Below are 54,086 nucleotides of genomic sequence, written 5' to 3'. Positions count from 1 at the left end.
GGAAACAGGCCGTGGCCCGGGCCTTCGACGGGGCCGAGGGCTATGACGGCGCCGCGGCGATCCAGGCCGAGGTGGCGGGGCGGCTGGCGCGGTGCATCGCCGGCGAGGCCCTGGCGCCGGCGCCGCGCATCCTCGAGATCGGCTGCGGCACCGGCCTGCTGACGGCGGCCCTGCGCCGGCACCTGCCGGAGGGGCGCCTCGTCGCCTCGGACATCGCCCCCGCCATGGTGCGGCGCTGCCGCGCGCGCCTGCCCGGGGCGTCCGGCCCGGCCTTCCTCGTCATGGATGCTGAGCGGCCCGCCCTCGCGCCCGGCTTCGACCTCGTCGCGTCGAGCCTCGCCGCGCAATGGTTCGAGGACCTGCCCGGGAGCCTGGCGCGCCTCGCGGGGCTGCTGGCGCCCGGCGGCCTGCTGGCGGTGGCGACCCTCGGGGCGGGCACCTTCGCCGAGTGGCGGGCGGCGCACGCGGCCCTCGGCCTGACGGCGGCGACGCCCGTCTATCCGACCCTGCAGGCCCTCGGCGCGCTGCGGTTTCCGGGCTGCACCCGCGCGGTCTCCGTTGAGCCCCTGGTGGAGGCCCATGCCGACGGGCGCGCCTTCCTGGCTTCGCTGCGGGCCATCGGCGCCGGCACGCCGGGCACGGCGGGGTCCCTCTCGCCCGGGGCGATGCGGCGGGTGCTGCGGGGCTTCGAGGCGGGGGGCGCGCGGGTCACCTACGAGGTCGCGACCCTGCTCGTCCGGCGCGACCGACAGGGTTAAGGGTTTTCACGTGCAACAGCGGCTCAGGGCGCGGCCTCGCGATCGCCGCCCGCGCGCCGGTGCAGCAGGAACACGCCCTGCGCGCCCATCAGGTTCCAGACCCACCAGGGCATCGCGAAGCGCATCGGCCGGCCCCTGGCATCCAGGGCGGTGGCCTTCTCGATCTCGGCGTTCACCGTCCGGCACAGGCCGACGAAGTCGCGGATCGTGCAATGGTGGATGTTCTGGGTCTCGTACCATTCCTCCGGCATCAGGGCGGTGACCGGCATGCGCCCGCGCAGGGCGAGCTCCGAGCGGACCCGCCAATGGCCGAAATTCGGAAACGAGATGATGACCTGCCGGCCGATGCGCAGGAGGTGCTCCAGCACGATGCGCGGGTTGCGCGTGGCCTGGATGGTCTGGGACAGGACGACCACGTCGAAGGCGTCGTCGGGATAATTCGCCAGATCGGTGTCGGCATCGCCCTGGATCACCGGCAGGCCGCGGGCGAGGCAGGCGTTGACGCCCTCCCGCGACAGCTCGATGCCGCGCCCGTCGACGCCGCGCCGGTCGCGCAGCAGGGCGAGCAGGGCGCCGTCGCCGCAGCCGATGTCGAGCACCCGGGCGTTCGCCGGCACCAAGTCGAGCACCACGAGGTGGTCGACGCGGGTGCTGCCGGCCTCCTCCCGCGGCAGGGTCTCCGCCGTCTCCCAGGGCCGATGCGCGGAGGCGTTCGATCCCGTCACAGGCCGCGGGCCCGGGCGGCGGCGTCGATGTAGCCCCGCGCGGCGGCGAACATCGCCGGCTCGTCGAGGAGGAAGGCGTCGTGGCCCTTGTCGCTCTCCACCTCTACGAAGGCGACCGGGGCCGAGGCCGCGTTCAGGGCGTGCACGATGGCGCGGGATTCGGAGGTCGGGAACAGCCAGTCGGAGGTGAAGGACATCACGCAGAACCGGGTCTTCGTGCCCTTGAAGGCGTTGGCCAGCACCCCGCCCCGGTCGGCGGCGAGGTCGAAGTAGTCCATCGCCCGGGTGAGGTAGAGATAGGCGTTGGCGTCGAAGCGCTCGACGAAGCTGAGGCCCTGGTGGCGCAGGTAGCTCTCGATCTGGAAGTCGGCGTTGAACGAGAAGGTCGGCGCGGACCCGCCCTGGAAGCGGCGGCCGAACTTGCGGTGCAGGGCCGGCTCCGACAGGTAGGTGATGTGCGCACCCATGCGGGCGACGCCGAGGCCCTTGGCCGGCCGGGTGCCCGCCTCGAGGTAGCGCCCCTCGCTCCAGGCGGGATCGGCCATGATCGCCTGCCGGCCGACCTCGTGGAAGGCGATGTTCTGGGCCGAGTGGCGCGGGCCGGTGGCGATCGGCATCGCGGCGAAGACCCGCTCGGGGTAGCTCGCCGCCCATTGCAGCACCTGCATGCCGCCCATGGAGCCGCCGATGCAGAGGAACAGGTCGCGGATGCCGAGGCGGTCGAGCAGCATCGCCTGGGCCCGGACCATGTCGCGGATGGTCACCAACGGGAAGTCGAGGCCGTAGGCGCGGCCCGTGGCCGGGTCGATCGAGGCCGGGCCGGTGGAGCCCATGCACGAGCCGATGACGTTCGAGCAGAGGACGAAGTAGCGGTCGGTGTCCACGGGCTTGCCCGGCCCCACCAGGGTCTCCCACCAGCCGCGCTTGCCCGTCACCGGATGGGTGTGGGCGAAGTGCTGGTCGCCCGTCAGTGCATGGCAGATCAGGACGGCGTTGGAACGGTCCGCGTTGAGGGTGCCCGCCGTCCGGTAGGCGATCTGGAAGGGGGCGAGCTGCACGCCGGCATCCATCGCCAGGGGCTCGTCCAGGCCGAACTGCGCCACGAGGCCCTTCGGCTCGCGGGCCTGGGACAGCTCGGCGCCCGGCGCGTCGGCGCGCGCCGACTCGTCTTCGGGCGTGCCTGGCTTGAGGGCGGTATCCAGCGACATGGCCATGAAACGGGTTGGAGGAGGCGGCGCGTCGGTCGGGGCGGAACGGACGGGACGGCGCGGCGTGCCATCCGGAGATCGGGACCATGCGTCGTGAGGCGTTGAGGTAGTGTGCGCTTCCTCACGCGTCAACGAAAGGGCGCCGGGGCCATGCGGCACGCGCGGTTTCAGAACCGGCGGGCCGATCCGGTTCGGGGCAAACGGCTCTGGTCCTTCGGCGCGCGCGATCGTAGACCGGGCGACGGCGCCGGGGAGGCGAGACCCCGGCGCCGGCTCTCCCGACCGTCCCCACCGCAGCCTCGCGAGCCCCCGATGCGCTTCACGACGAGACCCGCGCCGCCCCTCGACAACCTCGGCGACCTGCGCGCCGAGATCGACCGGATCGACGCCGAGATGCACGCCCTGCTGATCCAGCGCGGGTCGATCATCGACCGGCTGATCGCGGTCAAGCGCACCTCGGCCAGCGGCTCGGCCTTCCGCCCCGGGCGCGAGGCCTCGATGATGCGGCGGGTCGCCGAGCGCCACCGGGGCCTGCTGCCCCTCGACACCGTGGAGGGGATCTGGCGGGTCATCATCGCCACCTTCACCTACGTCCAGGCGCCGTTCTCGGTGCATGCCGACATCTCGGGCGGGGATGCGCCGATGCGCGATTCCGCCCGCTTCCATTTCGGCTTCACGGTGCCCTACCGGCCGCACCCCACCTGCCTCGCGGTGATCGAGGCGGTGGCCGCCTCCCGGGGCGATCTCGGCATCTTCCGCCTCGATCCGGACGGCTCGGGTCCCTCCACCGACGCGGCGCCCTGGTGGGAGGGGCTCGTGGGCGAGGGCCGCCCCAAGGTCATCGCGCGCCTGCCCTTCATCGAGCGGCCCACCCATCCGGCCGGCACCCCGGTCTTCGTGGTCTCGAACCCGCTGGACGATCCGGCCGCGGCCCAGCGCGACTGGGTCCTGCACGCCACCCGCGTCGCCGCCTGGGAGCCGGAGGCCATGCGCGCCCTGCAGGACCTCTACGGCGAAGTCGTCGCCCGCGCGCCCGGGCCGGACGGGCACGGCCTCCTCCTCGCCGTCCCGGGCGGGGTCAGCGCCCGGCAGCTGCACGAGGCCCTGACCCGGGCCGGCGCCGCGCCGGAGCGTCTCGACGAGATCGGCAGCCACGCCGCCCGCTTCCGGGTCTGAGCCGGGCTGCCTGCTCAATCCGGTTGAGGCGCGCGAATACCCGACAAGGGGCGGCGCGATAGGCTCGCGCGTTCAGCGCCGCGAGGGTCCGGCAAGGCCTAGACGAAAGGGTCGGCCCGGAGCCCGGGCGGTTTTTCCCAGCGAACCAGGACCCCGTTCGGTCGAGAGCGCCCGCGCCTCGGCCAGGAACCGCCGGGCCGCGGAGCGGAAGCGCGTGGGGCAGCCGGACCGGGGAGGCGTCGCGGGGGAGCGCACCCTTTCCCCGGGGTTGGCCCAATCCCGCGGCCCGGCGTCGGAGGTCAGTACCCGGTAGCCGTGAGGGCAGCCGACTCGTCCCAAGCGCTGTGCGCCGTCAGCGAAGCCGCGAACACGGTACGGAGACGCGCGCGCTCGGCCTCGACGACGGGTCCGTCGACGGCCACCGGCCGGCAACGGCTCGACAGGCCGGGCACGACGAAATCCGGGTTGTGCAAGGCATGGTCGGAGCCCTCTTCGAAAAACGGACGATCGCCCCCGTCGAGATAGCTCTCGGCGGGCAGCCCCTCCGCCAGCAGGATGTCGTGGCGGTCGAGTTCCACGTGCCAGTAGGTCACGGCGGGGGTCGGCTGACGGGCGATGCTGGTGCCGTTGATCAGGCACATGATCGGCACGAGATGGCCGCCCTCGCCGTCCGCGCCGGCTCCCACCAGAACGGGGTGGCCGGGCGAGAGGGAGAGGGTGCGGGCCGGCAGGCCAGGGCCGAAGGCGCCCGCGCGAACGCGGACCGGCTGCTGCTGGTGCGGAAGGGCACCGTCCCGCCCGGTGAGGTCGCGATGACCGATCCAGGCGATCGGCCGGATCGCGCCCGAGACCGTGACGGCGTGATCGCCGACGCGCAGGTTCTCGACGGCGACGTCGCCGCGCGTGGTGCGAATGCGGGTGCCCGTCGTGAAGCAGACCGGCGCGTAGTCCCCGACGGTGTTGTTGCTGTCGAAGGTGACGCGCTGGCGGGCGGTCAGCGCCGTATTGGACAGGACATAGCGCGTCGAGGTGCCGTTCGGGGTCGCGCTGTCCGAGAACTGGATCATGGACGGGGAATCGTACTGCGTCGCGTAGAGGGTCCTCGTCTCCGCCGTCGTTTCGCCCGGAAAGATGCCGGATGCCTGCACCGGATCGCCGGTCCGGCTCACGGTTCCATTGACGGTGATCGGCGACGTCGAGACATCGTCGAGACCAAATCCCGCGCTCGGCGCACCATCGTCCGACGCGACAAACCCGGCTCCGTACACAGTATTTACAAAATTAATAGCCACCGCGTATCCTCCCGTTTTCCCTTCGACGAAGAAATTCTGACCGAGTACATTGCGCTTTGATACGCATTGTTGTGCTCTGGCATTTGTCCTCAATGTTGTTTTTATGTTGGGAAGTGCATGAGGCGTCCATGGCAAATCTTCCCAAGACGATTGCCACAATTGCCCAAACCGGCCATCCGCCGCGATCATGCGAAGGAGCGCAAGGCGTTTCCGCGTCGATGTGCCATTTTTGCCGCGCCCGGGCGGGGGTAGCCCCGACGTCGGCACGAACTCGCGATCGGACGCTCGCCCAGTCCGAGCCGTCCGGGGGGCCGACCGCCATGCCAGTCCCGAGGCCTCGCGACCGCGACCTCGTGCGGGGAAGCCGGTCCGCGGCGGGAGCTTCCCCCCGCCGAGGGCACCGCGACCGACGCACGGCCGGGCAGCGGGACGCGCCCCTGCTCGCCATGCCGGGCGAGCTTTGTTAGACGGGCGCTTCGCCGAACCACCGGCGGCCTCCAGGTCTCCCCCATGTCCGCTGCCCCGATAGCTTCCGCCCCCCCGGCTCCCACGCGCCCGGTGCCCCGCCCCGGCGTCCTCGCCATCGAGGCCTACGTGCCGGGCAAGAGCGGGGCGCCCGGCCTTGCCAAGGTGCACAAGCTCTCCTCCAACGAGACGCCGCTCGGCCCGAGCCCGAAGGCGGTGGCGGCGATGCGGGCGGAGGCGGCCAAGCTCGAGCTCTACCCGGAGGGCACCTCGCGGGTGCTGCGCGAGGCGATCGCCGCCCGCTACGGCCTCGATCCGGCGCGGATCGTCTGCGGCGCCGGCTCGGACGAGCTCCTGTCCTTCCTGGCCTACGCCTATCTCGGCGCCGGCGACGAGGGGATCTTCACCGAGCACGGCTTCCTGGTCTACCGGATCGCGATCCTGGCCGCGGGCGGCACCCCCGTGGTGGTGCCCGAGCGCGCGCTGCGCGCCGACGTCGACGCGCTGCTGGCCGCCGTCACGCCCCGGACCAAGATCGTCTACCTCGCCAACCCCAACAACCCGACCGGCACCTACCTGCCCTTCGACGAGATCCGGCGCCTGCATGCGGGCCTGCCGCCCCACGTCCTCCTCGTCCTCGACGGGGCCTATGCGGAGTACGTGCGGGCGAACGACTACAGCGCCGGCCTCGACCTCGTGCTGGAGGCCAACAACGTCGTGATGACCCGGACCTTCTCGAAGATCCACGGGCTCGCGGCGCTGCGCATCGGCTGGATGGTCGGCCCGTCGGAGGTGGTCGACGCGATCAACCGCATCCGCGGTCCCTTCAACCTGTCGGGGGCCGGCATCGCCGCGGGGGCGGCCGCCATCGCCGACGACGTACACGTGGCCGCGGCCGTCGCCCACAACGACCACTGGCTCGCCGCGATGACCCGGGCGGTGCAGGAGCTCGGCCTCACCGTGACGCCGAGCGTGGCGAACTTCATCCTCGTCCACTTCCCCGACGCGCCGGGCCGGTCGGCCGCAGAGGCCGACGCGTTCCTCTCGGCCCGGGGGGTCGTCACCCGGCGGGTCTCGTCCTACGGCCTGCCCCACGCCCTGCGGGTTACCGTCGGCAGCGAGGAGGCGAACACCGCCTTCCTGGAGGCCCTGACCGCCTTCGTCCAGGGCGAGACCCGTGCCTGAGCTCGACGCGCGTCCCCTGGAGACCCTGGCCATCGTCGGCCTCGGGCTGATCGGCTCCTCGATCGCCCGGGGCGCCCGGCAGTTCGGCCTCGCCCGGCGCATCGTCGCCATCGACCGCGACCCCGCGGTGCTGCAGCGGGTGCGGGCGCTCGCCCTCGCGGACGCGGCCACGGACGACCTCGCCGCCGGCGTGGCCGAGGCCGACCTCGTCATCCTGTGCGTGCCGGTGGGGGCCGTGGGCACGGTGGCGCAGGTCATGGGTCCGGCCCTGAGGCCCGGGGCCATCGTGTCGGATGTCGGCTCGGTCAAGGCCTCGGTGGTCGCGGCCGTCGCGCCGCACCTGCCGGCGGGCGTGCATTTCGTGCCGGCGCATCCCGTGGCCGGGACCGAGTATTCCGGGCCGGATGCCGGGTTCTCGACCCTGTTCTCCGGGCGCTGGTGCATCCTCACCCCCGCCGAGGACACCGACCCGGCCGCGACCGCGCGGGTCCAGACCTTCTGGGAGGGCCTGCGCGCCATCGTGGAGACGATGACGCCGGAGCATCACGACCTCGTCCTGGCGATCACCAGCCACGTGCCGCACCTCATCGCCTACAACATCGTCGGCACCGCCGCCGACCTGGAGGCCGTGACCCAGTCCGAGGTGATCAAGTTCTCCGCCGGCGGCTTTCGCGATTTCACCCGCATCGCCGCCTCCGACCCGACCATGTGGCGGGACGTGTTCCTGACGAACAAGGACGCGGTGCTGGAGATGCTGGGGCGCTTCAACGAGGACCTCGCGGCCCTGGCCCGGGCGATCCGCTGGGGCGACGGCGAGGCCCTGCACGACCTGTTCACGCGCACCCGCGCCATCCGCCGCGGCATCGTCGCCATGGGTCAGGAGACGGCCGAGGCCGATTTCGGGCGCGGCCGCCCGAGCGACCCGGCGGCCTGAGGGCGAGCCGCCGCTCAGTAGAGCGGCGGGAGCTGCACGTTGGGGATCGGGAACGGGCCGAGCATCAGGCGGCCCTCGGCGAGGCGCAGGGGCGGCAGGGGCTTCAGCGCATCGTCGGCCGGGGCCGCGACGCCGGCCTCGGCGCTCGCCTGGTTCCGGCGGCCGCCGAGGAGCTGGCCGACGAGGCTGCCGATCAACGCGCCCTTCTCCGCCCCGAAGCGCTGGCCCATGACCTGACCGACCAGGGCCTCGACCCCGGCCGCCCGCAGGTCGAGCTGGCCCTGGAGCCGGTGCGCCGCGTCGAGGTCGAGGCGACCCTTGGCCTGGAGCCGGCGCTCGCCCTTGGCCAGGGAGAGGAGCGCGAGGTCGAGGGCGCCGCCGGCCTGGCGCCAGTCCTCCAGTTCCCGGGCCACGGTGCCGGTGCCGAGGGCGGTGGCGCGGCTCACGGTGGCGTCGAGAGCGAGGTCGGCCGGGTCGGCATTGCCCAGCGCCGCGTCGGCGAGCGGCAGGCGGATCCGGTTCACCCGCAGGCTGGTGTCGATGGCCCCCTCCGATTCGAAGCGTCCCGGGGTCGGGCGGGCATGGAGCTCGAGATGCTCGGTGTCGAAGGCGATCGGGTCCGGCCCGGCCCCGCGCACAACGCCCTTGGCGCCGTTGGCCACCACGGAGGCGCGCACGAAGCCGTCGGAGGCACCGTGGAAGCTGCCCTCCAGGGAGGTCCAGGTCGCGTCCGCCGTGAGGTCGCCCTGCTCGACGTGGAACGGGCCGCCGACTTCGAGGATGCCCTGGCGCGGCTGGTAGACCTGGGTCACCGCCGTCACGGGGCCGAGGGTGAAGCGGCTGTCGGAGCGGCTGAAGGCCAGGGAGGCGCAGCGCAGTTCGAGCCGGAACGGGTAGCCCGTGATGCTGCGGTCGGCGCAGGTCCAGGTCCGGCCCGCGGCCGCCTCCCCGGCGAGCCAGCCATCCATCTCGGTGGCGGCCCGGTGGCGGATGTAGAGCCAGCCGAGCGACCAGACGATCACGAGGGAAGCGAGGAGGATGTAGGGAAGGAACAGCCCCTTGCGCGAGAGGGGACGGGTCGGTGTCGGGCTCTGCGCCATCGCGTGTCGGTATCCTGCGCTCGCGTCACGGGCCTGCGACCATCGTCAGGGCAGCCCGGATGCAAGGCTTGGCAGGGTCTCGGCGGCGAAAGCATGGCAGGGGCGCCCCGGCGCCGCAAAACGCGAACCCGTGAAGCCGTGAAGCCGTGAAGCCGTAACGCCAGCGGAGGCGCGACCGCTTCGCCGCGGATCAGTTCGCGGCGTCGGCCTTCTGCTCGCTGCCGAGATCGGCCACGATGGCCTTGCGCTCGGCCTCGTCCTCGGCCAGCCGGTGGACGTGCATCTCCGTCGCGCCCTTGTGCCGGGCCCGGGCGATCCAGTTCCGGTTCAGGCGCTCGCGCGGGCTCTGCCCGGCGGAGGCCACCGAGACGAGCTCGCCGACGCCGGCCGCGTCGCGGCGCACGGCCATCACCACGGCCTCGCCCATGTCGTCGAGCTCGGGCTCCGCCAGCTCGTGGATGCCGACCACGTAGCGGCGGCCGGACCGGCCGCGCCAGGCGCTGAGCACCAGGGCGGGGGTCCCGCGCAGGCCGGCCGTCGTCCTCAGACGTTCCTCGCGCACTTCCTGTCTCCGTGCTCGATCGTCCTTCAGGTCGCGGAGTGCGGCCGACCAGGACAGGGCTCTCTTGTTCGCCATTTGTTCCACATTAATCTTAACGTTTCGTTGGCGTCAAGGACGACGCCTCGGTCTCCAATCAGATGGGGATGACGCGAGTTATCCACAAGCCATGCACAGGGTCGATCGACCCCCGGCGGGTCGCTCAGGCGACGGGCGATCCGTTGCGCGAGGCCTGGGTGCGGGAGGCCTGGGCGGGGTCCGGAACCGCGTGTCCGGCGGCCGCGAGTTCCGAGCGGCCGACGGCCAGCAGCGCGTCGGAGGCCGCCTCGATCCGGCCCTGGGCCACCTCGAGGAAGCGGGCCCGGTCCAGGCCCGGCGGGATCGGGGCCAGGAACTCGATCACGGAGGTGCCAGGCCGGCGGACCAGGCTGCGCCGGGGCCAGTGCAGGCCCGTGTTGAGGGCGACCGGCAGGCAGGGCACGCCGAGGGCGGCGTACAGGTGGGTGATGCCGAGCTTGTAGGCGGGGGGCGCGCCGGGCGGCCGGCGGGTGCCCTCGGGGAAGATGATGAGCTGGCGCCCGTCCCGGATGGCCTGGGCCGCGGCCTCGTTCATGGCGGCCATCGCCCGGGCGCCCTTGCTGCGGTCGATGGCGACCATGCCGGAACGCGAGAGGAACCAGCCGATCAGCGGGATCCAGAGCAGCTCGCGCTTGAGGATGTAGGCGAAATCGGGAAAGGCCGTGACCAGGGCCAGGGTCTCCAGGGCCGACTGGTGCTTGGCCGCCACCAGGAGGGGACCGGGCGGGATGTTCTCCACGCCCCGGAATTCCACCCGGATGCCGCCCACCACGCGCAGGAGCCACAGCGTCACGCGCCCCCAGAGCTGCGCCAGCCGGATCACGCCGCGCCGGGAGACCAGGGTCGGCAGGCCCGCGATCGCGATGATCGTGGTGGCGACGTAGAAGGCGAGGTTGAACGCGAGCGAACGGACGAGAAGCATCGGGAACCTGGAGGAGACAGCCCGGGACGGGGCACGGCCCAGCTCCCGTGTAGCGTGCGATCTCGCCCCAGGCCATCCGAAGGCGGGATTATCCGAGCCCTCAGTCGCCCTCCGCCAGGGTGCCGCGCTGGCGCGGATCGGCGGCGCCCGCCAGCAGCCCGTCGCCGACCTGCACGGAATTGGCCGAGCCGGAGGTCGCCCCGACCCGGACCTTGTGGCCGCGGGCCCGGAGCAGGGCCAGGGTGTCGGGGGAGAGGCCCTCCTCGGCCATCAGCACGTCCGGCTGCCACTGGTGGTGGATGCGGGGCGCGGCGACCGCCTCGGCGAGGTTCATGCGGAAATCGAGCACGTTGACGATGACCTGCAGCACCGTCGAGATGATGCGGCTGCCGCCGGGGCTGCCCGTCACCAGGACGAGGCGGCCGTCGCGGAAGACGAAGGCGGGGGTCATCGAGGAGAGCGGCCGGGCCCCGGGCGAGACCGCGTTGGCGACGCTGCCGACGAGGCCGTAGGCGTTGAGGGCGCCGGGCTTGGCCGAGAAATCGTCCATCTCGTTGTTCAGGAGCACGCCCGTGCCCTCCGCCACGAGGCCGAGCCCGTAGGAGAAGTTCAGGGTCGTGGTGTTCGAGACCGCGTTGCCGGCGCCGTCCACCACCGAGAAATGCGTGGTCTGGTCGGATTCGAAGGGGAGGGGATCGCCCGCCTTGACCTCGGCGGCGGGCCGGGCCCGGGCGGGGTCGATGCCGGCCCGCACCGTGGCCGCGTAGGACTTGGCGGTCAGGCCCTCCACCGGCACCTGCGTGCGGGCGGGGTCGCCGAGCCAGGTCGCCCGGTCGGCATAGGCCGGCTTCATCGCCTCGGCCAGGATGTGGAGGGCGTCGGCGCTGCCCGCGCCCATGCGGGCGAGGTCGAAGCCCTCCAGCACGTTGAGGATCTCGATGAGGTGGATGCCGCCGGAGCTCGGCGGCGGCATCGACGCGACGGCGTAGCCCCGATAGGTGCCGCGCACGGGCTCGCGCAGCACCGGGCGATAGGCGGCCAGGTCCTCGGCGGTCATTACCCCGCCCGCGGCCCGCACGGCCGCGGCGATGCGCTCGGCGATGGGGCCGGTGTGGAAGGCGTCGGGACCGGACCTGGCGATGGCCGCCAGGGTGTCGGCGAGGTCCGCCTGGACCAGGCGCTCCCCGCGCTGCAGGGGCCGGTCGCCGGCAAAGAAGATCTTTCGCGAGGAGGGCCAGCGCCCGAGCAGGCCGGCGGCCCGGGGCAGCGAATCGGCGAGGCCCGATTCCACCGGGATGCCCTCGCGGGCGAGCGCCTCGGCCGGGGCGATCAGGTCGGCCAGGGTGAAGCGGCCCGAGCCGTAGAGGCGGTGCGCCTCGGCGAGACCCCGCACGGTGCCGGGCACGCCCACCGCCTTGCCGGTGCGGGTGGAGGCGGCGCGGTCGGGCTCCCCCTTGGCGTCGAGGAACATGTCGGAGCGGGCGGCGGCCGGGGCGGTTTCGCGGTAATCGAGGGCGATCGTCTCGTCGCCCTGCGCCCGGTGGATCATCATGAAGCCGCCGCCGCCGAGGTTGCCGGCCCGCGGCAGGGTCACGGCGAGGGCGAAGCCCACCGCCACGGCGGCGTCGACGGCGTTGCCGCCGGCCCGCAGGATCGCGACGCCGACGCGGGTGGCCCGTGCCTCCTGCGAGGAGACCATGCCGTGGGCGCCGAGCACCGGCAGCAGGCGGGCATCGTCGGACTGGATCGGCGCCGGCTCGGGCGGGCCCGGGGCAGGGCCGGAATCCCCTTGCGCGAGACCCGGCGCCGTGGCGGCCAGGACCAGGACGAGGGCGATGCGCGAGGAGGTCAGCCGCATGTCAGACGCGTCCGTTGCCGCGGGGCGGGAGGGCGGCGCCGTGATGGCGCCCGGCGATCAGCCAGTAGACGAGACCCGAGGCCGCGCCGGTGAGGAACAGCACCGCGGTGATGCGCGCCTCGAGGGCCAGGGCCTCGGCGCCGGCCCCCGTGCGCGTGAAGCCGCGGGCGAGCCAGGGCACGGAGGCGGTGAGGAGGCCGGTTCCGGCGCCGTACCAGGTGGCGGCGCGCCAGGTCAGGACGGCGCCGAGGACGGCCACCAGGACGGGCGGCACCACGAGCAGCACGAACAGGGCGCGGGCGATGGCGGCGAGTGCGAACAGCAGGATCTCGGGACCGATCCCGGAGGCGAGATCGGTCAGGCCCGAGAACAGCCCGACGAGGCCGAGGCGCGACAGCGTCTCGCCGGTGACCGGATCGAGCATCGCGCCGAGGGCCAGGACGGCCGCGCCGCAGGGGATCGCCAGGACCAGGGCGAGGCTCGCGATGAACAGGCCGCCGAGGAACCGCACCCGTCAGTCTTCGTCGCCGTCGTCGGCGCCCGCATAGACGCCCTCGGCGCCGATGCCGTCCTCCAGCATCATCCGGGCCCGGGCGCGCAGCTTCTCGGTCTCGCTCTTGAGCTGGCCGCAGGCGGCCAGGATGTCCCGGCCGCGCGGCGTCCGGACCGGGGACGCGTAGCCGGCTTCGTAGACGATTTCCGAGAAGCGCTCGATGCGCTCCCAGTCCGAGCATTCGTAGGCGCTGCCCGGCCAGGGATTGAACGGGATCAGGTTGATCTTGGCCGGGATGCCCTTGAGCAGGCGCACCAGCTCGCGCGCATCGGCGTCGGTGTCGTTGATGCCCTTCAGCATCACGTACTCGAAGGTGATGCGCCGGGCGTTGTTGAGGCCCGGATAGGCCCGGCAGGCGGCCAGCAGCTCGGCGAGCGGATACTTGCGGTTCAGGGGCACCAGGGTGTCGCGCAGGTCGTCGCGCACCGCGTGGAGCGAGATCGCCAGCATGGCATGGGCCTCGTCGCCGAGGCGCTGCATCTGGGGCACGACGCCGGAGGTCGAGACGGTGATGCGCCGGCGGGAGAGGCCGAGGCCCTCCTGGTCGGCCATGACGCCGACCGCGTCGACCACGTTGTCGAGATTGTACAGGGGCTCGCCCATGCCCATGAAGACGATGTTGGTGACCTTGCGCCGGGTCTCGTCCTCGCCCGGCGCCGTCGGGTTCTGGCCGGCCCAGTCGTTGAGATGGTCGCGGGCGACGACGAGCTGCGCCGTGATCTCGGCCGCCGTCAGGTTGCGCACGAGGCGCTGGGTGCCGGTGTGGCAGAACGAGCAGGTCAGGGTGCAGCCGACCTGGCTCGAGACGCAGAGGGTGCCGCGCCCGCGCCCCGGGATGTAGACGCACTCGATCTCGGCGCCGCGGTTGTGGTCGTGCTTGCCCGTGGGGGCCATGCGCATCAGCCACTTGCGGGTGCCGTCGCGGGACACCTGCTCGGTGATCACCTCGGGCCGCTCGAGGGTGTAGGCGTCGGCGAGCTGGGCCTTCAGCCCCTTGCCGACATTGGTCATCTCGTCGAAGGCCTTGGCGCCGCGCACGTTGAGCCAGTGCCAGATCTGGCCCGAGCGCATGCGCTGCTCGCGCTCGGAGACGCCGATGGCGCCGAGCCGGGCCTTCAGCTGCTCGCGGGTGAGCCCCACCAGGGACGAGCGCCCAGGCGGCAGCGCCGGGCTCCCGGCCTGGGGCTCGAACTCGGGCAGCTTCTCGATTGCGGGAACGGCGCTCGCGTCGCGCCGGGCGGTGTCGAACGACGCCGTCGCCATGATCTGGATGAACCTTCGGACTTGGAATGGGTCCGATATAGGGGATTCGGGTCCAAAACGCGAATGCGGGCCGGGGCTGCGCCGGATTCATGCGCCCCGCCGGGGCTCGCCCCGGTCGCACCGGGGACCGGACGGCCGGAACGGCCCGGCCGCGGGGTGCCTACTGCGCGGGCTTGGCCTCGGCCGGCGGGGTGCCGGCGGCGGGCGCTTCGGCGGGCAGGAGGACGTTCTTGCTGATGCTGCCCTCGGGGCCGTATTCCCCGGCCACCGCCGGGCAGGCCTGCGCGCGGTTGAGCTGCATCTGGTTCGACATCAGGGCGAACATGGTCTGCACCCGGCCGCCGAAGGGTCCGCGCGGGCTGACGTCGGCGGCGCGCACGTTCTGCTTCTCGAGGAGGGCGTCGAACTCCTGCGTGCCGATGCGGTAGCCGCAGACATTGGCGGCGGCGAAGATGTAGGCGGCGAATTCCAGCGCCCGCGGCGCGGGGGCGTTGCGGATCTGGGCCTGCGCGGCGTGCGGGAGCGCCAGGGACGTGGCCAGGGACATGGCCAGGCAGGCGGCGAGGCCGGCGGCCGGCGAGAGGCGAGCGAACATGGGCGGGGTTTCCTCGGGCGCGGAGGCTTCAGGCTCCGCTTGCGCGCAGAGATAGGCCCCCGGCGTCCGGCGTCAAACGCCGGCCTCAGCCGAGCCGGGCGAGCAGCCGGTCCATCAGCGGGTTGTCCGGCGTGAAGGCGTAGTCGATCTTGCGCACGTTCACGGCCCCCGCCCCGGCCTTGACCAGGGCGTCGGCCAGATCGAACACCGCGTCGACGGGACAATGCAGCACCATCTCGCCGCGGCCCTCAGGCGCGCCGTAGGGCAGGCCGGCATCGTGCAGGGCGGCGATGCCGGCCAGGTCGATGTCGCCGTCGTCCGGCATGGCGGCGCGGACCTCGCGGGTGGTGCGGGCACGCTCCTCCGCCTGGATGCGGCCGAGGACGGCGCGCAGGGCCCGGCGCTGGGGCTCGCCCCAGGGCGCGTTCAGGGAGGCGACGAGGTTCGCCTCCGAGCGCAGGATGATCCCGTCCTCCAGGATCTTCAGGGCGTTGGCGGCCAGCGTCGCCCCCGTGGTGGTGATGTCGACGATGATCTCGGCCGAGCCCGCCGCCGGCGCGCCCTCGGTGGCGCCCAGGCTCTCGACGATGCGGTAATCCGCCACGCCGTGCTCGGCGAAGAACCGGCGGGTGAGGTTGATGTACTTCGTGGCGATGCGCAGGCGCTTGCCCTGGCGGATCCGCATCTCGGCGGCGACCTCGTCGAGGTCGCTCATGGCGCGGACGTCGATCCAGGCCTGGGGCACGGCGACCACCACGGTGGCCTGGCCGAAGCCGAGCGGCGTCAGGAGTTCGACCTGGCCCCGCGCGTCGGGCAGCGACTCGCGGATCAGGTCCTCACCGGTGATGCCGAGATGGGCGGCGCCGCTGGCGAGCTGCGCCGCGATCTCGGAGGCCGAGAGGTAGCGCACCTCGACGCCGGGCACGCCCACCAGCTTTCCGCGATAGTCGCGCGCGCCGGTGTTCTGGGCGAGCTTGAGGCCGGCCCGGGCGAAGAAGGCGGCGGCGTTCTCCTGCAGCCGGCCCTTGGAGGGCACCGCGAGGACGAGGGAATCCGGTTCAGCCAACGGTCGCGTCCTTCTCGGTGGGAGCGTCCGCGGCGACCCGCGAGAGCCAGACGGCGCAGCCGACGGCGGGCACGGGCACGGGGCTCCCGAGGTGCTGGAGCAGGCCGTCGTAGCGGCCGCCGCCCACCAGGGGCAGCTTCGGCGCATCCGGCGCCGTGCCCTCGAAGATGAAGCCGGTGTAGTAGTCGAGGTTGCGGGCGAAGCCGCCGGAGAAATGGAAGCGCTCCACGGCCAGGCCGCGGGCGGCCATGAAGCCGGTGCGCTCCTCGAACAGGTCGAGGGCCGCATCGAGGGGCGGGTGGTCGAGGCCGGCCTCCTGCACCAGGGCCCGCACCGCCGCGGCGGCGCTGTCGGGATCGCCCTCGATGGCGCGGTAGCGCTCGACGATGGCGCGGTTCTCGGGGTTGAGCCCGGAGCCGCCGCTCGCCTGCGCGGCCGCCTTGGCGAGGAAGCGCTCGGCGATCTCCCCGGCGCTGCGGCCGCCCACCCGCGAGATGCCGGCGATCGACAGCACGTCCTCCACGAAGGCGCGCACGCCCTTCGGGTCCTGGCCCTGGATCGCGGCCAGCAGACCCGCATGCGGATCCTCGCTGCGCAGGCCGTTGGTGACCGCATCGAGGGAGCGGCCGGCGGCCAGCGCCCGCAGGGTGCGGCGCTTGGCGGTGGGGGGCACGCCGAGGGCGTCGAGCAGGGCGTCGACGAGGCCCATGTCGCCGAGGCGGACGGCGACGTCGCTGCGCCCGAGCAGGGCGAGGCCCTCCAGGGCGAGGCCGATCACCTCCGCGTCCGCGGCCGGCGTGTCGATGCGTCCGACCGACTCGATGCCGGCCTGGAGGAACTCGTCCGGCTCGTCGCCGGCCAGCCGGAAGACCGGCCCGAGATAGCTGTAGTCGGCCCCCTGCGGCGCGCCCCGGGGCGCGGAGAATTTCGGGGCGTGTGCGAGGTGGTGGCGGCAGACCGGGATCGTGAATTCCGGACGCAGGCAGAGTTCGCTGCCCGCGGCGTCCTGGGTCACGAAGATGCGCCGGCGGATATCCTCGCCGGACAGTTCGAGGAACGGCTCCACCGGCTGGAGCACCGGCGGCGTCACGGCGCCGTATCCGGCCTCCTGGAAATGGGCGAGCAGGCGCAGGTGGTCCTGCGATCGTTCCCCCGCGGTGCCCCCGCCTGCCTCCGGTCTCGTCATCGTCTCGCCTGCCGCCTCGTCGCGGGCTCTAGTAGCAACCGGGCCTGCGCTTGGCGATGGCTTTCGGCGGAGGCCTCCGGCCCGGCGGATCTAGACCCAACCCTGCAATTCGCGCCGGACCACGGTCTCGATCACCCGCATGCCGAGGTCGCTGTCGTTCAGGCAGGGGATGTAGGCGAACTGCTCGCCGCCGTTGTCCTCGAAATAATGGCGGTTCTCGCCGTCGAGCTCCTCCAGGGTCTCGAGGCAGTCCGCGGTGAAGCCCGGCGCCACGATCGCCATGCGCTTGACGCCGCTCTTGGCGAGGTTCTGCACGGTCTCGTCGGTGTAGGGCCGCAGCCATTCCTCGTTGCCGAAGCGCGACTGGAAGGTGGTGCGCATCTTCTCCGTCGAGAAGCCCAGGGCCTCGCGGATCAGGCGCCCGGTCTTCACGCACTGGCAATGGTAGGGGTCGCCCTTGAGGAGGTAGCTCTTGGGCACCCCGTGGAACGAGGTCAGGATCACCTCGGGCTCGAAGTCGAGCTTGGCCAGGCCCTCGCGGATCGAGGTCGCCATCGCCTCGATGTAGACCGGGTCGTCGTGATAGGGCGGCGAGACGCGCACCGTCGGCTGCCAGCGCATCTGCATCAGGGCCTTGAAGGCCTGGTCGCAGGCCGTGGCCGAGGTGGCGGCGGCGTATTGGGGATAGAGCGGCACCAGCAGGATGCGGTCGCAGCCCTGGTCGAGCAGGGCCTGGATGCGCACGGAGACCTCCGGCTTGCCGTAGCGCATGGCCCAGTCGACCACGACCGAATCCCCCATCGCCGCCTGCAGGCGCTCGGCCTGCCCGCGGGTGATGGTCTTGAGCGGGCCCTCGTCGCGCTCGTTGTTCCATACGCTGGCATAGTCGCGGCCCTTCGGCCCCGGGCGCTTCGTCAGGATGACGAGGTTGAGGAGCGGCCACCAGATCAGGCGCGGCACCTCGATCACCCGGCGGTCGGAGAGGAATTCCTTGAGATAGCGGCGCATCGGCCAGTAGCTCGTGCCCTCCGGCGTGCCGAGATTCATCAGGAGGACGCCGACCCGGCCCCAGCGCACCGGCGGATGCTCGGCCGGCAGGGGGGCCCTCGTCTGGGTCGGGAGCGACAGGCCGTCCTGCGGGAGCGGCGGTGCGACGCGTTCGTTCATCGGGTTTCCGTATCGCTCCAGAAATGAGCGCTTGAGAGCGGTGGATTCACACAGGTTGTGCCATCGGGGATATCTATCTAGAGCCTGAAGCCTTCCAGCGATCACACGATGGATGAAGGCGCGACATGCCGTCTCCCCGGTACTTCCTCAACCACTTCATGCCCTTCACGGGCTATCCCTATACGGGGGGGCCGACCGCCTGCAATCTCTGCGGCTCGGCGGAATCCGTGGTGGTGGCCGAGAGCGACCGCCGGCTGAAGACTCTGCGCTCCATCGCCTGCCGCCAGTGCGGCCTGATCCGCACCGATCCGATGCCGACCCCGACCGAACTCGCGGACTACTACGCCAGCGCCTACCGGGCCGACTACCAGCTCGCCTTCGCGGGCGGGCCGCCCCGGGTCCACCTCAAGCGCTCGGCCCGCGAGGCCGCCTTCCGCACCGGCCTCCTGGCCCCCAAGCTGAAGCCCGGCGCCCGGGTGCTCGATTTCGGCTCCGGCTCGGGCGAGTTCCTGGCCGAGGCCCGTGCGAAGGGCTGCGAGGCGATCGGCATCGAGCCGGGGCGGGACTACGCCAACTACGCCCGCAGCCACCACGGCGTCGAGGTGCTGGACGATGCCGGCGACGAGCGCTTCCCGGAGGCGCATTTCGACGTCATCACCACCCGGCACGTGCTGGAGCACCTGCGCGACCCGGCCGACGTGATGGAGCGCCTGTCGCGCTGGCTGAAGCCGGACGGCGTGCTCTTCGCCGCGGTGCCCGACATGGCCACCACCGGCAAGCCGGCGCACGAGCGCTTCCACTTCGCCCATGTCCACGGCTTCGTGCGCGAGACCTTCGACCTCACCGCCCGCCGGGCCGGCCTCGTGCCGCATCCGGACTATCCGCGCGAGAACACGGCGGTGGTCTACGCCAAGACCGACGCCGCGCCCGTCGTCCTGGCCAATCCCGGCCTCGCCGAGCGCCTGGCCGTGGAGCTGAAGCCGATGCCCCCCGCCATCTTCCTGGCCTCCGGCGCCTGGCTCTGGCCGATGGTCCGCCGCAACGCCAAGGCGGTACGCGACACCTTCGTGTCGCGCTGAGGCGGCCGGAGACACCTGACACGGGGGCCGGACCCTCGCGCGGCGGCGGCCGGCCGTCGTAGGCCCTTCGCGAACGGCGTCCTAGAACACGGGGATCAGGCGGCGGCATCCGGCCGCCCGCCCGACGCCCGAGACGCCGCCGTGACGAATCCTCCCACAACGAATCCCGCCGGACCGATCCCGAACCGGCGCCAGACCCTCGCCTTCGGGGCGGGTCTCGCCGTCGCTCTGGGCAGCCCGGCCGAAGCCGCGCCCGCGACGGCGCCGGACCCGACCTTCACCCTGCTCCTCGTCAACGACCTCTACCAGATGGCCGAGGTGGACGGCCGGGGCGGCTTCGCCCGCCTCGCCGCCATCGTGAAGGCCGAGCGAGCCCGGGGCGTGCCGACGTTCTACGCCCATGCGGGCGACGCCCTCTCGCCCTCGCTGATGTCGGGCTTCGACCGCGGCGCCCACATCGTCGAGCTCCTCAACCGGGCGCCGCCCGACGCGTTCGTGCCCGGCAACCACGAGTTCGATTTCGGCCCCGCGGTCTTTGCCCAGCGCATGGGCGAGGCCACCTTCCCGGTCCTGGCGGCCAACCTGCGCGACGGCGCTGGCCGGCCCCTCGCGGGCCTGCGCGACCGCCTGGTCGTGACCCTCGGGGGCATCCGGGTCGGCGTGGTGGGGATCGCGCTGGCGAGCACGCCGGAGAAGTCGCAGGCGGGCGACCTGCGCTTCGCTCCCGAGATCGAGACCCTGGCCGGCCAGGTCCAGGCCCTGCGGGCGGAGGGCGTCGACCTCGTGGTGGGGGTCTGCCACACCGACCGGGCCACCGACGACGCCATCGTGGCCGCGCGCCTCGTCGACATCCTGCTCTCGGGGCACGACCACGACCTCGTGGTCCGCTACGACGGCCGGACCGTGATGGCGGAATCGAGCTTCGACGCCCAGTACGTCACCGCCATCGACGTCACCGCGACGGTGACCGGGACGGGCCGGGACCGCCGGGTGGACTGGCGCCCGAGCTTCCGCATCCACGACTCGGCCCGGGTCACCCCCGACCCCGAGACCCTGGCGCTGGTGCAGCGCCTCCAAGACGCGCTCGCGCGGGAGCTCGACCTTCCGGTGGGCGTGACCCGCGCCCCCCTCGACAGCCGGGTCTCCGCGGCGCGGGTCCGCGAGTCGAGCTTCGGCAGCCTCGTGGCCGATGCCCTGCGCGCGGCCACGGGGGCGCAGGTCGCGATCACCAATGGCGGCGGCATCCGCGGCAACCGGCTCTATCCCGCCGGCGCGACCCTGACCCGCCGCGACATCCTCACCGAGCTGCCCTTCGGGAACACCGTCGTCCTGGTGTCGCTGACGGGCGCCCGCATCCGGGCCCTCCTCGAGGGGGCGCTGGCCGACTGGGGCCGCCCGGCGGGCCGCTTCCCGCACGTCTCCGGCCTCGTCGTCACCCTCGATCCCGCCGCCCCGCCCGGCGCGCGGATCGTGTCGCTGAGCGCGGACGGCGTCCCCCTCGACCCCGAGGCATCCTACACGGTCGCCTCGAACAACTTCCTGTACGACGGGGGCAACGGCTACGGCGAGCTCGCCCGGGGCAGGACCCTGATCGGCCGGACGGACGGGCAGCTCGTGGCCAACGCGGTGATGGCCTATATCCGGGCCAACACTCCGCTCTCCGCCCCCGCGGAAGGCCGCATCCTGGTCCGCTGATGCCCGAAACCCCCGTCGCCGATGCCCTCGCCCGCTTCCGCAGATCGGGCTCGCCCTGGCTCGCCCTGCCGTTCTTCGAAGACGGCGCGGCCGAGGCGGTGGCCGCCCGGGTCGATGCCCGCCTCGCCGCCGGCGCGGCCGTGCTGCCGGCGCCCGAGACCATCTTCAACGCTCTCGCGCTCACGCCCCTCGACCGGGTCAAGGTCGTCATCCTGGGCCAGGACCCCTATCCGACGCCGGGCGACGCCAACGGCCTTGCCTTCTCGTATGTCGGCCCGCGGCGTCTCCCGGCCTCGCTCAAGGTGATCCTGGCCGAACTCGCCGAACCGGGCGCGCCGCCGGCCAAGCCCCGGACGGGCGACCTCACGCCCTGGGCCCGGCAGGGCGTGCTCCTCCTCAACGCCGCCCTCACGGTGGAGGCCGGCAAGGCCGGCGCGCATCTGCGCTACGGCTGGGCGGCCCTGACCGACCAGGCGGTGGCGGCGGTCTCGGCCCGCCCGGAGCCGGCGGTGTTCCTGCTCTGGGGCGCCCAGGCCCGGGCCCGGGCCTCCCTGGTGGAGGCCGGCCGCCACGGCATCGTGGAATGCGGCCATCCCTCGCCGCTCAACCGCGCGCGGGACTTCCCCGGCTCGCGCCCCTTCGATGCCGCCAATGCCTGGCTGTCGGCCCACGGCGTCGCGCCGATCGACTGGCGTCTCGGCTGAGACCGGGAGTCCCGGCCCGGATCGTTGCCGGCTCCGGGTCGTCAGAGCGGCCCCTGCTTGGCGAATTCGGAGAACACGGCCCGCAGGACCGTCAGCCGGCCCTCGTAGGATTGCTTCAGGCAGGCGACGTCGCCGCCGCAGGCGCGGCGCTCGGTGAGCCAGGTCTCCTGGTCCTCGCGCAGCTTGGCGTTGCCGCCCATGGGCAGCATCGCCCGCAGGATCTCGAAGCGGGTCGCCATCTCGACGTCGAGATCGTTGAGGGGCAGGTGGGCGCAGATCGCCTTCTCGTCGGCGGTCTCCGCCTTCTCGCAGGGGAAGCTCGCCGCCTCGGCCGCGCCGGCCGCGAGGACGAGGAGCAGGGCGCCGAGGAGCGGGCGCAGATTCGTCACCATGGAGCAGGTCTCGCGGGGTCGGTCGGTCGTCAGAAGCTGAGCCAGCCCCGGGCCCGCAGCCGCGCCAGGAGCGGCAGCAGCGGCAGGCCGAGGATGGTGGAATGGTCGCCCGCGATCGCCGCGAACAGGTGGATGCCGAGACCCTCGAGCTGATAGCCGCCGACGCTGGCGCAGACCCGGTCGGGCCCGGCGAGATCGACATAGGCCGCGATCGCCGCGGCATCGAGGGGCCGCAGGGTCAGGTGCGCGGTCTCGACGAAGCTCTCGACCACGGCGCCGTCCACGGCCAGGGCCACCGCCGAGCGCAGCGCATGGGTCCGGCCCGCGAGGGCGGTGATCTGCGCAGCGGCGGCGGTGAGGTCCGCCGGCTTGTGGAACAGGGTGCCGTCGCATTCGAGGACCTGGTCGGCCCCGACGACCACGCGCTCGGGCCGGCGGGCCGCCACGGCCGAAGCCTTGGCCTCGGCCAGCCGACGGGCCAGGGCCTCGGGCGGGAGACCGGCGCAAGCCGCCTCCAACGCGCGCTCGTCGACGCCCGGGCTCTCGGTGTCGACGGCGAGGCCCGCGCTCGCGAGGAGCGCGCGCCGGGTGGCGCTGGTGGAGGCGAGGAGAAGGGGCAGGTCCCCGCGCCAGGGGGAGGCCGGCCTCGGAGAACCGGGCATCGGGTGGCTCGGCGCACTCACGAGGCGATGAATTTCAGGCGGTGCTCGCGGTGCAGGTCGAGGATGGCTGCGGCCGTCTCCTCGATCGAGCGCCGGGTCACGTCGATGGTCGGCCAGCGATGCTTGGCGCAGAGCCGCCGGCAGGCGGCGATCTCGTCGGCCACCGCGCTGCGGTCGACGTAGAGCGAGGAATCGTCGGCCTTCAGGCTGAGGAGCCGGTTCTGGCGGATCTGGACGATGCGCTCGGGGCTGGCGAGCAGCCCGACGAGGAGGGGCTTGCGCGCGTTCTCCAGGCTCTCGGGCAGGGGCATGCCCGGCACCAGGGGGAAATTCGCGGTCTTGAGCCCGCGATTGGCGAGGTAGATCGCCGTCGGGGTCTTCGAGGTGCGGCTGACCCCGACGAGGATCACGTCGGCCTCGTCCACGTCGGGCGGCAGGTTGCCGTCGTCGTGCAGGAGCGTGAAGTTCATCGCGTCGATGCGCTTGAAGTACTCGGCGTTGAGCATGTGCTGCGCGCCCGGCCGGGCCGTCGAGTCCGCCCCGAGATAGGATTGCAGCAGGGCGTGCACCGGTTGCAGCACCGAGAGGCAGGGCGAGCCGGTCTCGCGGCAGGCCGCCTCCAGCCGCTCGGTGAGGTCGTGGCCCACCAGGGTGTAGAGCACGAGCCCCGGCGCGGCCTCGATCTCGGAGATCACCCGCTCGAGCTGCGGTGCGGAGCGCACCAGGGGATAGACGTGCTCGATCGCCGAGACGCCTTCGTACTGGGCGGCGGCCGCGCGGCCCACGTTGATCAGCGTCTCGCCGGTGGAATCCGAGACGAGGTGCAGGTGGAAATAGCTACGGCTCATCGAGGGGCAGTCTCCTCCGGCCCGGCGGAAAGGTGCCCGGGCGGCGCGCCGCAGGGTCTTGTCCACCGGGCTCGGTCAGGGGAGTCGATAAGGGTGGATAAGCCGGCTTGCCCGAACGGTCCAGCGGGTGACTGAGCCGGCTTGTCGACTCCGGCGTCAACACGCGATCACACCGGCGCGATTCCCGCGCGGTTTTGGGAGAATCCGGGACCGAGGCCCGGTCGGGAGCGGCCGGGCAGGGGCAAGGCACTGTAGGCCATCACCTATCCGGGACATTGGACCCAATCCGTTAAAGCCTGATTAACGCCGCGGCCGCGGGGACGCCCTGTGGACGGTTCTTCGCTCCCGCCATCCGCCCCTCTAAAAGAAAAAACAGAGTCCTAGAATCTCTCTTTCCTTTTAGAGAGGCGGTGTGGGGATGACGGCCCGAGCGCCTCTCCGGCACCCGAACGAAGGCCGCGTCCTTCGCGGGCGCGGCATTTCGAGAGCCCGGGTTTTCGAGAGGAGGACATCCGACGCTTCGGTGCTACATACCGGCCCTCAGAGAACGGGACGTCGGAGATCGGATGAGCCAGGCAGATGCAGGGGACCGCGGTCCAGGAGATCGCGGGCCGGGGGATCGGGCGGTCCTGCGGGTTCTGGCGGGCGAGGCCCTGCCCCGACCCCCCGCCTGGATGATGCGCCAGGCCGGGCGCTACCTGCCGGAATACCGTGAGGTCCGGGCCCGGGCCGGCTCCTTCCTCGACCTCTGCTACAATCCCGACTTCGCCACCGAGGTGACGCTGCAGCCGATCCGACGCTTCGGCTTCGAGGCCTCGATCCTGTTCTCCGACATCCTGGTGATCCCGGACGCGCTCGGCCAGAACGTCCGCTTCGTGGAAGGGGAGGGGCCACGCCTCGACGCCCTGGCCGGCCGGGCCGAGTTCGGGCGCCTGCGCGAGGCCGGCGACCCGGCGATTTTTTCGCACTTGGCGCCGGTCTTCGAGACCGTTCGGCGCCTGCGTGCCGAACTGCCGAACGAGACCACGCTGCTGGGCTTCTGCGGCGCGCCCTGGACCGTGGCGAGCTACATGATCGGCGGCCGCGGCACGCCAGACCTCGCCCCCGCCCGGGCGCTGGCCCGGCACGACACCGCCCTGGTGGAGGCGCTGATCGACCGCCTCGTCACGGTGCAGACCGAGTATCTGGTGCGCCAGCTCGAGGCCGGCGCCGACGCGGTGCAGATCTTTGAATCCCATGCCGGCGCGCTGCCCGACGCGCGCGGCGCGGAGGCATCCTCCGAGGAGACGGTCAACGACGTCTCGGAGAGCGCTCTGCCCGAGGCCGGCGAGCGCGACGCCCTGACCCGCTGGTCGCTCCAGCCGATCGCCCGGATGATCGCCGGCGTCCGCGCCCAGGTACCGGGGGCCAGGATCATCGTGTTCGCCCGCGGCTCCGGTCTCGACGGCCATGCCCGCGTGGTGCCCGAGACCGCCGCCGACGCGGTCGGCGTCGACTGGTCGGTGGACCTCAAGGCCCTGCGCGACCGGGTGCCTGCCACCACGGTGACCCAGGGCAACGTCCATCCCGAGACCCTGATCGAGGGGGGCGCGGCCCTGGACGCGGCGGTGGACGGGGTGCTCGCGGCCACCGAAGGCCTGCCGCACATCTTCAATCTCGGCCACGGCATCACGCCGCAGACGCCGATCGCCCATGTCGAGCGCATGCTCGCCCGGCTCCGGGGCTGAGGCGGCGGTGGACGGTCTCTATCCCTGGCTCAAGGCCGGGCACCTCGTCGCGCTGATCTCCTGGATGGCGGCGATGCTCTACCTGCCGCGCCTGTTCGTCTACCACGCCGCCTTGGTGCCGGGGCCGCACGCGGCGGCGCAGTCCGAGACCTTCAAGGTCATGGAACGGCGCCTGCTGAAGGCGATCATGACCCCGGCCATGATCGCCACCTGGATCTTCGGGCTGATCCTGGCCTGGATGAGCGGCTACTACGCCGCCGGCTGGCTCCAGGCGAAGTTCGTGCTGGTGCTCGCCATGAGCGGCATCCACGGCTGGCTCGCCCGGATGGTCAAGGACTTCGCGGCCGACCGGAACACGCGCGGCCACCGGTTCTACCGGGTGATCAACGAGGTGCCGACGCTCCTCATGATCCTGATCGTGATCCTGGCCGCCGTGAAGCCGAGTTTCGGGTGAGGGCCCCGGTCCTGTATTCCGGGATCACAGGATGCCGGGATGCGGTGAACCCGGGATGCGGGGCGAACCGACGCACCGGCCGGGCCCGGGGCGGGACGGAAGGCGGGACCGATGGCTGAGCATACGCACGATCCGCACGATCACGGGCATGACCGTTCGCATGCCGGGCACGGCCATTCCCACGGGGGCGGGCATTCGCATGGCGGGCATTCCCACGCGCCGGCCACCTTCGGGCGGGCCTTCGCCATCGGCATCAGCCTGAACATCGCCTTCGTGGTCATCGAGGCGATCTACGGCTTCGCCAGCGAGTCCATGGCCCTGGTGGCGGATGCCGGCCACAACCTCTCGGACGTGCTCGGGCTCCTCGTCGCCTGGATCGCCTCTGTGCTGGTCAAGCGCGCGCCGACCGCCCGCTTCACCTACGGCCTGCGCGGCTCCTCGATCCTCGCCGCACTGTTCAACGCGGTGTTCCTGCTAGTGGCCACCGGCGCCATCGCCTGGGAGGCGGTGGCCCGCCTGATCGCCCCCGAGCCGCAGCCGGTGGCGGGCCTGACCGTGATGGTGGTGGCCGGCATCGGCATCCTCATCAACGGCGCCACCGCCTGGCTCTTCGCCTCGGGCAGCGACGACATCAACATCCGCGGCGCCTACCTGCACATGCTGGCCGATGCCGCCGTCTCGGCCGGCGTGGTGGTGACCGGCCTCATCATCGTGCTGACGGGGGCGGCCTGGATCGACCCCGTGGTCAGCCTCGTGATCGCCGGCCTCATCGTCTGGGCGACCTGGGGCCTCCTGCGCGACAGCGTGGTGATGTCCCTCTCGGCGGTGCCCCCCGGCATCGACCCGACGGCGGTGGGCGCCTACCTGCGCGGGCGCTCCGGCGTCGCGGACCTGCACGACCTCCACATCTGGCCGATGAGCACCACCGACATCGCTCTGACGGCGCACCTCGTCATGGCGGAGGGACACCCGGGCAACGGCTTCCTCATCGCCACGGCCGCCGAGCTGCGGACCCGCTTCGGCATCGGCCACGCCACCCTGCAGATCGAGGAGGCGGGCGGCCCCGCCTGCACCTTGGCCGGAGACTGCACCGTATGATCCGCGCCTTCGTCGTCGGCCATCCCATCGCGCATTCGCGCTCGCCCCTGATCCACGGCCACTGGCTCGGCGAGCACGCCATCGACGGCCGCTACGAGCGCATCGACGTGGCGCCCGAGGCCTTTCCGGCCTTCCTGGCCGCGCTCCGCGAGAACGGCTTCGCCGGCGGCAACGTCACCATCCCGCACAAGGAGGCGGCGTTCGAGCTCGTCGAGTCCCGGACGCCGCGCGCGGACAGGATCGGGGCGGTCAACACCCTGTTCTTCGACGGGGCCGGGCGCCTCTGCGGCGACAACACGGACGCGCCGGGCTTCATCGCGCATCTCGACCAGAGTCTCGGTTCGGTCTGGCCCGAGCGGGGGGCCGGCACCGCCCTGGTGCTTGGGGCCGGGGGAGCCGCCCGGGCCATCGTGGTCGGCCTGCTGGAGCGCGGCCTCGCCCGGGTCCGGGTCGCCAACCGGACGCCGGCCCGGGCCGAGGCCCTGGTGGCGCTCGATCCCGCCCGGGTCGAGGCCGTGGCCTGGCACGACCTGCCGGACGCGATGGCGCGGACGGGGCTCCTCGTGAACACCACCTCCCTCGGCATGGTCGGCCATCCGCCCCTCGATCTAGACCTGCGGCCGCTGCCCGGGGACGCCGCGGTGGCCGACATCGTCTACGCCCCCCTGGAGACGGCCCTCCTCGCCGCGGCGCGGGCGCGGGGGCTGGCCGCCGTCGACGGTCTCGGCATGCTGCTGCACCAGGCGGTGCCGGGCTTCGCCCGCTGGTTCCGCACCACGCCGCGCGTGACGCCGGCCCTGCGGGCCCGGATCGTCGCGGATCTCGCGCCCGCATGAGCCGGCCCGTCATTCTCGGGCTCACCGGCTCGATCGGCATGGGCAAGTCCGCCACCGCGGCGATGTTCGCGCGCCACGGCGTGCCGGTCCACGACGCGGATGCGGCCGTGCACGCCCTCTACGGCGCCGGCGGCGCGGCGACCGCGGCCATCGGGGAAGCCTTCCCCGGCACGCTGGACGCGGACGGCGCCGTCGATCGGACGCGCCTGCGCGAGGCCGTGATCGGCGCGCCCGAGCGCCTCGCCGCCCTGGAGGCCCTGGTCCATCCCCTGGCCCAGGCGGCGGCCCGCGATTTCCTCGCCCGCCACGCCGACGCCCCCCTGGTGCTCCTCGACATCCCGCTCCTGTACGAGACCGGCGCCGAGGCCCGCTGCGACCGGGTCCTCGTCGTCACCGCCCCGCCCGACATGCAGCGCGCCCGGGTGCTCGCCCGGCCCGGCATGGATGCGGCGACCTTCGAGGCGATCCGCGCCAAGCAGCTGCCCGATGCCGAGAAGCGGGCCCGGGCCGATTTCGTCCTCGATACCAGCCTGGGCTTCGACCACGCCGAGGCCGAGGTGGCGGCGATCATCCGGCGACTGACCGCGGGACCGGGGCCGGCCGCGCCTTGACGCGGTCTGCGGAGAGCGCATGGTCCGATGGCCGAACGCCACCCTCCAGGATCCTTCGATGCTGCGCGAGATCGTCCTCGACACCGAGACCACCGGCACGGACGCCAAGAACGGCGACCGCCTGATCGAGATCGGCTGCGTCGAGCTGATCAACCACGTCCAGACCGGCAAGTCCTTCCACCAGTTCATCAACCCGACCCGGCCTGTCTCCCAGGGCGCCTTCGCGGTGCACGGGATCTCCGACGCCTTCCTGGCCGACAAGCCGCTCTTCGCCGACATCGTCGACGCGTTCCGCGATTTCTGCGGCGACTCGCCCCTGGTGATCCACAACGCGCCCTTCGACGTCGGCTTCCTCAACATGGAATACGCCCGCCTCGGCGCGGCCGCGCCCCCGCCCATCGACCTCGCCGACGTCGTGGACACCCTGCAGCTCGCCCGCCGCAAGCATACGGGAGCGGCCAACAACCTCGACGCCCTGTGCTCGCGCTACGGCATCGACACCACGCGGCGGACCAAGCACGGCGCCCTCCTCGACGCGCAGATCCTGGCGGAGGTCTATGTCGAGCTCCTCGGCGGTAAGCAGACCAGCCTCGGCCTCGCCATGACGGAGGTGGAGGAGGTGGTGATCCTCGGGGATGGCGGCGAGGCGGTGCCGGTCGGCCCGCGCCAGCTGCGCCACCGGCTCAGCGAGGCCGAGCGCGCCCGGCACGCCGCCTTCATCGCGACCCTCGGCGGCGGCGGCGCGATCTGGCGCGACTATCTCGGCGAGGAGGAGTCCGCCTGACAGCGGACCGAACCTGTCCGGCCCGGGCGGGATTGTCCGTTCGACGGGTCCGTCCTTGCCGTCACGCCCTGCGTCACGATGCTGCGACGCACGACCCAACATATTGCATCGCAGCAAAGACCTCCCATATACCATCCAGTGGGATGGTAGCGGGAAGGTACGATGCTCGATCTTGAGGACAAGCCCAAGGCGCCGATCCGGGTCGGCGACACCGAGAAGATCACGATCAATCTCGGCTATGTCGACCTCGGCCACATCGATCTCCTCGTCTCCGAGAGCGTCTATGCCAACCGGAGCGACTTCATCCGCACGGCCGTGCGCAACCAGATCGCCCGCCACGGCGACGTCACCCGTCAATCCGTCGCCCGCAAGGGCGTCGAACTCGGCCTGCGCCGCTACGACCGGGCCGAACTCGAGGCCGCGCGCGCCAGCGGCATCCGCCTCGACATCCGCGTCCTCGGGCTCGCCAGCATCGCGCCCGACGTGACCCCGGAACTGGCCCGCGACGCCATCGCGTCGATCGAGGTCATGGGAAGCCTGCAGGCGACCCCGGCCGTGAAGGCGGCCCTCGCCGACCGCCTTCTCTAGACAGCGTCCCAGCCCGTATTCCCGACCTCGCATGGTTCGACACGGCGTCGAGCCGGAAAGCGACCCCCATGACCGATCCTTCGAACCGGATGCAGGACCGCCTCGCCGACATGATGGAGGCGACGCGCCTCACGGCGGCCGGACGCCTGCAGGACGCGACGGACCTGCTGCAGCGTGGCTTTTCCGGCGCACCGCCCGCGCCCCGGCCCCCGGTGGGACACGCCGCCCCGGCGGCTGAGCCCCGCACGATCGACCTCGTGGCCGAGCGCATCGAGACCGGTCTCGCCGCCCAGCGCGCGGCATCCGACCACCCCGGCACGTCGGCCAGGGCCACCGGACATCCCGCGTCGCGGCCAGGTCCGGCCTCCGGCGAGGAGGCCGGCCTCGCCGCGATCCTGCCCGAGAAGCTGCGCAAGGTCGTGGAGACGGTGACGCGGGGGATCGCCCCGGTGCTCGGCGGCCTGGGCAAGACCGGCCAGGGCGGCGGCAATCTCGGCTCCCTCGTCTCGGGGCTGGCCGGGGGCCTCGGCCCGTCGGGCTTCAACCAGGCCCGCGCACCCCTCACCGAGGGCGGCAGCTTCACCACGCACAGCTTCTCGAACGCCGCCGGCGCGCGGGACTACAAGCTGTTCGTCCCCAGCGATGCACGTCCCAACCTGCCCCTGGTGGTGATGCTGCACGGCTGTACCCAGTCGCCGGACGATTTCGCCGCCGGCACCGGCATGAACGCCCTCGCCGAGGCGGAAGGCTTCCTCGTCGCCTATCCGGCCCAGAGCGGGCGCGCCAACGGCCAGCGCTGCTGGAACTGGTTCCAGCCCGTCGACCAGGGCCGGGAGTCCGGCGAGGCCGGGATCATCGCCGGGCTGACGCGCGCGATCATCGCCGAGCACCGGGTCGATCCGAGCCGGGTCTACATCGCCGGTCTGTCGGCGGGCGCCGCCGCGGCGGTGAACATCGCCCGGGTCTATCCCGACCTCTACGCCGCGGTGGGCATCCATTCCGGCCTCGCGGCAGGCTGTGCCCGCGACGTCTCGACCGCGCTCACGGTGATGCGCCTCGGCCCCGTGGCCACCGCCGACGGCGCGGTCTCCACGGTGCGGGTGCCCACCATCGTGTTCCACGGGGAGAGCGACGGCACGGTCAATCCCCGCAACGGCGAGCAGGCGCTGGCCCAGGCCGGCATCGACGGGCTGACGCCCGAGGCGGCGGAGGCGGTGAGCCCGGGCGGCCTGTCCTACACCCGCACCCGCTACGCCGACGCGGACGGCCGGGTCGCGGTGGAGGGCTGGATCGTGCGCGGCCTCGGCCATGCCTGGTCCGGCGGCAGTCCGGCCGGGAGCTACACCGATCCGCGCGGACCCGACGCCACGCGGGCGATGCTCGACTTCTTCCGGGCGAACCCTCTGGCGGCGGGCCGGGCCTGAGCGTCCGGCGGCTCAGCCCACCGCGACGTTGTCGATGAGGCGCGTGGCCCCGAGATAGGCCGCCGCCAGCACCCGGGCCGGCCGGGTCGCGCGCTTCACCGGCGCCAGCGTCTCGGCATCGCGGACCTCGAGATACTGCACCGGCGCGAAGCCCGCCGCCGCCAGGGCGGCCCGGCCCCGCGCGACCAGGGGACCGGCATCCGCGCCGGCCGCGAGCCCGGCGGCAATCTCGGACAGGACGGCGTGGAGGCGCGGCGCGCGCGCCCGCTCGTCGGGGGCGAGGTAGCGGTTGCGCGAGGACAGCGCCAGGCCGTCCGCTTCCCGCAGGGTCGGCACCCCCTGGATCTCGACGGGCAGGTCGAGGTCGCGCACGGCACGGCGGATCACCAGGAGCTGCTGGTAATCCTTCTCGCCGAACAGGGCGCAGTCGGGCTGGACCTGGTTGAGGAGCTTGGTCACCACCGTGGCGACGCCCGCGAAGTGGCCCGGCCGATAGGCGCCGCACAGGCCCTCGGTGAGGTCCCCCACCTCGATCCGGGTCGAGAAATGCTCGGGATACATGCCGGAGACCTCCGGCAGGTAGGCGGCGTCGACGCCCGCCTCCGCCAGCAGGGCGAGGTCGGCCTCGGTGTCGCGGGGATAGCGCGAAAAATCCTCGTTCGGGCCGAATTGGGTCGGATTGACGAAGATGCTCGCCACCACGCGCCGGCCGAGGCTGCGCGCCCGCGCCATCAGGGCGAGGTGGCCGGCATGGAGCGCACCCATCGTCGGCACCAGCACCACCCGCTCGCCGGCCCGGCGCCAGGCGGCGACCTCGGCGCGCAGGGGACCGACGGCCGTGAACCGGAGCGGGGAAGCGGGATCGGACATCGGTGGATCGTCCTCGGCAGGTCCTCGGGGCGGGAATCGCGCCTCGGGCGCGAGACCTAATCGCACCGCCGTCCGGATGCCAGACGCCTCAGGGACAATAGGGCCGCAGGGGCCGGCCATAGGGATCGTCGACCCCGAGGGGCGGGGTGAAGCCGTAATAGCTCGGCTTGCCGAGGCCGTAGGCCGAGCCGACATAGCTCGGGTCGCCGAGCGCATCGGTGGGGATGGGAACCCGCCGGGGAATGCAGCCGGCCAGCTGCCGACGCACCACCGGCGGGCGGCGAACCGCCCCGCCCTCCTCGTCCGCCCGGGGGAAGTAGCGCGGCAGGCCCTCGGGCTCCGGGGCATACCCGTCCGCCGCGCGGCCGGGCGTCCGGAAGGTGAGGCCGCCGAAATCCGCCGCCTCGGCGGGGATTGCCGTCAGCCCGGCCAGGAGTACCAGCACCGGCCCGCCCCGTCTGATCGCCACACAGCCACGCCGCATCGGGTCCACTCCTCGCGGGACGACGGTGGCAGGCAGGCGTGAACCGAGTGTTAACCATAGGCCGCCGCGATGACCCGACCGATCGCCGCATGGGCCGCGTCGCGGGCCTCGCTCGCGGCGTCCGATCCCGTCAGGTAGACGGCCGCCGCCAGGGGTGCCCGGGCCGGCGGACGCAGGAGCGCCACCACGTTGGCGGTGCCGTTCGCCCCGCTGCCGGTCTTGTCGCCGACCCCCCACGCGGCGGGAAGTCCTGCCCGCAGGCGCTTCGTCCCGGTGCGGGAGGCCGTCATCCAGCCCTCGAGCCGGGCACGGCCCGCCTCCGTCAGCGACGGCCCGAGCAGGATCTTTCCGGCGGTGGCCGCCATCGCGGCCGGCCGGGTGGTGTCGCGGGGATCGCCGGGCACGGCCGAATTCAGGTCGGGCTCGGTCCGGTCGAGGCGGGTCACCGGGTCGCCGAGGCTCCGGCACCAGGCGGTCAGGGCCGCGGGTCCGCCGAGGGCGCCGAGCAGGAGATTGGCAGCGGTGTTGTCGCTCCAGACCATCGCGGCCGCGCACAGGGCCTCCACGGACATCGCCCCGGCCTCCGGGCCGCCCGCCCTGAGGGCGCCCCCGGTGACGGGAGCGTAGCTGTCGAGGTCGGCCTCGCCGTAGGCGAGGCGCCGGTCCAGGCGCTCGTGGCCGGCCTCGACCCTGGCCAGGATCGCGGCGGTAAGGAGCAGCTTGAAGGTGCTGCACATCGGGAAGGTGGCCTCGGCGTCGTGCAGCAGGGCGGGGCCGCCGCCCAGGTCGAGGACCGCGATCCCGGCCCGGCCGCCGAGGTCCCGGGCGATCCGCGCCAACGCCGCCTCGGCCTCGGCGAACCGCCCGGCACCCCCTCGATCCGGCCCGTCCTGCGCCGCTCCCGGCTGCGCCAGCATCGGCAGGAGGGCGCTCGCTCCGAGGAGTGTCCGTCGCGTCAGGCTCATGGTGTTCCGGCGTGTCGGGGCGGGGTTCAGCCTGCGGCCCGCGCCCGGCCGTCGAGGGGGGCGAGGCGCGCAGGCGCGTCCGTCGCCGTCGCGGGTGTGGCGACGGGGCGTGCCAGGGCGCGGGCAAGGCCGGGCAGGTCCGGCCCGGCCGCGCTGCCGGGCCCGTAAAGATGGGCGTCGAGGGCGTCGAGGCCCGCGGCGATCTCGGGGTCGGCCCGCCAGGCGCGGGCGAGGTCCGGCTGTTCCAGGAGGACGGGATCGAGCCGGGCCCGGAAGGCGCGCGCATCCCGGGCCGAGGCGGCCCGGCCCAGCGCCCGGCGCGTCCGCCCGTCGAGGCGCCGGCGTCCCGTGCGGGCGCCGGTGCCGAAGCCCAGCAGGGCGAGGCCGAGGCCGAAGGCGCCCAGGGCCGCCGTCGCCACCACCAGGGGGGAGGCGGGCAGGACGGGTTTCGCCTCGTCGTCACGGTCGGGCAGTCCGCCGCCGATCTGGCGGGCGGGAATCTCGGCCTCGCGCAGGGTGCGCGAGACGGTGTCGAACCACGGGATGACGATCGCGTCGAGGGGGATGATCTCCTCGATCGCGGGGCGCACGTCCCACTGGTAGGTCGCCCGCGCCACCGGGCCGGCCGGGGTGATGATCGTCTCGCGGGTCACCGGCCCGGCGAAGGTGAGGATGCCGCGCGTGCGCATCACCGGGCGGGGCGGCAGTCCCTCGGCGACCATGCCCTGCGCCTCCAGGGTGACGATGCGCCGGGTGGTCTCGCCGAGCTTGACCGTCTCGGGATCGGGACTCCAGGAATCCGTGATCGTCACGTCCTTGGCCGGCAGCCACCAGGGCTCCTTGGCGTCGGGACCGCCCACCGGCTTCGTCCAGGTGGCGACGGGCAGGGTCACCGGGGCCGAGGGCACGTCGACCACGACCCGCTTGCCGCCGTCGTTGACGGTGAGGCGGTGCAGGAACGGATCGATGGTGAAGTCGCCCGGATGGTGCGGGAAGACCGCCACCACCCGGTCGAAGGCGATGGCCACCTGCCCGTCGGGCAGGCGGGTCTTCGACCAGGCGTCGCGGCCGAGCTGCGTCCAGCTGAAATTGGCCAGCGAGGGCTGGATCACCTCCTCCAGCAGGATCGGCTGGCGGTAGACCCCGTGGATGCGCAGCAGCACCATCTCGCGGGGGAACGGATCGGCGTTGCCGTTGCGCTCCGGGGTCACCGTGAGGGTGAGGTCGCCGGGGCCGATCTCGGCGCGGGTGGGGCAGGGCGCGAGGAGGACGAGGGCGAGGCACACCACCAGAACCCTCGTCCCTCGGCGGGCCACCGGATCCACGCAATTGTGACGAAACCGACCGCGCTCAGGAACAGTGTGACGAAAGTCCTTCCCGGGTGGGTGCAAGGCGCCACCGTGCTCCCTCTCCTGGAAGGAGAGGGCTGGGGTGAGGTGCGTGACCTCTCCGGAGATGGACCACACCTCATCCTGTCCCTCTCCTTCCAGGAGAGGGGACCCGCCCGTCCCACGAGATGTGTAAATGCCATGGCGCGGGGGGGAGAGAAATCGCGCGATGCGATTCGCCAAGCTCACCATGGATTGCTTCCTCCCGGCACCGCGGTGCCGGCCTCGACGCGGGCCGCCTGTTCCGCCTTCAGGCGCAGCTTGAGATAGCGTCCGGGATCGTCCGGCAGGGTCTGCAGCCAGAGGCGGTCGGGGCGGATCTCGTGGGCCTCGAAGCTCTTCGTCACCCGGCGCACCTCCCGCTCGGGGGCGGCCGCGACCATGGCGGAGCCCGCCCCGGTGCGGCCGCGCCCCGCCGCGTCGCTGGCCGAGCCGCGGGCCTCGCCCTTGCCGGAATCCACCGAGACCTGCTCGGCCTTGCCGCGCCGGGCGACCTTGCTGTTGCCCGGCGTCGAGGAGGTGGTGCCGCCCTCCTTGTTGCCGGCCAGGCCCTCGCCGCTGGAGGTCGCCTGGGTGTCGTCGTTGGGGTCCTGGTTCGAGGTCTTGTTGTAGCGCGCGCCCACCGTGGCGGTGGCGTTGGCCACGCCGCCGCCCTTGCCGGGATCGCCGGCGCCCTCGTCCACGAGGCGGGCGATCAGCGAGCGGTTGGCCTGCGCGTCGGCATCGCGCGGGTTGTACTGCAGGGCGGCGTCGTAGGCGTCCAACGCCCCCTGCAGGTCGCCGGATTTCGCGAGCGCGTTTCCGAGGTTGTAGGCGTTGCGCCGGCCGCCGTTGCGGAACAGGGCGGCGGCTTCCGTGTAGCGCCCGGCCTGGTAGAGGGCCGGGCCGCGCCAGGCCGGATCGTCGAACACCCAGGCGGCGGCCCCCGGCAGGCCGGCCCCCATCAGGGCGCGGCCGAGGCCGGTGCGCGGCTGCGCGGTGGCGGTGAGGCCGAGGATGCTGGCGCCCGCGAGCCCGAGGGCGGCGAAGCGCGCCCAGCGGGTCCAGTCGCGGGGGAGGGCCGGCAGGCGGTCGGAGAGGATACCGAGGGCCATCAGGCGCTCCTGCGGAACAGGACGAGGGCCGGCAGCAGGGCCAGCAGCACGAGCCAGCGCCCGAGATCGGCGAAGGCCAGCACGGTGTAGCCCCCGGCGGCGAGGTGCTGGGCGGTGCTGGCGCCGACCGCGTCGAGAACCGGGGCGGGGCTGTCGAGGAGGGCGAAGCGGCCCGCGCCCGCATCGGTCAGGCGCTCGAGGGCGCCCCGGTCGGGCTTGGGCGAACCCGCCGGCAGGCCGGGACCGGCCGGCACGAACAGCCCGTGCAGGTGCCAGCCCTTGGCCCGAATCGCCGTGGCCTCGCGCAGGGCCGCGTCGCCGATGCCGTCGCCGTCGGTGACGAGGACCACGTCGCCCGCGATCACCCCGGCCTCCTCCAGGGTGCGGCGGGCGAGCGCGAGCCCGCGCTCGGGATGGGTGCCCCGGTCCGGAACGGTGTCGCCGTCGAGGGCGAACAGGGTCGAGGCGAGGGCGTCCCGGTCGGTGGTGGGCGGGGCGGCGAGGTAACTGTCCCCGGCATAGACCACCACGGCGACGCTGCGGGTGCCCGCGGCCTCGGCCACCGCCTGCGCGATCTGGCGCACGTCCTTGAGATGGCCGCCCTCCGCGATGGAGCGCGACAGGTCGCATACCACCACGGTCGCGTCGAGGTTGCGGAAGGTGGCGGCGTCCGGGCGCTCCACCGCCGGGCCGGTGAGGGCCAGCGCGACGAGCCCGGCCGCGATCGCCGCGGCGAGGTTCGCCTGCCGGCGTCCGCCGAGCACCGCCCCGCGCCGGGCGAGCAGCGCCATCAGGCCGGGATCGACGGCCCGGGTCCAGTCGCCGAGGGGGGCCGAGCGCCAGGCGGCACGCAGCGCCAGGGCGGCGACGAGGGGGATCGCCACCAGCCACCAGGGCCGCAGGACTGCGCAAGAGGCGAGGAACGTGTCGAGGAGGTTCATGCGGTCCGCCGCGACGCGAGGAGGCCGGCCGCGGCCAGGAAGGCGAGGGCGGCGGGCCAGGGCCAGAGGTCCTTGCGCAGGGGCACCGGCGGCGCCTTGGCGCGGCCGCCCTCGATCGCGTCGATGGCCTCCGCCATGGCGATGAGGTCGTCGGTGGTCTTCACCCGGAACATCCGGCCGCCGGTGAGGTCGGCGATGTCGCGCAGGGTCTCGGTGTCGACGACGTCCTGCTCGCCCTCGGCGTTGGAGAGGTCGCGGGGCCCCAGCGCGATGGTGTGGACGCGCACGCCGAGCTCCTTGGCGAGGCCGGCCACGTCCCGGGGCGTGGTCTGGCCGGCATTGTTGGCGCCGTCGGTCATCAGGATCACCACCTTGGCGGTGGTGGGCGGCGCGCCCTCGACCTCCGGCCCCGCCGGGGTCAGGCGCTTGAGGGCGAGGCCGAGGCCGTCGCCGATGCCGGTGGAGCGGCCGACGAGGCCGATGGTCGCCTCGTCGAGGGCGCGGGCGACGGTGGCGGTATCGAAGCTCGGGCTCGCGGCCACGTAGGATTCGTTGGCGAAGATGACGAGGCCGATGCGGTCGCCGGCCCGGCGGCGGATGAAGTCGGTGCCGACCCGCTTGACCGCGGCGAGCCGGGTCACGGTCTGGCCGTCGAGGGCGAAGTCGCGCCGCTCCATCGAGCCCGAGAGGTCCATCACCAGCATGATCTCGCGGCCCGAGGCCGGCAGGGCCGTGGCCGGCAGGACGAGGCGCGGCCCCGCCAGCGCGACCACCAGGGCCGCCCACAGGGTCCAGACCAGGACGGTGCGGCCGCGCCCGCGCGCCGCCACGCTGTCGCCCCGGGCGGCCTCGGCCACCAGGGAGGGCGGCACCCGCAGGGCGCCGCTCGCCCCGACCCGCTCGGGCGGCATCAGCCGGGCCGCCAGGAGCGGCAGGGGCAGCAGCAGCAGGGCATAAGGGCTCGCGAGGTCGAAGGCCGAGGTCAGGGCGGTGAGCCAGTGCGGCCAAAATTCCGTCAGCATGGCTCAGGCCCCGATCCGGGCGAACAGCCGCGCCAGCTCGGCCTCCACCGGGCCGGGCTCGGCCGCGTCGCGCCGGTAGAGGCCCTCGGCGAAGATCCGGCCCGCGCCGGCGCTGAAGAAGGTCGTGGCGAAGAGCCGGTCGAGGGTGGCGGCCCAGGCTGTCCCCTGGGCATCCGCCGCGGCGTCGCCCTGGAGGGTGCGGGCGAGGCGGCGCAGGAGCTGCGCCTGCGCCACCCGGCGGTGCTCCGGCGGCAGGGCGTTGGCGGCGGCGAGATCGGCCAGGGCCGCGCGCCGGACGGAGCCGCGCCGACGCGCCCGCAGCCAGCGCAGCAGCCCGAGGACCAGGGCCGCGGTGAAGCCCAGCGCGATGGCGAGCATCACGGCGCCCTGCGCCCCGCCCGTCTCGGCGGGCAGGTGCAGGCCGCGCAGCTGGTCGAGGCCGGCCGGGGCGTCGGGCGTCACCGGGCCACTCCCTGGCGACTTGGTCCCCGAGAGCTTGGTCCCCGAGAGCTTGGTGCCAGAGTGCTTGGTCCCCGAGAGCTTGGTCCCCGAATGCTTGGCGCCCTACAGCATCGCATCGAGGCGCTCCATCAGCGGCGCGTAGGCCTCCGGACCGGCCTCGACGTCGAGGCGCAGGCCCGCGATGCCGCGCTGGGCATAGGCGACGAGGCGGGCATCGGTGCCCGGGGAGGCCCGGTCGGCCCGGCTCGCCTGCACGGTGCCGCGCCGGCCGTCCGGCGTGGCGAAGGGGTAGAAGCCCGGCGGCCGGGCGCGCTCGAAGGCGTCGCTGACGAGGACGAGGCGGATCGACAGGCGCTCGGCCATGATCGTCAGGAGGGGGTCGAAATCCGGGCCCGGCGCGTCGAGGGCGCTGCCGATGACGAGGTGGCCGCCGGAGGGCAGCAGGCTCTGGGCGAGCGTCAGGGCCGGCGCGAGGGGCGGGTCCTCGGCGGCGCCGTCGGCCAGGGCGCGGGCATGGGCGAGCGCCAGGGCGCCCGTGAGGGCGGTCATCGCCCGCTCGCCGCCGGCCGGGCGCACCACCACGGGCTCGCCGGTCCCCGCCGCCACGAGGCCGATGCGGCCGCCGTCGCCGACGATGCGCCAGCCGAGCAGGACCAGGGCCTCGGCCGCCGCCACCGAGCGCAGGGCGCGCCGGGTGCCGAACAGCATCGAGGGCCGGACATCGGCGAGCAGCACCACGGCCCGGTCGCGCTCGTCGTGGTGAGTGCGCACGTGCAGGATGCCGGTGCGGGCGGTGGCGTTGCGGTCGATGTGCCGGCGGTCGTCGCCCTCGGACCAGAGGCGCACGTCGTCCGGCTCGGAGCCGCGCCCGCGCCGCCGGGTCACGATCCCGCCGGGCAGGCCCGCCAGCGTCCGGGTGGCCGGGCCGGAGCCGCGCCGGGCGAGGTGGCGCAGGCCCATCAGCGCCTCGCCGGAGAGGTGGATGCCCGGCGCCATCAGCGGGTCGGTGTCCGGCAGGGCGACTGCGGCTGCGACTGCGGCTGGGGCCGGGCTCGGCACGGTCATTCTCCCGCTCAGAGCGCCCGCACCCGCTGGACGAGGCCGCGGATGATGCCCCGCGCCGTCTGGCCCTCGGCGGCGGCGCGCCAGGTCAGGCCGATGCGGTGGGCCAGCGCGTCCGGGGCGAGCTCCGCCACGTCTTCGGGGATGACGTGGTCGCGGCCACGCAGGTAGGCCCGCGCCTTGCCGGCCACCATCAGCGCCAGGGTGCCGCGCGGCGAGGCCGGGTGCTCGATGGCGGCGCGGAGATCCGGGGCCGCCCCGTCGGTTCGGGTGCCGGCCACCAGCCGCACGAGATAATCCTTGAGGGCCGGGGAGACGTAGACGTTGAGCGCGGCCTCGCGGGCGGCGCGGATCTCCGCCACCGAGAGCCGCACCGGCATCGCCTCGGCGTGGTGGTTCAGCTCGCCCTCCACGAGGTCGAGGATGCGGCGCTCGGCGGCCTCGTCGGGCATCTCGACCAGGACGTGGAGGAGGAAGCGGTCGAGCTGCGCCTCCGGCAGCGGGAAGGTGCCGGCGTGCTCGATCGGGTTCTGGGTCGCCACCACCATGAACGGGTCGGGCAGGGCATGGGTGTGGCCCGAGACCGTGATCTGGCCCTCGGCCATGGCCTCGAGCAGCGCCGACTGCACCTTTGGCGGGGCGCGGTTCACCTCGTCGACGAGGACGAGGGAGTGGAACAGGGGGCCGGGCAGGAACTCGAAGTCGCCGGCATCCTGGCGCCACACGGTGGTGCCGGTGAGATCGGCGGGCATCAGGTCGGGGGTGCACTGGATGCGGGCGAAGCTGCCGTCGAGCCCGTCCGACAGGCGCTTGACCGCCCGGGTCTTGGCGAGGCCGGGCGCGCCCTCGATGAGCAGGTGGCCGCCGGTGAGAAGTCCGATGAGGAGGCGCTCGACCATGGCGTCGGCGCCGATGAGCCCGTGCAGAAGGCCGTCGCGAAGCGCGAGGATGCGGCCGCGCAGGGCGGCGTCCACGGGCGGGGCGCCGGGTGCCGGCCGTTCGGCGAGGGCTGCGCCGCTCATGCGGACGGGCTCGCGCCGGCCGGACGGAGCGCCCGGATCGTCGATGGAGCAGGAACGGTGGGCCGGTCCATGCGCGTCTCCTCGGTGACATTTTTATGGTGCGGATTCTTGAGCGATCCGCAGCCTTCGGGTGTGCCCGCTGCGGAGGCCGGGCGTCAATCCCGCCCCGGCATCCGCGAGGCCGCAGGGCGCGCGCCCGGGCGTCCTGTGCGGACACGACTTCGCGGGTGGACCGGAGCCGGAACTCCGGTCCGGTCCGGCTCAGAGCTTCTTCGACATCGGCGCCCCGCCATGGCCGGCCATGCCGTCGCAGCAGCAGGCGGCCTTCCTGGTCCGGGACGGTTTCATGGCGCCCGCCCGCATGTCCATCTTGGCCTTGCCGCACATCATGGCGCCGCCACCGCCGCAGCACCCGGCGGCCTGGGCGGGAGCGAGGCTGGCCAGGGCGAGGCCGGCGGCCAGGGCGAGGGCGGTCAAACACGTCTGCATCGGGAAAAGTCCTGCTGAGGCGGGAAGATGTGGCAGATCTAGTTGGAAAGCCGCCTGCTTCCAGCCGAAACGCCATCGTTCGCGATCGCGAACCGGCGCCCGGCCCCGCGCGTTCCCCCGGCCCCTGCCGGAGGCGCCCCCGTGACCACCGACCTCTTCCCCGACTTCGCCGCTCCCTGGATCGACATTCCGGCCGGGCGCTTCTTCGCCCGCATCGGCGGGCCGGAGGACGGGATGCCGCTCCTCCTCCTCCACGGCTTCCCGCAAAGCCATGCCTGCTGGCACCGGATCGCGCCGGCCCTGGCCGAGCGCCACCGGGTGATCTGCCTCGACCTCAAGGGCTACGGCTGGTCGGCCGCGCCGGAGGGCGACCCCCGCCACGAGGCCTATGCCAAGCGCACGCTCGCGGCCGAGGTCGTGGCGCTGATGGAATCCCTCGGCCACGTCCACTTCGCCCTCGTCGGGCACGACCGGGGCGCCCGCATCGGCTACCGCCTCGCCCTCGACGAACCGGGACGGATCGCCCGGCTGGCCCTGCTCGACATCCTGCCGACCCTGGTCCAGTGGGAGCGGATCGAGGCGAACCCGCGCAAGCCCTCGCACTGGCACTTCCTGGCCGAGGCCGCGCCGGGGCCCGAGCAGGCCATCGGCCGGAATGCGGATTCCTATTTCGAGGGCCTCCTGCGCGACTGGAGCGGGGACACGTCCCTCGACGCCTTCGCGCCCGCCGCGCTGCACCTCTACCGGCAGGCCTGGGCCGTGCCCGAGCGCATCCACGCCTTCTGCGAGGATTACCGGGCGGGGGCCACCCGCGACCGCGAGGCCGACCTCGCGGACCTCGCCGCCGGGCGGCGGCTCGCCTGCCCGACCCTGATCCTCACCGGGGACAGCTACCTCGACCGCAGCACGGAGACGCCGCTCGCCGCCTGGCAGCGCACCTTCGCGCCGAACGCCGTGGCCGCCGAGGTCAGCGCCGGCCATTTCCTGGCCGAGGAGAATCCCGAAGCGACCCTGGCGGCCCTGCGAGCCTTCCTGGGCTGAGCCGGCGGGACGACGCGCGCCTGTTCGAGCGCGGTGGATGCCGGCTCGCCTGAAGACGATGCGACCGCGCACTCAGAGAGAGCCTGTCCGGTGATCCGAGGATCGCCGAACAGGCTCCGGCGGAGCATCGTATCCGCCCGCAGCCGCGCTTTGTCTCCGTGATATTCGCCTGCCTTCCAACCGTATTCCGATGCCGTGTGAGACGAAGAGCAGGGTTTGGCGCCACCCGTTCGCCGCGACACCCGGCAGGCGTCGCGGGCGAGATCGATCAGAGACCGTCGCGCCGGATCGGAAAGCTTCGGAATACAACCGAGAGGCCGCGGAACTTCCATCAGTGGCGGCAAAATCGGCCTGCGTTAATCATTATTTTAGCGCATCATCACAGAAATGTGAGCTCGACGCCGCGTCCCGAGAGACCGATCAAGGTCCTGCGCCGGCGCCGATCCAGGGGGTCCCATGCGCGCGTTCAACAACCTCAAGCTTCTGGCGAAGCTCGCCCTGCCGAGCCTGATCCTCACCCTGGTGGCGGTCGGGCTGGTGGTCCTGGCCTGGGCCAACATCGCCACCCTCGAGCGGAACACGACGCAGATCGTCGATGTCCGCGCCAGCCGGCTCTCGGTCGCCCAGCAACTGGCCCTGGCCGTGGACGAAGCGGTGATCGCCGAGAAGAACACCATCATCGAGACCGACGACGCGCAGATGCAGAAGGACTTCGCCCATTACCAGGCGAGCCGCGCGGCCGCCTTCGCGGCGATCGACCGCCTGCTCGCCCTGGCCGACACGCCGGAGCGCCGGGGAATCCTGCAGGGCGTGCGCGCAGACCTCGAGGCCTTCTTCGCCACCGCCGACCGCTCCACCGCCCTCGGGTTGCGGAACGAGAACACGGCGGCCGCCCGGATCTCGATGCTGGAGGTCCGCCCGGCCCGGCTCCGGATCGCCCAGAGCGTGGCGGCCCGCGTCGCCTCCAACCTGCGCGACCTCGAGACCGCCAAGCGGGAGGCGGCCGAGACGGCCGGGAGCGCCACGCGCACCCTCATCGTCACCGCCGCCCTGGGCCTCGGCTTCGCGGTCGGCCTGCTCGCCCTTATCACGGTCTACGGCGTCACCCGCCCCCTCGCCGGCATGACGGCGGCGATGGGCCGCCTCGCGGCCGGCGATCTCGGCGTGACGGTGGCGGGCACCGAGCGGCGGGACGAGGTCGGTCTCCTCGCCCGTTCGCTCCAGGTCTTCCGGGACAACGCCCTGGAGGCCCGGCGCCTCGCCGAGGCGCAGGCGGCCGAGGACGCCGCCAAGATGCGGCGGGCCCAGCGCCTCGATGCCCTGACCCGGGCGTTCGAGACCAACGTCTCGACCCTGACCCAGGGCCTGGCGGGCGCCGCCACCGAGATGGAGGCCACCGCCCAGTCGATGAGCAGCGTCGCCGGCCAGACCAACCAGCAGACCGTGATCGTCGCCGGCGCTGCCGAGCAGACCTCCGCCAACGTCCAGACCGTGGCGGCGGCCAGCGAGGAGATGTCGGCCTCCGTGCAGGAGATCGTGGGCCAGGTCAGCCTGTCGGCCCGGATCGCCGGCCAGGCGGTGGCGAGCGCCGAGCGGACCGACGCCACGGTGCGGCGCCTGGCCGGCACCACCGAGCGGATCGGCGCCTTCGTCGAGGTGATCTCCAGCATCGCCGCCCAGACCAACCTGCTGGCGCTCAACGCCACCATCGAGGCGGCCCGCGCCGGCGAGGCCGGCCGCGGCTTTGCCGTGGTGGCCGCCGAGGTGAAGGAGCTGGCGTCCCAGACCACCCGGGCCACGGGGGAGATCGGCGAGCGCATCCTCGAGATCCGCACCGCGACCCAGGAGGCCGTCACCGACATCGCGGCGATCGGCCGGATCATCGCCGAGATGTCCAGCACCGCCGCCTCGATCGCCGCCGCCATGGAGGAGCAGGGGGCCGCGACCCAGGAGATCACCCGCAACGTGCAGGAGGCCGCGCGCGGCACCGAGGAGGTGACCACCCACATCGCCGGCGTGCGCGACGGCGCCGGCCAGACGGGGGCGGCCGCCTCCCAGGTGCTCGGCGCCGCCCAGGACCTCGCCCGGCACTCGGAGAGCCTGACCCGCGAGGTCGGCGGATTCCTCGCCGACGTGAAGGCGGCCTGAGCAGGCCCGCGGGGTCGCGCCCATCTCCAGGGTTGACGCCCCTGGCGGTTGGCGGGATGGAGAACCCAACCCTTCAGACGGATGCGCGGCCCCTCCCGGAGGCGGGACGGGACCGCGGCCGCCGCCCGCACGAGAGCGAACCCCGCGCATGACGACCTCCTTCCTGCCGATCGACCGCGCCGTGATCGCCCGCGAGGCGGCCAAGATGCTGCTCGAGATCAAGGCGGTGCACTTCTACCAGGACAAGCCCTTCACCTTCACGTCCGGCTGGGCGAGCCCGGTCTACATCGACTGCCGCAAGATCATCTCGTATCCGCGCCTGCGCTCGACGCTCAACGACTTCGCCGCCGCCACCATCGTGCGCGACATCGGCTACGAGTCGATCACCCATGTCGCCGGCGGCGAGACCGCGGGCATTCCCTTCGCGGCCTGGATCTCCGACCGCCTGATGCTGCCGATGCAGTACGTGCGCAAGAAGGCCAAGGGCTTCGGCCGCAACGCCCAGATCGAGGGCGAGGTGGTGGAGGGCGCCCGGACCCTGCTGGTGGAGGACCTGGCCACCGACGGGCGCAGCAAGGCGCTGTTCTGCAAGGCCCTGCGCGATGCCGGGGCCCAGGTCGACCATTGCTTCGTGATGTTCTTCTACGACATCTTCCCCAACAGCCGCGAACTCATGGCCGACCTCGGCATCCAGCTGCACTACCTCACCACCTGGTGGGACGTGCTCAGCGTCGCCAAGGAGAGCGGCCACTTCGACCCGAAGGTGCTGGCCGAGGTCGAGAGCTTCCTGCACGAGCCCGCCCGCTGGTCGGCGGCGCATGGCGGCATCGCCGATTACCCGCAGGCCTGATCTGGGCCGCGCCGTCATGGTCCCGTCACGGGACGGCGTCAGGGCAGGACGATGAGTTCCTTCCTGTCCGGGCCGTGGCCCGAGGCCGTCAATTCGGCGATCAGCCTCCTCGTCGCCTTCGGGCTCGGCACCCTGATCGGGGCCGAGCGCCAGTACCGCCAGCGCACGGCGGGCCTGCGCACCAACGTCCTGGTGGCGGTGGGGGCGGCCGCCTTCGTCGACCTCGGCATGCGCCTCGAAGGGGCGGCCGGCGGCACCCGCACGGTGGCCTACGTGATCTCGGGCGTCGGCTTCCTCGGCGCCGGCGTGATCATGAAGGAGGGCATGAACGTCCGCGGCCTCAACACCGCCGCGACCCTGTGGTGCTCGGCCGCCGTCGGCGCCTTCGCGGGGGCCGACCTGCCCCTGGAGGCGGCCTTCGTCACCACCGCGGTGCTCGCCGGCAACACCCTGCTGCGGCCCCTCGTCAACGCCATCAACCGCGCGCCCATCGACGAGAGCCAGACCGAGGCGACCTACGAGGTCCAGGTGACGGTGCAGGCGGAGGGCGCCGGCCCCGCCCGCGACCTCCTGGTCGAGCGCCTGGAGGCGGCGCAGTATCCCGTCGGCGGCATCGAGGTGGTGGAGCGCGGCGAGGACACCGTCGAGGTGGTGGCGACCCTGGTGGCGACGGCGGTGGCCGGGGCCGAACTCGATGCCGTGGTGGCGGGCCTGGCCCGCATGCCCGGCATCGAGCACGCGACCTGGTCGGTGCAGACGGCGGATTGAGGCCCGCGCGGGTGCGCCCGCGCACCTCGGCGCGGGCGGCCCGGATTGCCGGACCCGCTCCTCCGTCCAACCTCCCCCGCGAGGGACGGGCGGCGCTGCCCCCGGGCGGCCGGCCCCTCCGCGAACCAGGGACACGGACCACCATGACATCCCAGAAGAACGCCCTCATCGTCGGGGCCTCGCGCGGCCTCGGGCTCGGCCTCGTCGAGACCTTCCTGCAACGCGGCTGGCGGGTGACCGCGACCCAGCGCTCGGCCTCCCCGGGCCTCGCCGCGCTGGCCTCCGACGCCCTCACGGTCGAGACCGCCGACATCGACGACGATCGCGCGGTGTCCGCCCTGCACGAGCGCCTGGCGGGCCGGAGCTTCGACCTGATCTTCGTGGTGGCGGGCGTGGCGACGCAGGCCCACGAGCCGCTCCATCGGGTGCCGCGCGCGGTCGCCGCCCAGGTCTATCTGACCAACGCGGTGAGCCCGGTGCGCTTCGCCGAGGCCTTCCTCGACCGGCTCGCGCCCCAGGGCCTCGTCGCCTTCATGAGCTCGATCCTCGGCAGCGTCGGCCTCAACGAATCCGGCGGCTGGGAGACCTACCGGGCGAGCAAGGCCGCCCTCAACACCCTGGTGCGCAGCTTCGAGATCCGCCACCGCGAGGCGGGCTTGGGCGTCCTGCTGCTGCATCCGGGCTGGGTCCGCACCGAGATGGGCGGGGCCGAGGCCGATCTCGACGTCGCCACCAGCGTCACCGGCATGGCCGACGTGATCACGGCCCAGCTCGGACGGACCGGCACGGCCTATCTCGACTATACCGGCAAGACTCTGGACTGGTGACAAGACCCTGGACTGGTAGCGGGCGTCCGGACCGCTGGAGAGCGGGACGATCCGGGGCCGGACGAGAGCCGGCCCCGCGGTCAGGGGCGCCCGATCGGCGGGCGCCCGCGCCGCTCGACCACCACCGGCGGCCGGGTCCGGCGCTCGACGATCACCGTGCGCGGCGCCCGGCTCGGGCTGGCGGCGGTGAGGATGCGCTCGGGCATCCGCTCGGAGTGGCGCTCGGGCCTGGCCTCGGATTTCGCCTTGGCGGCCGCGACCACGTGCTCGCGGACCGCCTCCGCCGGCAGGCCCATGAGGCCGGCGGCGATCTCCACCTGCTGCTCGATCTCGTCGGCGAGGTCCTGGGCGGCGGCGACGGCCTCGGGAATGGTCGGCGGCTCGCGCCGCACGCGGATCGGCGGGAGATCCTGGAAGGATTTCGAGGTCTTCTTCACGGCGCGACTCGCTGGGGGCATCTCCGGAGCATAAGCCCGATCGGGCGGTTTGTGCAGTGCACACCTTCGCGGACGACCTGCGCGTCGGGCGCATCGCGGCGGCGTGATGGATTTTCGATCAGCGCCTCCGGACCGCTCCGTAGGGCCTGCACGGACGGGCGGCGCCCTGCCGGAGGATTGGGCAGGTCCGGGCGTCGAAATGCCGCGCCCGTCGTCGGCCCCTCCGGCCTGTTGCGATGCGGCCGCCGAGGGCGGATAGTCCAAGCATGCAGGCCGTCCCGTTCGATCTCTCCGATCCCCGTCTCGTTCCGGCCCGGCCCGAGATCGCCGATGCCCGCCTGCGCGGTCATGTCGAGGCCGAGCGCTTCGTCGTGGGCGAGCCGCGCAGCGTCGTGGTGACCTCCGCTCCCCTGCGCCGCACGCCCCGCTTCGATGCCGGCCTCGAGACCGAGGCGGTGATGGGCGACGCGGTGACCGCCTACGGCGCCGAGGAGGGCTTCGCCTTCGTCCAGTTCGCCCATGACGGCTATGTCGGCTACCTGCCCGAGGCGGCCATCGGCCTCGCCGAAGCGCCGACCCACCGCGTCACCGCCCTGCGCAGCTTCCTCTACCCGGGCCCCGACCTGAAGCAGCCCGCCAGCGGTTGGCTGACCCTGGGGGCCCGTCTCCGCGTCGCGGAGACCCACGGCGATTATCTCCGCCTCTCCGGCGGTGCCTACGTCTTCGCCGGCCACTGCGCGCCCCTCGACGCGGTCGAGCCCGACTACGCCGCCACCGCCGAGCGCCTCGTCGGCACGCCCTATCTCTGGGGCGGGCGCACCAGCCTCGGGCTCGACTGCTCCGGCCTCCTCCAGCTCTGCCTCGCGCAGGCCGGGATCGCGGCGCCGCGGGATGCCGACCAGCAGGAGCGCGGCCTCGGCGAGGCCTTGCCCCTGGACTTCGACGGGCTGCGGCGCGGCGATTTCGTGTTCTGGCGCGGCCATGTCGGGCTGATGCTCGACGCCACCCGCCTCATCCACGCCAACGGCCACCACATGGCGGTGGCGGTGGAGCCCCTCGCCGAGGCCGCCGCGCGCATCCAGGAGAAGAGCTACGGCCCGGTGACGTCGCTCCGGCGGCTCAGGCCTTCAGCCGCCGATCGCGAAGGACGGTCGTAACCGCCGCATTCGCCGGACATCCGGCATCAAGGCCGCCGCCGTGCGAGCGGGATGTTTCGAACGCGTCTCGCGGAAGCTTCCTGATTCTGGGCCGCTCCGGCGGAACGCGATGCCGTCACCCGAAGGAGCCATCGCGGAGACGATCAGAGCGTGCGGATTCGGTTGCTCGTCGGTGGCAGTTCGTACATCGATCCGGCCGCGCTGCGGTCACCGAACGTGACGATGTCGTCCCAGAGCGCCAGGATGCGCTCGGCCTTCTTCACCAGCGGCGCCTTGTTCAGCCCCGCGGACAGGAAGAAACCGATCAGGCGAGAGGTTCGGAAGGCCTGGAATTCGGCCCTGGTCTTCTTGATCCTGCGATCGGCCGAGAGAACGATCCAGCGTCCTTCCTGGCCGAGTTCGGGTATCCATTGAAGGTCCCTCACTCCGGGCCCGTAGCGATCCCGGATATGGATGATGTCGTGCTCGCCGGCGAACAGGGCATGAAGGGCACGGGCGAGGGCAGGCGGAAGGTTCTCGTCGACGACGATCTTCACGCGGCTTGCAGAGAGGCTTCGAAACGTACGGCGTCCCGGACGATTGCGGAGGGAACCTCGTAGAGGCGCGCCACCCGGTCCACCGATCCTTCCGCCGTCACGGCCTCCGCCAGGGCCACCGTCGGGATGCCGTAGGCCGCGGCGATCGGCTGCCCGAACGACCGGTGCGGATCGATCACGATGGTGTCCTTGCCGCCGAACGGGCGCCACCGGGCGACGACCTCGTTGTCGAGATCGAGATCCCTGAACGTTCGCTCGATGACGGACTTGATGACGAATTGGCCGCGTTTCAGATCCAGGAGCTCGCTCTCGCCCGTCGCCTTGAGGGTGTCCAGGAAGATCGTCCGCCCGTCTGTCCGGAAGCGCCGCGTCGAGAACGGCCGAGAGTCCCGAACGGCCTCGCGCGCATGCTCCAGGCAACTCCGGATGATCCGCAGATCGACGCCTTCCTCCGTGAAGGCATTGACGAATCGAAGCTCGATGAGGTCCCGGAAGCCCAGTTCGAGATGTGCGCCGCTCGCCGGCAATTCGGGCGACCAGAGCGGCGGCATGCGGCGGAGCTTGCCACCCGATGGGAAGGTGTAGCCGCCCAGCCAGCGTCGGATGTTGACCCCGGGCATGCGGACGAGCCGCGCCGCTTCGGGAACGGTGTAATACCCGATCCCAAGGGGTGGCGCGTCGGGCGCGGCCTTCGATTCCAAGCGCTCCAGCATCACCGCGACCGTACGCGTCGGAACCCGGTACCGCCACGGGAATCCGCACGGATCGCCGCCGTGCGGAATGCCGATCAACCGCCATCGTGCGCCCGCGTCGCTCCGGCGGCTCAGGCCTTCAGCCGCATCTTGATCCGGTAGACCAGCCCGTCGCGGACGTCGCGGTAGGCGTCGAGGCGCTGCTCGCGGGTGCCGTCCTGGATGATGGTCGGGTCGGGCGTCGGCCAGTACTCGACCTCGACCGCGTTGGTGCGGGTCAGCTCCAGGGCGGCGTGGTGGGCCTCCGGCGCCAGGGTGACGATGAGGTCGAAGTTCAGGCCCTCCCACTCCTCGAGCTGGGCGAGGGTACGCGGCTTGTGGCGCGTCGCGTCGATGCCGATCTCGTCGAGGGCCGCCACCATGAACGGGTCGGCCGGCTCGCCGGAGCGCACCCCGGCCGACTGCACGTAGATCGACTTGCCGAAGTAGTGGCGCGCGATGGCCTCCGCCGCGAGCGAGCGCACGGCGTTGAAGTTGCACATGAACAGGGCCGACTGCACGCGCGTCTTCTTCGGGCCGGTCGCGTCCGCCATCCGGTCGTCTCAGCCTCGCACTTCCAGAGGGGGCGCCGCTCTAAGCCTTCCAGTGCAAGGCGAAGACCAGGGTGAAGAGGCGCCGCGCGGTGTCGTGGTCGAGGTCGACCTTCCCCTCGAGGCGCTGGCGCAGCAGGTCGGAGGCCTCGTTGTGCAGGCCGCGCCGGCCCATGTCGATTGCCTCGATCTGGGTCGGCGAGGCGGTGCGGATGGCGTTGTAGTAGCTCTCGCAGATCATCTCGTAGTCACGGATCACCCGGCGGAACGGGGTCAGCGACAGGAGGTGGGTCATCACCGGCTCGCCGTCCTCGCGCTTGATCACGAGGGCGAGCTTGCTCTCCACGAGCCCGAGGGTGAGGGCGTAGGGGCCCTCGCGGCCCGGGACCGTGAAGCTGTTGTCCTCGAGGATGTCGAAGATCGCGATGGCGCGCTCGTGTTCCTGGTCCGGGTTGCCCCGCCCGATCGACTCCTCGTCGAGGGTCACCACCGCGAGGCGATGGGGCGATCTGGGCTCGCTCGATTTGGCCGCGCCGGACATCAGGCCCTCACAGGTTGAGGCGGATCGCCACCGAGCGGGCGTGGCCCTCCAGGCCCTCCGACCGTCCGAGGGCGATGGCCGAGGGGCCCAGCGCCCGGAGGGCCGCCGGGTCGCAGCGCAGGATCGTGGTGCGCTTCATGAAGTCGAGGACGCCGAGCCCGGAGGAGAACCGCGCCGAGCGGGCGGTGGGCAGGACGTGGTTGGGGCCGCCGACATAATCGCCGATGGCCTCCGGCGTGTGCGAGCCGAGGAAGATCGCCCCCGCATTGCGCACCTTGGCCGCCAGCGCCTCGGCGTCGGCGGTCTCGATCTCCAGGTGCTCCGGGGCGAGGCGGTCGACGAGCGGCACCGCCTCGTCGAAGTCCCGCACCACCACGATCGCGCCGTAGTCGCGCCAGCTCGCCCGGGCGATCGCGGCCCGGGGCAGGGTGGTGAGCGCGCGCTCCACCGCCGCGGCGACGTTGTCGGCCAGGGCCTCGGAATCGGTGATCAGGATCGACTGGGCCGCGGCGTCGTGCTCGGCCTGGGCCAGGAGGTCGGCCGCCACCCAGTCGGGATTGGCATGCGCGTCGGCCAGGATCAGCACCTCGGAGGGGCCGGCGATCATGTCGATGCCGACCTGCCCGAACACCCGGCGCTTGGCCGCCGCCACCCAGGCATTGCCGGGGCCGACGATCTTGGCCACCGGCGCGATCGTGTCGGTGCCGTAGGCGAGCGCGGCCACCGCCTGGGCGCCGCCGACCCGGTAGACCTCGTCGACGCCGGCGAGCTGCGCGGCGGCGAGCACCAGCGGGTTCACGGTGCCCTCCGGCATCGGCGCCACCATGACGACCCGGGGCACCCCGGCGACGCGGGCGGGGATCGCGTTCATCAGCACCGAGGAGGGGTAGCTCGCGGTGCCGCCAGGGACGTAGAGCCCGACGGATTCGAGCGCCGTCCAGCGCCAGCCGGCGGTGACGCCCAGGCTGTCGGTGGCCATGTGGTCGCCGGGCACCTGGGCGGCGTGGAACGCCTCGATGCGCTGGGCCGCGAAGCGCAGGGCCTCCAGGGCGTCCGCCGGACAGGCCGCGACGGCGGCCTCGATCTCGGCCGGCGTCACCCGCAGGGAGGCGACGGTGAAATCCTCGCCGAATCGGTCGAAGCGGCGGGTGTAGTCGACCAGGGCCGCGTCGCCGCCCGCGACCACGCCGGCGATGATGCCGCGCACGGTCTCGTCGACATCCTCCGAGATCTCGCGCTTGACGCTGAGCAGGCGCGCGAAGGCGGCGGCGAAGTCCGCGTCGCGGGAATCGAGGCGGACCATCAGGCGTTTCCCTTTGGGGCGTTGTCCCAGGAGGCGTTGTCCCCTGCGGCGTTGCCCGCGATCGCGGCGCGGCCGACGGCCGCGGCCTCGTGGTCGGGCCGCCCCTCCACCTCCCAGACCGGCCCCAGATCCTTGAGCTGCACCTCGATGCATTCGAGGTCGAGCTGGATCGCCGCGCCGCCGGCGAAGACCAGGGTGGCGGTGCCGGAGGGCGCCTCGGTGGGCTCGAAGGTGACGGCGAGGAGTTCGAGGGGCGCGTCGGACTCGGTACCGGGGGTGAGGCCGCGGCTGCGCACCCGCAGCACCCGGTCGAAATGCATGCCGGCGAGGCGGCGGCGCGGCGGTGCGCCCTCCTCCGCCGACCAGTCGAAGCGGCGCGCCACCAGGACGAAGCGGTGCTGGCCCGCGAGATAGGCGAGGTCGCTCGCCTTCAGGATCGCGTCCTGCAGGTGGGCGGAGATGACGCCCAGGTCTTCGGCGTCGAGGGCGGCGAGCCTGAGAAGCTCCATGATCGGGTGTCGCGCTCTTGTCGGCGGGCCGGCCCGGGTGCGGACGCGGCCGTTCAGGGTGTGGGAGCCGTAGGTAGCGAGGCGGCCCGCCCACGGCAACCGGTCGGGGGGAACTCCGCCATTGTCCCGCCGGCCGAACCTGCTAGGGACGCCTCGCTGCGCCGGCCCTTCGCCGGCGAACGGAGTCGCGACGTGTCGGCCGCATCCCTGTCCCTGCCCGGCGAGGCTCGCCGCCCTCCCGATGCCGCCACGGTCCGCGCCGTGGTCGCGATCCCGGTGCGCAACGAGGCCGAGCGCATCGCCGCCTGCCTGCGGGCGATCGACGCCCAGACCGGCCTCGCGCCGGGCAGCCTCGGGGTGGTGCTGTTCCTCAACAACTGCACCGACGCCACCGCGGCCATCGTGGCCGATCTCGTGCCGCGGATGTCGGTGCCGGTCCGGGTCACGAACGTCGACTATGCCGGGGCCCATGCGGGCTGGGCCCGGCGCGAGGCCATGGACCGGGCGGCCGACTGGCTCGGCGCCGAGGGCATGATCCTCTCGACCGATGCCGACAGCCGGGTCCCGCCCGACTGGGTCGCGCGCAACCGGGTCGCCCTCGACCGGGGCGCCGACGCGGTGGCCGGCCGCATCCGGCTCGATCCGGACGAGCGCGCCCTGCTGCCGCCCTCCCTGCACTGGCGCGGCGACCGGGAGGACATCTACAGCGACCTCCTGACCGAGGCCGAGGCGCGCATCGATCCCGATCCGCACGATCCCTGGCCCTGCCACCGCACCACCATCGGGGCCACCCTCGGCGTCAGCGTCGCGGCCTACCGGGCAGTGGGCGGCATGCCCGCGATCGCCTTGGGGGAGGACGGGGCCTTCGTGGCGCTGCTGCTGGCGCAGGGCCTGCACGTCCGGCACGACCCCTCCATCCTCGTCACCGTCTCGGGCCGGCTCGTGGGCCGGGCGCCGGGCGGCGTCGCCGACACCATCCGGGCGCGCTGCGAGAAGCCCGACAGCCTCTGCGACGCCCGCCTCGAACCGGTGCCGCGGGCGCTGTTCCGCTACGCCTGGCGCCGCCGCCTGCGCCGGCTGCACGCGGCGGGCCGCCTCGGCACCGAGCGCGGCTGGGCCCGGGCCCTGCGGATCACGGAAGCGGACGCCGCCCGCGTCGCGGCCCATCCCCTCGCCGGTCACGCCGTGGCCGAGGCCGAGCGGGCCAGCCCGCGCCTCGTGCATCGCCCCCTTGGCCCGCGCCAGCTGCCGGGCCAGATCCGGGTCGCCCGGATCGCGCTGCCGCTGGTGCGCCTGGTCACGCGGTTCCTCGGCTGACAACGAGAATCCGCGAAACGCGGCAGGCCTCTCAGGCAGCGTTCAGCCCGGGGTCGTTAGATCAGCCATGATGAAACGGCACATCCGAGGGGAGCCATCCATGACCCGCACGTCCATGACGACCATCAAGTCCACGATCCTCGCCCTCGCCACCGCGGCGACGCTGGGCACCGGCCTCGGCGCCTTCGAGGCGCGGGCACAGTATTACGGCGACGACGACCGGCCCCGCCGCTACGAGCGCCGCTACGACGAGGATCGCTACGAGCGCCGGCGCTACGACGAGGACCGGTACGACCGGCGCCCCCGCGGCTACGGCGGCGGGTTCGGCCGCCTCTGCCTGACCCAGCGCGGCAACTGCATCACCCGCCCGCAGCCCTACGGCTCGCGCTGCGGCTGCGACATCCCGGGCTTCGGCCGCAAGCACGGCGAGATCGGCGGCTGACCACCCGGCGGCTCCCCGCGCCCCGAGCGGGCGGGGAGCCGTTGCCGTCAGCTGCGGACGCGGGTGATCTCGGCGCCGCAGCGGGCGAGCTTGGCCTCCAGGGCCTCGAAGCCGCGGTCCAGGTGATAGACCCGGTT

At 73.0% G+C, this 54,086-nt stretch carries 58 protein-coding genes (1 of these 58 running past the window's edge); 23 read left to right on the top strand and 35 right to left on the bottom strand.

The genetic code is table 11. The features are described 5' to 3' along the window. Positions 1-11 precede the first annotated feature (11 nt). On the top strand, positions 12-758 hold the full coding sequence (locus tag ACXJY8_RS19065; RefSeq protein WP_463772137.1) for a methyltransferase domain-containing protein: 747 nt from the start codon (positions 12-14) through the stop codon (positions 756-758). 23 nt (positions 759-781) lie between these two features. On the opposite strand, the gene metW is transcribed toward ACXJY8_RS19065, so the two are convergent. Beyond that, positions 782-1,483 (bottom strand): methionine biosynthesis protein MetW, encoded by a 702-nt coding sequence (metW, locus tag ACXJY8_RS19060; protein WP_463772134.1) that lies wholly within the window; start codon positions 1,481-1,483, stop codon positions 782-784. After that, a complete protein-coding gene (metX, locus tag ACXJY8_RS19055; RefSeq protein WP_463780811.1) occupies positions 1,480-2,685 on the bottom strand; it encodes a homoserine O-acetyltransferase MetX in 1,206 nt (401 codons plus the stop codon). Before metX ends, metW begins: the two co-directional genes overlap by 4 nt. A 318-nt stretch (positions 2,686-3,003) precedes the next feature. On the opposite strand from metX, the gene ACXJY8_RS19050 reads away from it, so the two are divergent. Beyond that, positions 3,004-3,867: a chorismate mutase gene (locus ACXJY8_RS19050; protein ID WP_463772132.1), complete on the top strand. Its 864-nt coding sequence runs from the start codon at positions 3,004-3,006 to the stop codon at positions 3,865-3,867. Positions 3,868-4,166: 299 nt separating this feature from the next. On the opposite strand, the gene ACXJY8_RS19045 is transcribed toward ACXJY8_RS19050, so the two are convergent. Then, positions 4,167-5,348, bottom strand: coding sequence for a Hint domain-containing protein (locus ACXJY8_RS19045; RefSeq protein WP_463772130.1), 1,182 nt, complete (start codon positions 5,346-5,348; stop codon positions 4,167-4,169). 321 nt (positions 5,349-5,669) lie between these two features. Here ACXJY8_RS19045 and ACXJY8_RS19040 point away from each other — a divergent pair, with 321 nt between their 5' ends. Together ACXJY8_RS19040 and ACXJY8_RS19035 are read left to right on the top strand one after the other, a co-directional pair. Beyond that, positions 5,670-6,809 (top strand): pyridoxal phosphate-dependent aminotransferase, encoded by a 1,140-nt coding sequence (locus tag ACXJY8_RS19040; protein ID WP_463772127.1) that lies wholly within the window; start codon positions 5,670-5,672, stop codon positions 6,807-6,809. Then, a complete protein-coding gene (locus ACXJY8_RS19035; RefSeq protein WP_463772124.1) occupies positions 6,802-7,743 on the top strand; it encodes a prephenate/arogenate dehydrogenase family protein in 942 nt (313 codons plus the stop codon). The genes ACXJY8_RS19040 and ACXJY8_RS19035 overlap by 8 nt, the downstream gene beginning before the upstream one ends. A gap of 14 nt (positions 7,744-7,757) precedes the next feature. Here ACXJY8_RS19035 and ACXJY8_RS19030 read toward each other — a convergent pair whose 3' ends face one another. The 10 genes from ACXJY8_RS19030 to hemH form a co-directional block, all read right to left on the bottom strand. Next, positions 7,758-8,843, bottom strand: coding sequence for a DUF2125 domain-containing protein (locus ACXJY8_RS19030; RefSeq protein ID WP_463772120.1), 1,086 nt, complete (start codon positions 8,841-8,843; stop codon positions 7,758-7,760). 190 nt (positions 8,844-9,033) lie between these two features. Then, positions 9,034-9,405: a hypothetical protein gene (locus ACXJY8_RS19025; RefSeq protein ID WP_463772117.1), complete on the bottom strand. Its 372-nt coding sequence runs from the start codon at positions 9,403-9,405 to the stop codon at positions 9,034-9,036. A gap of 199 nt (positions 9,406-9,604) precedes the next feature. Beyond that, positions 9,605-10,402 carry a lysophospholipid acyltransferase family protein gene (locus ACXJY8_RS19020; RefSeq protein ID WP_463772114.1) on the bottom strand — a complete coding sequence of 266 codons (798 nt, stop codon included), beginning with the start codon at positions 10,400-10,402 and terminating at the stop codon, positions 9,605-9,607. 100 nt (positions 10,403-10,502) lie between these two features. Beyond that, positions 10,503-12,260 carry a gamma-glutamyltransferase gene (gene ggt / locus ACXJY8_RS19015; RefSeq protein ID WP_463772111.1) on the bottom strand — a complete coding sequence of 586 codons (1,758 nt, stop codon included), beginning with the start codon at positions 12,258-12,260 and terminating at the stop codon, positions 10,503-10,505. A gap of 1 nt (position 12,261) precedes the next feature. Further along, on the bottom strand, positions 12,262-12,771 hold the full coding sequence (locus tag ACXJY8_RS19010) for a hypothetical protein (protein WP_463772109.1): 510 nt from the start codon (positions 12,769-12,771) through the stop codon (positions 12,262-12,264). A 3-nt stretch (positions 12,772-12,774) separates the two neighbouring features. Next, positions 12,775-14,076, bottom strand: coding sequence for a dual-specificity RNA methyltransferase RlmN (rlmN, locus tag ACXJY8_RS19005; RefSeq protein ID WP_463772105.1), 1,302 nt, complete (start codon positions 14,074-14,076; stop codon positions 12,775-12,777). A gap of 160 nt (positions 14,077-14,236) precedes the next feature. Continuing rightward, the gene (locus ACXJY8_RS19000) at positions 14,237-14,671 is read right to left on the bottom strand and encodes a hypothetical protein (RefSeq protein ID WP_463772101.1); all 435 of its coding nucleotides are present in this window, start codon (positions 14,669-14,671) and stop codon (positions 14,237-14,239) included. Between the two features lie 85 nt (positions 14,672-14,756). Then, complete coding sequence (gene hisG, locus ACXJY8_RS18995) at positions 14,757-15,737, bottom strand: ATP phosphoribosyltransferase (RefSeq protein ID WP_463772097.1); 981 nt, start codon at positions 15,735-15,737, stop codon at positions 14,757-14,759. Further along, positions 15,730-16,923 (bottom strand): ATP phosphoribosyltransferase regulatory subunit, encoded by a 1,194-nt coding sequence (locus ACXJY8_RS18990; protein ID WP_463772092.1) that lies wholly within the window; start codon positions 16,921-16,923, stop codon positions 15,730-15,732. Before ACXJY8_RS18990 ends, hisG begins: the two co-directional genes overlap by 8 nt. A 90-nt stretch (positions 16,924-17,013) precedes the next feature. Beyond that, on the bottom strand, positions 17,014-18,090 hold the full coding sequence (gene hemH, locus ACXJY8_RS18985) for a ferrochelatase (RefSeq protein ID WP_463772089.1): 1,077 nt from the start codon (positions 18,088-18,090) through the stop codon (positions 17,014-17,016). A gap of 125 nt (positions 18,091-18,215) precedes the next feature. Here hemH and ACXJY8_RS18980 point away from each other — a divergent pair, with 125 nt between their 5' ends. From ACXJY8_RS18980 to ACXJY8_RS18970, 3 genes are all read left to right on the top strand, one after another. Continuing rightward, complete coding sequence (locus tag ACXJY8_RS18980) at positions 18,216-19,169, top strand: class I SAM-dependent methyltransferase (RefSeq protein WP_463772086.1); 954 nt, start codon at positions 18,216-18,218, stop codon at positions 19,167-19,169. Positions 19,170-19,310: 141 nt separating this feature from the next. After that, the gene (locus tag ACXJY8_RS18975; protein ID WP_463772083.1) at positions 19,311-20,864 is read left to right on the top strand and encodes a bifunctional metallophosphatase/5'-nucleotidase; all 1,554 of its coding nucleotides are present in this window, start codon (positions 19,311-19,313) and stop codon (positions 20,862-20,864) included. Further along, entirely contained in the window at positions 20,864-21,568 is a 705-nt protein-coding gene (locus ACXJY8_RS18970) for a uracil-DNA glycosylase (RefSeq protein ID WP_463772081.1), read from the top strand. Before ACXJY8_RS18975 ends, ACXJY8_RS18970 begins: the two co-directional genes overlap by 1 nt. A 41-nt stretch (positions 21,569-21,609) precedes the next feature. Here the strand turns inward: ACXJY8_RS18970 and ACXJY8_RS18965 are convergent, their stop codons facing one another. The 3 genes from ACXJY8_RS18965 to ACXJY8_RS18955 are packed head-to-tail and all read right to left on the bottom strand — an operon-like array spanning position 21,610 to position 23,470. Continuing rightward, positions 21,610-21,960, bottom strand: coding sequence for a lysozyme inhibitor LprI family protein (locus tag ACXJY8_RS18965; RefSeq protein ID WP_463772078.1), 351 nt, complete (start codon positions 21,958-21,960; stop codon positions 21,610-21,612). 29 nt (positions 21,961-21,989) lie between these two features. Then, a complete protein-coding gene (locus tag ACXJY8_RS18960) occupies positions 21,990-22,622 on the bottom strand; it encodes a Maf family protein (protein ID WP_463772075.1) in 633 nt (210 codons plus the stop codon). A gap of 17 nt (positions 22,623-22,639) precedes the next feature. Then, positions 22,640-23,470, bottom strand: a complete 831-nt coding sequence (locus tag ACXJY8_RS18955) for a pyruvate, water dikinase regulatory protein (protein ID WP_463772070.1) — start codon at positions 23,468-23,470, stop codon at positions 22,640-22,642. Between the two features lie 566 nt (positions 23,471-24,036). On the opposite strand from ACXJY8_RS18955, the gene ACXJY8_RS18950 reads away from it, so the two are divergent. The 8 genes from ACXJY8_RS18950 (at position 24,037) to ACXJY8_RS18915 (ending at position 30,992) form a co-directional block, all read left to right on the top strand. Next, the gene (locus ACXJY8_RS18950; RefSeq protein ID WP_463772065.1) at positions 24,037-25,197 is read left to right on the top strand and encodes a uroporphyrinogen decarboxylase; all 1,161 of its coding nucleotides are present in this window, start codon (positions 24,037-24,039) and stop codon (positions 25,195-25,197) included. Next, positions 25,163-25,651 (top strand): protoporphyrinogen oxidase HemJ, encoded by a 489-nt coding sequence (gene hemJ / locus ACXJY8_RS18945; protein WP_463772061.1) that lies wholly within the window; start codon positions 25,163-25,165, stop codon positions 25,649-25,651. The genes ACXJY8_RS18950 and hemJ overlap by 35 nt, the downstream gene beginning before the upstream one ends. A 111-nt stretch (positions 25,652-25,762) precedes the next feature. Next, positions 25,763-26,749, top strand: a complete 987-nt coding sequence (locus ACXJY8_RS18940; RefSeq protein WP_463772057.1) for a cation diffusion facilitator family transporter — start codon at positions 25,763-25,765, stop codon at positions 26,747-26,749. Next, positions 26,746-27,585, top strand: a complete 840-nt coding sequence (locus tag ACXJY8_RS18935; protein ID WP_463772055.1) for a shikimate dehydrogenase — start codon at positions 26,746-26,748, stop codon at positions 27,583-27,585. The genes ACXJY8_RS18940 and ACXJY8_RS18935 overlap by 4 nt, the downstream gene beginning before the upstream one ends. After that, positions 27,582-28,196, top strand: a complete 615-nt coding sequence (coaE, locus tag ACXJY8_RS18930) for a dephospho-CoA kinase (RefSeq protein ID WP_463772053.1) — start codon at positions 27,582-27,584, stop codon at positions 28,194-28,196. The genes ACXJY8_RS18935 and coaE overlap by 4 nt, the downstream gene beginning before the upstream one ends. A 58-nt stretch (positions 28,197-28,254) precedes the next feature. After that, positions 28,255-28,980, top strand: coding sequence for a DNA polymerase III subunit epsilon (dnaQ, locus tag ACXJY8_RS18925; RefSeq protein ID WP_463780809.1), 726 nt, complete (start codon positions 28,255-28,257; stop codon positions 28,978-28,980). Between the two features lie 162 nt (positions 28,981-29,142). Beyond that, positions 29,143-29,568 (top strand): CopG family transcriptional regulator, encoded by a 426-nt coding sequence (locus tag ACXJY8_RS18920; protein ID WP_463772050.1) that lies wholly within the window; start codon positions 29,143-29,145, stop codon positions 29,566-29,568. A 68-nt stretch (positions 29,569-29,636) separates the two neighbouring features. Further along, the gene (locus ACXJY8_RS18915) at positions 29,637-30,992 is read left to right on the top strand and encodes an extracellular catalytic domain type 1 short-chain-length polyhydroxyalkanoate depolymerase (RefSeq protein ID WP_463772047.1); all 1,356 of its coding nucleotides are present in this window, start codon (positions 29,637-29,639) and stop codon (positions 30,990-30,992) included. A 12-nt stretch (positions 30,993-31,004) separates the two neighbouring features. Here the strand turns inward: ACXJY8_RS18915 and panC are convergent, their stop codons facing one another. From panC to ACXJY8_RS18860, 11 genes are all read right to left on the bottom strand, one after another. After that, complete coding sequence (gene panC, locus ACXJY8_RS18910) at positions 31,005-31,862, bottom strand: pantoate--beta-alanine ligase (protein WP_463772043.1); 858 nt, start codon at positions 31,860-31,862, stop codon at positions 31,005-31,007. An 88-nt stretch (positions 31,863-31,950) separates the two neighbouring features. After that, a complete protein-coding gene (locus ACXJY8_RS18905) occupies positions 31,951-32,346 on the bottom strand; it encodes a hypothetical protein (protein WP_463772040.1) in 396 nt (131 codons plus the stop codon). Between the two features lie 50 nt (positions 32,347-32,396). Continuing rightward, positions 32,397-33,311, bottom strand: coding sequence for a class A beta-lactamase (bla, locus tag ACXJY8_RS18900; protein WP_463772038.1), 915 nt, complete (start codon positions 33,309-33,311; stop codon positions 32,397-32,399). Between the two features lie 26 nt (positions 33,312-33,337). Further along, entirely contained in the window at positions 33,338-34,600 is a 1,263-nt protein-coding gene (locus tag ACXJY8_RS18895) for a hypothetical protein (protein WP_463772034.1), read from the bottom strand. A gap of 284 nt (positions 34,601-34,884) precedes the next feature. Continuing rightward, positions 34,885-35,793, bottom strand: a complete 909-nt coding sequence (locus ACXJY8_RS18890) for a tetratricopeptide repeat protein (RefSeq protein ID WP_463772031.1) — start codon at positions 35,791-35,793, stop codon at positions 34,885-34,887. After that, complete coding sequence (locus ACXJY8_RS18885; RefSeq protein WP_463772029.1) at positions 35,793-36,734, bottom strand: vWA domain-containing protein; 942 nt, start codon at positions 36,732-36,734, stop codon at positions 35,793-35,795. Before ACXJY8_RS18885 ends, ACXJY8_RS18890 begins: the two co-directional genes overlap by 1 nt. After that, complete coding sequence (locus tag ACXJY8_RS18880) at positions 36,731-37,756, bottom strand: VWA domain-containing protein (RefSeq protein ID WP_463772025.1); 1,026 nt, start codon at positions 37,754-37,756, stop codon at positions 36,731-36,733. Before ACXJY8_RS18880 ends, ACXJY8_RS18885 begins: the two co-directional genes overlap by 4 nt. A gap of 3 nt (positions 37,757-37,759) precedes the next feature. Then, entirely contained in the window at positions 37,760-38,218 is a 459-nt protein-coding gene (locus tag ACXJY8_RS18875) for a DUF4381 family protein (protein WP_463772023.1), read from the bottom strand. A gap of 102 nt (positions 38,219-38,320) precedes the next feature. Continuing rightward, entirely contained in the window at positions 38,321-39,214 is an 894-nt protein-coding gene (locus ACXJY8_RS18870; protein WP_463780806.1) for a DUF58 domain-containing protein, read from the bottom strand. A 77-nt stretch (positions 39,215-39,291) separates the two neighbouring features. Further along, positions 39,292-40,302: an AAA family ATPase gene (locus ACXJY8_RS18865; RefSeq protein WP_463772018.1), complete on the bottom strand. Its 1,011-nt coding sequence runs from the start codon at positions 40,300-40,302 to the stop codon at positions 39,292-39,294. A 261-nt stretch (positions 40,303-40,563) separates the two neighbouring features. Next, positions 40,564-40,791 carry a hypothetical protein gene (locus ACXJY8_RS18860; RefSeq protein WP_463772015.1) on the bottom strand — a complete coding sequence of 76 codons (228 nt, stop codon included), beginning with the start codon at positions 40,789-40,791 and terminating at the stop codon, positions 40,564-40,566. Between the two features lie 141 nt (positions 40,792-40,932). Here ACXJY8_RS18860 and ACXJY8_RS18855 point away from each other — a divergent pair, with 141 nt between their 5' ends. From ACXJY8_RS18855 to ACXJY8_RS18835, 5 genes are all read left to right on the top strand, one after another. Continuing rightward, on the top strand, positions 40,933-41,832 hold the full coding sequence (locus ACXJY8_RS18855; RefSeq protein ID WP_463772011.1) for an alpha/beta fold hydrolase: 900 nt from the start codon (positions 40,933-40,935) through the stop codon (positions 41,830-41,832). Positions 41,833-42,288: 456 nt separating this feature from the next. Further along, positions 42,289-43,980, top strand: coding sequence for a methyl-accepting chemotaxis protein (locus ACXJY8_RS18850; protein ID WP_463772009.1), 1,692 nt, complete (start codon positions 42,289-42,291; stop codon positions 43,978-43,980). 148 nt (positions 43,981-44,128) lie between these two features. Then, positions 44,129-44,830 carry an orotate phosphoribosyltransferase gene (locus ACXJY8_RS18845; RefSeq protein ID WP_463772007.1) on the top strand — a complete coding sequence of 234 codons (702 nt, stop codon included), beginning with the start codon at positions 44,129-44,131 and terminating at the stop codon, positions 44,828-44,830. 51 nt (positions 44,831-44,881) lie between these two features. Next, positions 44,882-45,598, top strand: coding sequence for an MgtC/SapB family protein (locus ACXJY8_RS18840; RefSeq protein WP_463772004.1), 717 nt, complete (start codon positions 44,882-44,884; stop codon positions 45,596-45,598). A 143-nt stretch (positions 45,599-45,741) separates the two neighbouring features. After that, the gene (locus ACXJY8_RS18835) at positions 45,742-46,425 is read left to right on the top strand and encodes an SDR family oxidoreductase (protein WP_463772002.1); all 684 of its coding nucleotides are present in this window, start codon (positions 45,742-45,744) and stop codon (positions 46,423-46,425) included. Between the two features lie 80 nt (positions 46,426-46,505). Here ACXJY8_RS18835 and ACXJY8_RS18830 read toward each other — a convergent pair whose 3' ends face one another. Continuing rightward, a complete protein-coding gene (locus tag ACXJY8_RS18830; protein ID WP_463771998.1) occupies positions 46,506-46,862 on the bottom strand; it encodes a hypothetical protein in 357 nt (118 codons plus the stop codon). Positions 46,863-47,128: 266 nt separating this feature from the next. On the opposite strand from ACXJY8_RS18830, the gene ACXJY8_RS18825 reads away from it, so the two are divergent. Beyond that, positions 47,129-48,019, top strand: coding sequence for a C40 family peptidase (locus tag ACXJY8_RS18825; protein ID WP_463771995.1), 891 nt, complete (start codon positions 47,129-47,131; stop codon positions 48,017-48,019). 143 nt (positions 48,020-48,162) lie between these two features. Here the strand turns inward: ACXJY8_RS18825 and ACXJY8_RS18820 are convergent, their stop codons facing one another. The 6 genes from ACXJY8_RS18820 to ACXJY8_RS18795 are packed head-to-tail and all read right to left on the bottom strand — an operon-like array spanning position 48,163 to position 52,190. Continuing rightward, complete coding sequence (locus ACXJY8_RS18820; protein ID WP_463771990.1) at positions 48,163-48,555, bottom strand: PIN-like domain-containing protein; 393 nt, start codon at positions 48,553-48,555, stop codon at positions 48,163-48,165. Further along, positions 48,552-49,346: a hypothetical protein gene (locus tag ACXJY8_RS18815; protein WP_463771987.1), complete on the bottom strand. Its 795-nt coding sequence runs from the start codon at positions 49,344-49,346 to the stop codon at positions 48,552-48,554. Before ACXJY8_RS18815 ends, ACXJY8_RS18820 begins: the two co-directional genes overlap by 4 nt. A gap of 32 nt (positions 49,347-49,378) precedes the next feature. After that, on the bottom strand, positions 49,379-49,840 hold the full coding sequence (locus ACXJY8_RS18810; protein WP_463771983.1) for an arsenate-mycothiol transferase ArsC: 462 nt from the start codon (positions 49,838-49,840) through the stop codon (positions 49,379-49,381). 40 nt (positions 49,841-49,880) lie between these two features. Next, positions 49,881-50,378 carry a UPF0262 family protein gene (locus ACXJY8_RS18805; RefSeq protein ID WP_463771980.1) on the bottom strand — a complete coding sequence of 166 codons (498 nt, stop codon included), beginning with the start codon at positions 50,376-50,378 and terminating at the stop codon, positions 49,881-49,883. A 7-nt stretch (positions 50,379-50,385) separates the two neighbouring features. After that, a complete protein-coding gene (gene hisD / locus ACXJY8_RS18800; RefSeq protein WP_463771976.1) occupies positions 50,386-51,681 on the bottom strand; it encodes a histidinol dehydrogenase in 1,296 nt (431 codons plus the stop codon). After that, a complete protein-coding gene (locus tag ACXJY8_RS18795; protein ID WP_463771974.1) occupies positions 51,681-52,190 on the bottom strand; it encodes a DUF2948 family protein in 510 nt (169 codons plus the stop codon). The genes hisD and ACXJY8_RS18795 overlap by 1 nt, the downstream gene beginning before the upstream one ends. 213 nt (positions 52,191-52,403) lie before the next feature. Between ACXJY8_RS18795 and ACXJY8_RS18790 the strand changes: the two genes are divergently transcribed. Next, positions 52,404-53,507 carry a glycosyltransferase family 2 protein gene (locus ACXJY8_RS18790; protein WP_463780803.1) on the top strand — a complete coding sequence of 368 codons (1,104 nt, stop codon included), beginning with the start codon at positions 52,404-52,406 and terminating at the stop codon, positions 53,505-53,507. 100 nt (positions 53,508-53,607) lie between these two features. Next, on the top strand, positions 53,608-53,949 hold the full coding sequence (locus tag ACXJY8_RS18785) for a hypothetical protein (protein ID WP_463771972.1): 342 nt from the start codon (positions 53,608-53,610) through the stop codon (positions 53,947-53,949). A gap of 47 nt (positions 53,950-53,996) precedes the next feature. Here the strand turns inward: ACXJY8_RS18785 and murA are convergent, their stop codons facing one another. After that, on the bottom strand, positions 53,997-54,086 hold the 3' portion of the coding sequence (gene murA, locus ACXJY8_RS18780) for a UDP-N-acetylglucosamine 1-carboxyvinyltransferase (RefSeq protein WP_463771970.1). It continues 1,200 nt past the right edge of the window; only the last 90 of its 1,290 coding nucleotides appear in the window; the start codon falls outside the window, past its right edge; it ends in the stop codon at positions 53,997-53,999.

It is taken from the genome of Methylobacterium sp. TK31, assembly GCF_055361545.1.
The sequence above is the reverse complement of the archived record's forward strand: the minus strand, read 5'-3'. Positions and strand labels throughout refer to the sequence as shown.

What these genes read in the sequence shown, in the direction of transcription:
- hemJ (WP_463772061.1), top strand. Translation starts at nt 25,163, where the DNA reads ATGTCGAGCGCATGCTCGCCCGGCTCCGGGGCTGAGGCGGCGGTGGAC.
- ACXJY8_RS18920 (WP_463772050.1), top strand. Translation starts at nt 29,143, where the DNA reads ATGCTCGATCTTGAGGACAAGCCCAAGGCGCCGATCCGGGTCGGCGAC.
- ACXJY8_RS18850 (WP_463772009.1), top strand. Translation starts at nt 42,289, where the DNA reads ATGCGCGCGTTCAACAACCTCAAGCTTCTGGCGAAGCTCGCCCTGCCG.
- ACXJY8_RS19045 (WP_463772130.1), bottom strand. Translation starts at nt 5,348, where the DNA reads ATGATCGCGGCGGATGGCCGGTTTGGGCAATTGTGGCAATCGTCTTGG.
- bla (WP_463772038.1), bottom strand. Translation starts at nt 33,311, where the DNA reads ATGAGCCTGACGCGACGGACACTCCTCGGAGCGAGCGCCCTCCTGCCG.
- ACXJY8_RS18965 (WP_463772078.1), bottom strand. Translation starts at nt 21,960, where the DNA reads ATGGTGACGAATCTGCGCCCGCTCCTCGGCGCCCTGCTCCTCGTCCTC.
- ACXJY8_RS18795 (WP_463771974.1), bottom strand. Translation starts at nt 52,190, where the DNA reads ATGGAGCTTCTCAGGCTCGCCGCCCTCGACGCCGAAGACCTGGGCGTC.
- hemH (WP_463772089.1), bottom strand. Translation starts at nt 18,090, where the DNA reads ATGAACGAACGCGTCGCACCGCCGCTCCCGCAGGACGGCCTGTCGCTC.
- dnaQ (WP_463780809.1), top strand. Translation starts at nt 28,255, where the DNA reads ATGCTGCGCGAGATCGTCCTCGACACCGAGACCACCGGCACGGACGCC.
- ACXJY8_RS18880 (WP_463772025.1), bottom strand. Translation starts at nt 37,756, where the DNA reads ATGCTGACGGAATTTTGGCCGCACTGGCTCACCGCCCTGACCTCGGCC.
- ACXJY8_RS18890 (WP_463772031.1), bottom strand. Translation starts at nt 35,793, where the DNA reads ATGGCCCTCGGTATCCTCTCCGACCGCCTGCCGGCCCTCCCCCGCGAC.
- ACXJY8_RS18860 (WP_463772015.1), bottom strand. Translation starts at nt 40,791, where the DNA reads ATGCAGACGTGTTTGACCGCCCTCGCCCTGGCCGCCGGCCTCGCCCTG.
- ACXJY8_RS18950 (WP_463772065.1), top strand. Translation starts at nt 24,037, where the DNA reads ATGAGCCAGGCAGATGCAGGGGACCGCGGTCCAGGAGATCGCGGGCCG.
- ACXJY8_RS18955 (WP_463772070.1), bottom strand. Translation starts at nt 23,470, where the DNA reads ATGAGCCGTAGCTATTTCCACCTGCACCTCGTCTCGGATTCCACCGGC.
- ACXJY8_RS19050 (WP_463772132.1), top strand. Translation starts at nt 3,004, where the DNA reads ATGCGCTTCACGACGAGACCCGCGCCGCCCCTCGACAACCTCGGCGAC.
- ACXJY8_RS19030 (WP_463772120.1), bottom strand. Translation starts at nt 8,843, where the DNA reads ATGGCGCAGAGCCCGACACCGACCCGTCCCCTCTCGCGCAAGGGGCTG.
- ACXJY8_RS18785 (WP_463771972.1), top strand. Translation starts at nt 53,608, where the DNA reads ATGACCCGCACGTCCATGACGACCATCAAGTCCACGATCCTCGCCCTC.
- ACXJY8_RS18840 (WP_463772004.1), top strand. Translation starts at nt 44,882, where the DNA reads ATGAGTTCCTTCCTGTCCGGGCCGTGGCCCGAGGCCGTCAATTCGGCG.
- ggt (WP_463772111.1), bottom strand. Translation starts at nt 12,260, where the DNA reads ATGCGGCTGACCTCCTCGCGCATCGCCCTCGTCCTGGTCCTGGCCGCC.
- ACXJY8_RS18960 (WP_463772075.1), bottom strand. Translation starts at nt 22,622, where the DNA reads ATGCCCGGTTCTCCGAGGCCGGCCTCCCCCTGGCGCGGGGACCTGCCC.
- ACXJY8_RS19040 (WP_463772127.1), top strand. Translation starts at nt 5,670, where the DNA reads ATGTCCGCTGCCCCGATAGCTTCCGCCCCCCCGGCTCCCACGCGCCCG.
- ACXJY8_RS19020 (WP_463772114.1), bottom strand. Translation starts at nt 10,402, where the DNA reads ATGCTTCTCGTCCGTTCGCTCGCGTTCAACCTCGCCTTCTACGTCGCC.
- coaE (WP_463772053.1), top strand. Translation starts at nt 27,582, where the DNA reads ATGAGCCGGCCCGTCATTCTCGGGCTCACCGGCTCGATCGGCATGGGC.
- ACXJY8_RS18940 (WP_463772057.1), top strand. Translation starts at nt 25,763, where the DNA reads ATGGCTGAGCATACGCACGATCCGCACGATCACGGGCATGACCGTTCG.
- ACXJY8_RS18865 (WP_463772018.1), bottom strand. Translation starts at nt 40,302, where the DNA reads ATGAGCGGCGCAGCCCTCGCCGAACGGCCGGCACCCGGCGCCCCGCCC.
- ACXJY8_RS18870 (WP_463780806.1), bottom strand. Translation starts at nt 39,214, where the DNA reads ATGGCGCCGGGCATCCACCTCTCCGGCGAGGCGCTGATGGGCCTGCGC.
- ACXJY8_RS18835 (WP_463772002.1), top strand. Translation starts at nt 45,742, where the DNA reads ATGACATCCCAGAAGAACGCCCTCATCGTCGGGGCCTCGCGCGGCCTC.
- ACXJY8_RS18915 (WP_463772047.1), top strand. Translation starts at nt 29,637, where the DNA reads ATGACCGATCCTTCGAACCGGATGCAGGACCGCCTCGCCGACATGATG.
- ACXJY8_RS18825 (WP_463771995.1), top strand. Translation starts at nt 47,129, where the DNA reads ATGCAGGCCGTCCCGTTCGATCTCTCCGATCCCCGTCTCGTTCCGGCC.
- ACXJY8_RS18990 (WP_463772092.1), bottom strand. Translation starts at nt 16,923, where the DNA reads ATGACGAGACCGGAGGCAGGCGGGGGCACCGCGGGGGAACGATCGCAG.
- ACXJY8_RS18935 (WP_463772055.1), top strand. Translation starts at nt 26,746, where the DNA reads ATGATCCGCGCCTTCGTCGTCGGCCATCCCATCGCGCATTCGCGCTCG.
- ACXJY8_RS18885 (WP_463772029.1), bottom strand. Translation starts at nt 36,734, where the DNA reads ATGAACCTCCTCGACACGTTCCTCGCCTCTTGCGCAGTCCTGCGGCCC.
- panC (WP_463772043.1), bottom strand. Translation starts at nt 31,862, where the DNA reads ATGTCCGATCCCGCTTCCCCGCTCCGGTTCACGGCCGTCGGTCCCCTG.
- ACXJY8_RS18805 (WP_463771980.1), bottom strand. Translation starts at nt 50,378, where the DNA reads ATGTCCGGCGCGGCCAAATCGAGCGAGCCCAGATCGCCCCATCGCCTC.
- ACXJY8_RS19000 (WP_463772101.1), bottom strand. Translation starts at nt 14,671, where the DNA reads ATGTTCGCTCGCCTCTCGCCGGCCGCCGGCCTCGCCGCCTGCCTGGCC.
- hisD (WP_463771976.1), bottom strand. Translation starts at nt 51,681, where the DNA reads ATGGTCCGCCTCGATTCCCGCGACGCGGACTTCGCCGCCGCCTTCGCG.
- ACXJY8_RS18970 (WP_463772081.1), top strand. Translation starts at nt 20,864, where the DNA reads ATGCCCGAAACCCCCGTCGCCGATGCCCTCGCCCGCTTCCGCAGATCG.
- ACXJY8_RS18980 (WP_463772086.1), top strand. Translation starts at nt 18,216, where the DNA reads ATGCCGTCTCCCCGGTACTTCCTCAACCACTTCATGCCCTTCACGGGC.
- rlmN (WP_463772105.1), bottom strand. Translation starts at nt 14,076, where the DNA reads ATGGCGACGGCGTCGTTCGACACCGCCCGGCGCGACGCGAGCGCCGTT.
- ACXJY8_RS18845 (WP_463772007.1), top strand. Translation starts at nt 44,129, where the DNA reads ATGACGACCTCCTTCCTGCCGATCGACCGCGCCGTGATCGCCCGCGAG.
- ACXJY8_RS18810 (WP_463771983.1), bottom strand. Translation starts at nt 49,840, where the DNA reads ATGGCGGACGCGACCGGCCCGAAGAAGACGCGCGTGCAGTCGGCCCTG.
- ACXJY8_RS18905 (WP_463772040.1), bottom strand. Translation starts at nt 32,346, where the DNA reads ATGCGGCGTGGCTGTGTGGCGATCAGACGGGGCGGGCCGGTGCTGGTA.